The 57,671-nt window shown below is 42.4% G+C and carries 50 protein-coding genes, 4 tRNA genes and 2 riboswitches (1 of these 56 running past the window's edge); of the genes, 17 read left to right on the plus strand and 37 right to left on the minus strand.

The genetic code is table 11. The features are described from left to right. Positions 1–463: 463 nt before the first annotated feature. Positions 464–2,230, plus strand: coding sequence for a chloride channel protein (locus LN995_RS17365; RefSeq protein ID WP_229962357.1), 1,767 nt, complete (start codon positions 464–466; stop codon positions 2,228–2,230). Between the two features lie 220 nt (positions 2,231–2,450). Here the strand turns inward: LN995_RS17365 and LN995_RS17370 are convergent, their stop codons facing one another. Continuing rightward, on the minus strand, positions 2,451–4,625 hold the full coding sequence (locus LN995_RS17370) for a right-handed parallel beta-helix repeat-containing protein (RefSeq protein WP_229962358.1): 2,175 nt from the start codon (positions 4,623–4,625) through the stop codon (positions 2,451–2,453). 377 nt (positions 4,626–5,002) lie between these two features. On the opposite strand from LN995_RS17370, the gene LN995_RS17375 reads away from it, so the two are divergent. Beyond that, entirely contained in the window at positions 5,003–5,320 is a 318-nt protein-coding gene (locus LN995_RS17375) for a GIN domain-containing protein (protein ID WP_317206967.1), read from the plus strand. 144 nt (positions 5,321–5,464) lie between these two features. Here the strand turns inward: LN995_RS17375 and LN995_RS17380 are convergent, their stop codons facing one another. Then, on the minus strand, positions 5,465–6,091 hold the full coding sequence (locus LN995_RS17380; RefSeq protein WP_229962359.1) for an HAD-IB family phosphatase: 627 nt from the start codon (positions 6,089–6,091) through the stop codon (positions 5,465–5,467). 186 nt (positions 6,092–6,277) lie between these two features. On the opposite strand from LN995_RS17380, the gene LN995_RS17385 reads away from it, so the two are divergent. Then, positions 6,278–6,538 carry a hypothetical protein gene (locus tag LN995_RS17385; RefSeq protein ID WP_229962360.1) on the plus strand — a complete coding sequence of 87 codons (261 nt, stop codon included), beginning with the start codon at positions 6,278–6,280 and terminating at the stop codon, positions 6,536–6,538. 66 nt (positions 6,539–6,604) lie between these two features. Here the strand turns inward: LN995_RS17385 and cobC are convergent, their stop codons facing one another. The 9 genes from cobC to LN995_RS17430 all read right to left on the minus strand — a co-directional run bounded on the left by cobC (position 6,605) and on the right by LN995_RS17430 (position 16,248). Beyond that, a complete protein-coding gene (cobC, locus tag LN995_RS17390) occupies positions 6,605–7,165 on the minus strand; it encodes an alpha-ribazole phosphatase (protein ID WP_229962361.1) in 561 nt (186 codons plus the stop codon). Further along, a complete protein-coding gene (locus LN995_RS17395) occupies positions 7,150–7,938 on the minus strand; it encodes an adenosylcobinamide-GDP ribazoletransferase (RefSeq protein ID WP_229962362.1) in 789 nt (262 codons plus the stop codon). Before LN995_RS17395 ends, cobC begins: the two co-directional genes overlap by 16 nt. 1 nt (position 7,939) lies before the next feature. Next, complete coding sequence (gene cobT, locus LN995_RS17400) at positions 7,940–8,980, minus strand: nicotinate-nucleotide--dimethylbenzimidazole phosphoribosyltransferase (protein WP_229962363.1); 1,041 nt, start codon at positions 8,978–8,980, stop codon at positions 7,940–7,942. Positions 8,981–9,064: 84 nt separating this feature from the next. Then, entirely contained in the window at positions 9,065–9,577 is a 513-nt protein-coding gene (locus LN995_RS17405) for a bifunctional adenosylcobinamide kinase/adenosylcobinamide-phosphate guanylyltransferase (protein ID WP_229962364.1), read from the minus strand. Beyond that, positions 9,574–10,170, minus strand: a complete 597-nt coding sequence (locus LN995_RS17410) for a cob(I)yrinic acid a,c-diamide adenosyltransferase (RefSeq protein ID WP_229962365.1) — start codon at positions 10,168–10,170, stop codon at positions 9,574–9,576. Before LN995_RS17410 ends, LN995_RS17405 begins: the two co-directional genes overlap by 4 nt. A 129-nt stretch (positions 10,171–10,299) precedes the next feature. Beyond that, entirely contained in the window at positions 10,300–12,501 is a 2,202-nt protein-coding gene (locus LN995_RS17415) for a TonB-dependent receptor (protein WP_229962366.1), read from the minus strand. A 113-nt stretch (positions 12,502–12,614) separates the two neighbouring features. Then, positions 12,615–12,812: riboswitch (cobalamin riboswitch) on the minus strand. Positions 12,813–12,860: 48 nt separating this feature from the next. After that, positions 12,861–13,931 (minus strand): ABC transporter ATP-binding protein, encoded by a 1,071-nt coding sequence (locus tag LN995_RS17420; RefSeq protein WP_229962367.1) that lies wholly within the window; start codon positions 13,929–13,931, stop codon positions 12,861–12,863. After that, complete coding sequence (locus LN995_RS17425) at positions 13,931–15,016, minus strand: FecCD family ABC transporter permease (RefSeq protein WP_229962368.1); 1,086 nt, start codon at positions 15,014–15,016, stop codon at positions 13,931–13,933. The genes LN995_RS17420 and LN995_RS17425 overlap by 1 nt, the downstream gene beginning before the upstream one ends. Beyond that, positions 15,016–16,248 (minus strand): ABC transporter substrate-binding protein, encoded by a 1,233-nt coding sequence (locus LN995_RS17430; RefSeq protein WP_229962369.1) that lies wholly within the window; start codon positions 16,246–16,248, stop codon positions 15,016–15,018. The genes LN995_RS17425 and LN995_RS17430 overlap by 1 nt, the downstream gene beginning before the upstream one ends. A gap of 27 nt (positions 16,249–16,275) precedes the next feature. Further along, positions 16,276–16,484: riboswitch (cobalamin riboswitch) on the minus strand. Positions 16,485–16,922: 438 nt separating this feature from the next. Between LN995_RS17430 and LN995_RS17435 the strand changes: the two genes are divergently transcribed. Next, a complete protein-coding gene (locus LN995_RS17435) occupies positions 16,923–17,459 on the plus strand; it encodes a vWA domain-containing protein (RefSeq protein ID WP_229962370.1) in 537 nt (178 codons plus the stop codon). A gap of 97 nt (positions 17,460–17,556) precedes the next feature. Here the strand turns inward: LN995_RS17435 and LN995_RS17440 are convergent, their stop codons facing one another. Genes LN995_RS17440 through LN995_RS17460 form a run of 5 tightly spaced genes read right to left on the minus strand, consistent with a single transcriptional unit; the run spans position 17,557 to position 22,901 of the window. After that, the gene (locus LN995_RS17440; RefSeq protein WP_229962371.1) at positions 17,557–18,912 is read right to left on the minus strand and encodes a cobyrinate a,c-diamide synthase; all 1,356 of its coding nucleotides are present in this window, start codon (positions 18,910–18,912) and stop codon (positions 17,557–17,559) included. Between the two features lie 2 nt (positions 18,913–18,914). Continuing rightward, positions 18,915–19,442: an AAA family ATPase gene (locus LN995_RS17445; protein ID WP_229962372.1), complete on the minus strand. Its 528-nt coding sequence runs from the start codon at positions 19,440–19,442 to the stop codon at positions 18,915–18,917. 27 nt (positions 19,443–19,469) lie between these two features. Then, entirely contained in the window at positions 19,470–20,408 is a 939-nt protein-coding gene (cbiB, locus tag LN995_RS17450) for an adenosylcobinamide-phosphate synthase CbiB (RefSeq protein ID WP_229962373.1), read from the minus strand. Further along, positions 20,387–21,409 (minus strand): pyridoxal phosphate-dependent aminotransferase, encoded by a 1,023-nt coding sequence (locus tag LN995_RS17455; RefSeq protein WP_229962374.1) that lies wholly within the window; start codon positions 21,407–21,409, stop codon positions 20,387–20,389. The genes cbiB and LN995_RS17455 overlap by 22 nt, the downstream gene beginning before the upstream one ends. A gap of 4 nt (positions 21,410–21,413) precedes the next feature. Beyond that, on the minus strand, positions 21,414–22,901 hold the full coding sequence (locus tag LN995_RS17460) for a cobyric acid synthase (RefSeq protein ID WP_229962375.1): 1,488 nt from the start codon (positions 22,899–22,901) through the stop codon (positions 21,414–21,416). Positions 22,902–23,208: 307 nt separating this feature from the next. Between LN995_RS17460 and LN995_RS17465 the strand changes: the two genes are divergently transcribed. Next, on the plus strand, positions 23,209–24,030 hold the full coding sequence (locus LN995_RS17465; RefSeq protein WP_229962376.1) for a hypothetical protein: 822 nt from the start codon (positions 23,209–23,211) through the stop codon (positions 24,028–24,030). Between the two features lie 166 nt (positions 24,031–24,196). Here LN995_RS17465 and LN995_RS17470 read toward each other — a convergent pair. The 4 genes from LN995_RS17470 to LN995_RS17485 form a co-directional block, all read right to left on the minus strand. Further along, positions 24,197–24,270: transfer RNA gene (locus LN995_RS17470), tRNA-Asp, on the minus strand. Positions 24,271–24,322: 52 nt separating this feature from the next. Next, positions 24,323–24,396: transfer RNA gene (locus LN995_RS17475), tRNA-Asp, on the minus strand. A gap of 52 nt (positions 24,397–24,448) precedes the next feature. Next, positions 24,449–24,522 (minus strand) — tRNA-Asp (locus tag LN995_RS17480). A 52-nt stretch (positions 24,523–24,574) separates the two neighbouring features. After that, a tRNA-Asp gene (locus tag LN995_RS17485) sits at positions 24,575–24,648 on the minus strand. Between the two features lie 225 nt (positions 24,649–24,873). Here LN995_RS17485 and LN995_RS17490 point away from each other — a divergent pair. The 5 genes from LN995_RS17490 (at position 24,874) to LN995_RS17510 (ending at position 28,951) form a co-directional block, all read left to right on the plus strand. Further along, the gene (locus LN995_RS17490; RefSeq protein ID WP_229962377.1) at positions 24,874–25,824 is read left to right on the plus strand and encodes an acetyl-CoA carboxylase carboxyltransferase subunit alpha; all 951 of its coding nucleotides are present in this window, start codon (positions 24,874–24,876) and stop codon (positions 25,822–25,824) included. A 90-nt stretch (positions 25,825–25,914) separates the two neighbouring features. Then, complete coding sequence (locus LN995_RS17495; RefSeq protein WP_229962378.1) at positions 25,915–26,757, plus strand: MBL fold metallo-hydrolase; 843 nt, start codon at positions 25,915–25,917, stop codon at positions 26,755–26,757. Between the two features lies 1 nt (position 26,758). Further along, the gene (locus tag LN995_RS17500) at positions 26,759–27,529 is read left to right on the plus strand and encodes a patatin-like phospholipase family protein (RefSeq protein WP_229962379.1); all 771 of its coding nucleotides are present in this window, start codon (positions 26,759–26,761) and stop codon (positions 27,527–27,529) included. 76 nt (positions 27,530–27,605) lie between these two features. Continuing rightward, positions 27,606–28,226, plus strand: coding sequence for a hypothetical protein (locus LN995_RS17505; protein ID WP_229962380.1), 621 nt, complete (start codon positions 27,606–27,608; stop codon positions 28,224–28,226). 173 nt (positions 28,227–28,399) lie between these two features. Further along, on the plus strand, positions 28,400–28,951 hold the full coding sequence (locus tag LN995_RS17510) for a 1-acyl-sn-glycerol-3-phosphate acyltransferase (RefSeq protein ID WP_229962381.1): 552 nt from the start codon (positions 28,400–28,402) through the stop codon (positions 28,949–28,951). A 113-nt stretch (positions 28,952–29,064) separates the two neighbouring features. On the opposite strand, the gene smc is transcribed toward LN995_RS17510, so the two are convergent. Then, positions 29,065–32,607, minus strand: coding sequence for a chromosome segregation protein SMC (gene smc / locus LN995_RS17515; RefSeq protein ID WP_229962382.1), 3,543 nt, complete (start codon positions 32,605–32,607; stop codon positions 29,065–29,067). A 236-nt stretch (positions 32,608–32,843) separates the two neighbouring features. Between smc and LN995_RS17520 the strand changes: the two genes are divergently transcribed. Beyond that, positions 32,844–33,350 (plus strand): hypothetical protein, encoded by a 507-nt coding sequence (locus LN995_RS17520; protein WP_229962383.1) that lies wholly within the window; start codon positions 32,844–32,846, stop codon positions 33,348–33,350. Between the two features lie 72 nt (positions 33,351–33,422). Here LN995_RS17520 and LN995_RS17525 read toward each other — a convergent pair whose 3' ends face one another. From LN995_RS17525 to LN995_RS17535, 3 genes are all read right to left on the minus strand, one after another. After that, entirely contained in the window at positions 33,423–33,968 is a 546-nt protein-coding gene (locus LN995_RS17525) for an FkbM family methyltransferase (protein ID WP_229962384.1), read from the minus strand. Between the two features lie 564 nt (positions 33,969–34,532). Beyond that, entirely contained in the window at positions 34,533–35,198 is a 666-nt protein-coding gene (locus LN995_RS17530; RefSeq protein ID WP_229962385.1) for a DUF4159 domain-containing protein, read from the minus strand. A 61-nt stretch (positions 35,199–35,259) separates the two neighbouring features. Continuing rightward, positions 35,260–35,976, minus strand: a complete 717-nt coding sequence (locus LN995_RS17535) for a 16S rRNA (uracil(1498)-N(3))-methyltransferase (RefSeq protein WP_229962386.1) — start codon at positions 35,974–35,976, stop codon at positions 35,260–35,262. Between the two features lie 263 nt (positions 35,977–36,239). Between LN995_RS17535 and LN995_RS17540 the strand changes: the two genes are divergently transcribed. Next, positions 36,240–37,679: a peptide MFS transporter gene (locus LN995_RS17540; RefSeq protein WP_229962387.1), complete on the plus strand. Its 1,440-nt coding sequence runs from the start codon at positions 36,240–36,242 to the stop codon at positions 37,677–37,679. A 291-nt stretch (positions 37,680–37,970) separates the two neighbouring features. Further along, complete coding sequence (locus LN995_RS17545; RefSeq protein WP_229962388.1) at positions 37,971–38,573, plus strand: hypothetical protein; 603 nt, start codon at positions 37,971–37,973, stop codon at positions 38,571–38,573. A 125-nt stretch (positions 38,574–38,698) separates the two neighbouring features. On the opposite strand, the gene groL is transcribed toward LN995_RS17545, so the two are convergent. The 10 genes from groL to LN995_RS17595 form a co-directional block, all read right to left on the minus strand. Next, the gene (gene groL / locus LN995_RS17550) at positions 38,699–40,333 is read right to left on the minus strand and encodes a chaperonin GroEL (protein WP_229962389.1); all 1,635 of its coding nucleotides are present in this window, start codon (positions 40,331–40,333) and stop codon (positions 38,699–38,701) included. 40 nt (positions 40,334–40,373) lie between these two features. Further along, positions 40,374–40,664, minus strand: coding sequence for a co-chaperone GroES (groES, locus tag LN995_RS17555; protein WP_229962390.1), 291 nt, complete (start codon positions 40,662–40,664; stop codon positions 40,374–40,376). A 273-nt stretch (positions 40,665–40,937) separates the two neighbouring features. After that, positions 40,938–41,324 (minus strand): preprotein translocase subunit SecG, encoded by a 387-nt coding sequence (gene secG / locus LN995_RS17560; RefSeq protein ID WP_229962391.1) that lies wholly within the window; start codon positions 41,322–41,324, stop codon positions 40,938–40,940. A gap of 1 nt (position 41,325) precedes the next feature. Further along, complete coding sequence (locus tag LN995_RS17565) at positions 41,326–42,744, minus strand: hypothetical protein (RefSeq protein ID WP_229962392.1); 1,419 nt, start codon at positions 42,742–42,744, stop codon at positions 41,326–41,328. Positions 42,745–42,769: 25 nt separating this feature from the next. Further along, positions 42,770–43,297, minus strand: coding sequence for an LPS assembly lipoprotein LptE (gene lptE / locus LN995_RS17570; protein ID WP_229962393.1), 528 nt, complete (start codon positions 43,295–43,297; stop codon positions 42,770–42,772). Beyond that, the gene (locus tag LN995_RS17575) at positions 43,281–44,552 is read right to left on the minus strand and encodes a sigma-54 interaction domain-containing protein (RefSeq protein WP_229962394.1); all 1,272 of its coding nucleotides are present in this window, start codon (positions 44,550–44,552) and stop codon (positions 43,281–43,283) included. Before LN995_RS17575 ends, lptE begins: the two co-directional genes overlap by 17 nt. A 106-nt stretch (positions 44,553–44,658) precedes the next feature. Next, the gene (gene miaB / locus LN995_RS17580) at positions 44,659–46,092 is read right to left on the minus strand and encodes a tRNA (N6-isopentenyl adenosine(37)-C2)-methylthiotransferase MiaB (RefSeq protein ID WP_229962395.1); all 1,434 of its coding nucleotides are present in this window, start codon (positions 46,090–46,092) and stop codon (positions 44,659–44,661) included. 208 nt (positions 46,093–46,300) lie between these two features. Beyond that, complete coding sequence (locus tag LN995_RS17585) at positions 46,301–47,599, minus strand: anthranilate synthase component I family protein (protein WP_229962396.1); 1,299 nt, start codon at positions 47,597–47,599, stop codon at positions 46,301–46,303. 217 nt (positions 47,600–47,816) lie between these two features. Next, positions 47,817–48,548 (minus strand): zinc ribbon domain-containing protein, encoded by a 732-nt coding sequence (locus LN995_RS17590; RefSeq protein WP_229962397.1) that lies wholly within the window; start codon positions 48,546–48,548, stop codon positions 47,817–47,819. A gap of 3 nt (positions 48,549–48,551) precedes the next feature. Further along, on the minus strand, positions 48,552–49,670 hold the full coding sequence (locus LN995_RS17595) for a Nif3-like dinuclear metal center hexameric protein (protein ID WP_229962398.1): 1,119 nt from the start codon (positions 49,668–49,670) through the stop codon (positions 48,552–48,554). Between the two features lie 60 nt (positions 49,671–49,730). On the opposite strand from LN995_RS17595, the gene lpxK reads away from it, so the two are divergent. The 3 genes from lpxK to miaE all read left to right on the plus strand — a co-directional run bounded on the left by lpxK (position 49,731) and on the right by miaE (position 53,462). Continuing rightward, positions 49,731–50,783, plus strand: coding sequence for a tetraacyldisaccharide 4'-kinase (gene lpxK, locus LN995_RS17600; RefSeq protein WP_262910517.1), 1,053 nt, complete (start codon positions 49,731–49,733; stop codon positions 50,781–50,783). An 83-nt stretch (positions 50,784–50,866) separates the two neighbouring features. After that, on the plus strand, positions 50,867–52,786 hold the full coding sequence (locus tag LN995_RS17605) for a putative porin (RefSeq protein ID WP_229962400.1): 1,920 nt from the start codon (positions 50,867–50,869) through the stop codon (positions 52,784–52,786). 70 nt (positions 52,787–52,856) lie between these two features. After that, complete coding sequence (gene miaE / locus LN995_RS17610; RefSeq protein WP_229962401.1) at positions 52,857–53,462, plus strand: tRNA-(ms[2]io[6]A)-hydroxylase; 606 nt, start codon at positions 52,857–52,859, stop codon at positions 53,460–53,462. Positions 53,463–53,644: 182 nt separating this feature from the next. Here miaE and LN995_RS17615 read toward each other — a convergent pair whose 3' ends face one another. Then, the gene (locus tag LN995_RS17615; protein WP_377470142.1) at positions 53,645–54,910 is read right to left on the minus strand and encodes an asparagine synthetase B; all 1,266 of its coding nucleotides are present in this window, start codon (positions 54,908–54,910) and stop codon (positions 53,645–53,647) included. A gap of 129 nt (positions 54,911–55,039) precedes the next feature. Here LN995_RS17615 and LN995_RS17620 point away from each other — a divergent pair, with 129 nt between their 5' ends. Continuing rightward, on the plus strand, positions 55,040–56,284 hold the full coding sequence (locus LN995_RS17620) for an ABC transporter permease (protein WP_229962403.1): 1,245 nt from the start codon (positions 55,040–55,042) through the stop codon (positions 56,282–56,284). A gap of 134 nt (positions 56,285–56,418) precedes the next feature. Here LN995_RS17620 and LN995_RS17625 read toward each other — a convergent pair whose 3' ends face one another. Continuing rightward, complete coding sequence (locus tag LN995_RS17625; RefSeq protein ID WP_229962404.1) at positions 56,419–57,033, minus strand: OmpH family outer membrane protein; 615 nt, start codon at positions 57,031–57,033, stop codon at positions 56,419–56,421. A 79-nt stretch (positions 57,034–57,112) separates the two neighbouring features. Beyond that, positions 57,113–57,671 carry the final stretch of a tRNA (N(6)-L-threonylcarbamoyladenosine(37)-C(2))-methylthiotransferase MtaB gene (gene mtaB, locus LN995_RS17630; protein WP_229962405.1) on the minus strand. It continues 761 nt past the right edge of the window, so the window shows 559 of its 1,320 coding nt (coding positions 762–1,320); its start codon lies beyond the right edge, outside the window; the stop codon is at positions 57,113–57,115.

Raw genomic sequence — 57,671 nt, forward strand, 5'->3', positions numbered from 1 at the left:
CTTTTTATACCACCCCAACCACCCATCGGCCAAAGCCTTAATTACGCCCCTACCGACTAAGGGGCTTCAGTAGTAAATAAATAAGAATCATCAATGCGCTGGCTTGGCCAACTATGCCAGACTCTCCTGAAATAGTCTTATATTAGAGATTAATATTCTTAAATCAGGCTAGAACGCTATGTTTTTTCTTCACTTATAGTTATCGCCTTTATCTTTAGTCTCTTCCTACTAATTAATAACTTCTTTCTTTGTCTGTCTTTTGTTTTCAGCCTTAGTATGAATGGTTAAATAGAAACAATATCCTAAAACAATTATTCAGGTGAAGAAGTAACATCTTTAGATATTAAGTATATATTTATAAAGCTATCCTTTTAGGTTTAGGTATGAAGGATCAATATCGACGATCTACCTCGATACAAAAGATCAAATTTGAAAATAGCTTTAAATACTTCTGCAGGAGATAATGAGCAGACTAAACAGATACCAACTTACTTTTTTAAGGTGGCGCAGCAGGCAAAGTAATAACCGTATTCTTCCTTTTGTACTAAGTGTGGTAATTGGTTTAATTGTAGGCCTTTCTGCTATTCTTATCAAAACAATTATATTTTACTTTGAGCAATATGCCGTATATTTTGCTCCGAAACTCCTGTACTTTCTATTGCCATTGATAGGCTTTTTACTGGTAACATTTTTGAACAGGAACGTTTTCAGTAAAACGGCCTCTTTTAGTGGTGCCCGTAATGTAATAGAGTCAATCGAAAAGAATTCTTCTATCATAAAGTTCAGGCTAATTTATTCAAAATTTATAACGACAGGCCTTACTATCGGCTTCGGAGGTAGTTCAGGCGTTGAAGCTGCTATCATAACAAGTGGTGCTGCGGTAGGGTCTAACGTTGGTCAGTTTTTAGGCTTAGGTTATCGCTTACGCACGTTACTGATTGGTTGTGGTGTGGCGGCAGGTATCTCGGCTGTCTATAACGCACCGATGGGAGGTTTTATTTTTGCTTTAGAAACAATACTTCCTGAATTTACTCCAACTCTTTTGATTCCGCTGTTAGTAGCGGCTGCTACTGGTAAAATACTATTTGAGTTTATAATGGGGGAACACTTGCGCTTTAGTGTACCATTAACAGACTTTGATTATAATCAGATCCCGTTGGTTATTTTATTGGGAGTGCTGGGTATGCTTCTGTCCACTTACCTGCTCCGGACCTACAGTTTTTGCTTCAGGTATTTCTCCATGATAAAGAATGACTATTTGCGAGCTTTGGTAGGTGGAGTTGCCCTAGGCAGTATAATCTTTCTATTACCTCCTATGTATGGTGAAGGATATGTTAGCATTGATGCCTTGCTAAACTCAGAGGAACGTTCTTTATTCATTAATTCCCCTTTAGCCGCATTACCAAGTACAACCTGGCTTAATCTCGGGTTCTTCTTTCTCATAACTATGGCAAAACCTTTGAGCACAGGCATATGCGTAAGTTCAGGAGGAGAGGGGGGCTACTTTGCCCCTTCTATTATTACAGGAGGCTTTTTAGGTTTTTTCTTTTATAAGTTGGCAGTGCTTATTTTTCCTTATTATGGTTTAAACCAGGCAACTTTTATGTTTCTGGGCATGGCCTGTATTTTTGCCTGTATTATGAATGCTCCTGTTACTGCAATATTCCTGGTGGCAGAGATTACGCAGGGTTACCAGTTGTTTGTACCGTTGATGCTGGTTTGCGCTGTGTCCTACTTTCTTAAATACTATGTTGAAAACCTGAGCAAGAGCGTAGAACAACCTAAAGCGCAAGGTAAGGCTTTTAGAATAGACCGCATTTTGCTAAACCAGTTAAGCATTAGGCAACTGATTGAAGAAGACCATGCACCTGTTTATGAAGAAGCATCTTTAAGGGCTATTGTTGAGAACCTATCTAACGCTAACAAGAATGTGCTGCAGGTAATAGACGAAGAGGGTAATCTTAAAGGAATAATAACATTGAATGATATACGAAAGAGCCTTGGTGAAACATCGAATTATGATATTATTTTGGCTAAAGATTTGATGCAGCCACCATTAATTACGGTTGATATTGATGAACCCGCTTCTGAAGTTCTCGATAAATTTGATAAGAATAATTTATGGTCTTTGCCAGTGGTCAGGAAAGGGAAGTTTAAGGGATTTATCTCTAAAAACAGGCTTTTAACACAGTACAGAAATGAACTTACTCGTGTAAACCGCTTTTTCTGATAAATAGAATGAGAAAAGATTCATAGGGTAAGGAAATCAAACACTATTTAATTTAGCCTTTCGAGAAGTATCTGCTTATCATAATTCTTCTCCTCTGTACTGCAAGAAAAACAGGAAACAATTAAGCTGAAAAAAAAAGTAAACAATTTTATATTATAACTTCAGGCTTACATTTTTATGTAAAGCTTTAAGTTTTAAAGATAAGCCATCTCTTTGTTTGCTATCTACTTACTTTTAACATTTTCATTTGATATGATTTACCCTGATAGACAGCAGACACAAAAATGGTTTCTTGATCATATTGCTGTTCAAGCATAAGGGGAATTTTATTATTACCTTCTTCAAGTACAAGCGTTTTTCGCATCAGTATCCGGCCTGTTACATCTGTTAGCGTGACGTAAAGAGGTTCTTTTGCTATCGCGTCCAACTCTAAAATAAATTCTTTTATAAAAGGGTTTGGATAGGAGATAATGCCCATATTACCTTCAGTAATATCAACTGCCCTAATTACAGAATAGGAGGTAGCTGCATCTGAGTCAATTTGTTTCAGACGGTAGTAGCGGGTGCCATTACCAATAGTTGTATCTGTAAATCTATATTGTTGCCTGACTTGTGAATCAGGACCATGACTGGCTACAAAGCCTATACTTTGAAATGATTGTCCATCATAAGAAATCTGTACCTCAAAGCCTTTATTGTTCTGCTCCGATACTGTTTCCCATGTAAGTAACACATGACTTTCTTTCTTATACACCTGGAAAGAACTGATACTTACTGGATATGTACTAGCGTCAGGCTGATGAGCACCAATACTAAAACTGCTACGATCTAAAAGACTGGTTCCAAAAAAGTCAATTTCGCCGACATCTACAATATCAAAAGCTTCCTCTTTTAGATTCAGCCCCTTACCAATCATACCAGAGGTGGCTTTAAGTTTATAACTGGAAAGGTTGTAAAGCTCCCTTATGTTAAGGATGTCAGTTTCTTTGCCTGGATCTTCTAGCTCCGGATCAATTGAAAGCCCTAATTCACTACCGTTTAGTTTCTCCTGCTCTGTTGCATTTCTCCATTCTGGTAAAGAAGAATACAAAACTCCAGCCGAATTTATGTTAAAACTACTGCCACCTGACCAGTAGTTATTTCCTCCAAAATGAACACCTGTGTCCTTTTCCTGACGAACCAGTTCTAAGCCATCGGTAGTAAAGAAAATGTTGTTTTGTATTTTAGTATTAAAAATGCCACCGCTTTGAATATATATCGCCTTTGGAGACCCAGTGGCAGGCTTGGTAAGGTAAACAGTGTTGTTATAAATATGTGCATTCTGAATACCTCCATTAGCGCCAGTAGACCAAAGCTGAATAGCACCATAGCTGTTTTTGCGTCCATCATTTTTACTGATATTGTAGCGGATAGTAATATTTTTCATTTCAGGAGCATTCTGAAACTGGGCAATCAGGTAACCTGCACCATCATTATCATGTGAATAATTATATTGTAGAATAGAGTTGGTGCAACCGCCATCAAGATCAAAACCGCCCCCGTCTTTTCCGGAACTTGTTTTGTTATGGTGTGACTCATTAAATTGAATCACCAGGTTATTACATTGATACCCCCAGATACCCACTGGGCCACCATATGGCCATGAATTATTTTCCCCATTGTTGAAAGCCTCACAATATTCTACTAAAGCTCCGTCTACTCCTCCTATTAAAATACCATTTCCGGTATGAGAAGTTGGTTTATTATGTAAACCCAAATTATTATATACAATATTATAGCTTAAATAGAAATTTTTGTGGCAAATGGTCTGATCTGCATACGTAATAATGCCTACATCCCCATTATTATGAACAGTACTACGAGTGATAGATACTTCTTCAAATCCTCCTATTGCATTGTCAAGACTCATGATAGAAATTCCAGCATTTCTATAGCCCGAAACATCGACATTTTCTATATGAATGTAGTGCAGCATATCATTTAAATCTGTATGAAAAAAAATGCCTGTTCCGTTATTACCTGATCCACTACCTTTAAAAATTAGGTCCTTGATTTTAAAGCCTTCACCGTTATATACTTGAAGCCCTGATTCATCTCCACTATATATTATAGCCCTTCCATCACCAAAAGATCCTATGGTTATTGGTTTTTCTTCAGTACCAGATACTGTGGCATGACTGCCATTCTGCTCAGGTCCAAAATAGATCTTACTCTCAAAGGTCTGTCCTCCTTCAAACAGAATGATGTCTCCAGGGATAAAGGTTGTTGTATAAATGTTCGCTGTACCTTGCCAGGCCTCATCTATCGAAGTTCCGGTATTATCATCATCACCGCTGGTAGCACTTATATAGTAAGTTTCAGCTAAAGCGAAGTAAGCTCTTGTTGCTAATAGCAAAAAGAAAAAACAGGACTTCAGATTCATAAATATTAATTCAAAAGAATATTAAGTTTGAAACAACAAGTTCATTATGAGCTTTATACAGCTAGTAACTATTAAGGATGATTAAATAGCAATGAAATAAATAAGCTATATAGTTATGCTAATATATTAAAACTATGCATATACCAATATATAATATTGAATAATTCAGGAATAAAGTCTATAAAATTTTATTAGCTTAAATTTATAATCAAAAATACGATTTAACTCGCTGCAGTTAAGACAATAGATATTGTAGATGATTCATTGAAACAGTTACAGGACTTTCACTAAGAGGTTCGGGAAGAATATATAGCCAGTACTTTCTTACTGTTACAGATTAACCTGTAGAAATAAATGGATCAGGTAAAATTGAGCTTGAGGTAACAGCTACTGAGGTTATTACACGTGTCTCAGGCTCAGGGGAAGTGAAACTAAAAGGGGAAACGCAACAGCAGAGTGTTTACCTGAGCCAGTCAGGTAAACACTCTGCTGTTGGTCTGCATGCTCAACACGAAATCGTAAATCTAGCAGGTTCTGGTACTGCTGAAGTAAGAGCAAGTAAAACGTTGACAGTAGACTTAGCTAGCAGCGGTAGTGTGTACTACTATGGTAACTCAGGTATAAACACCAATATTAGTGGTTCAGGAAAAGTTTTAAAAAAAGGTTAAACTCTAAAATTAACATCTTCTCAGGATCATCATATACCTTAAATTGCAAGCAAATATGAGAAAAGCTATCAAGTTCATAGAAAAGTTTAGACATGGGCGACAGTATAAGTTCTGTTACTAATATGTTCTTGGTAGTTCCCGGGGTCAAGAATAAGGGGAAATGTGACCATTCTTTATCAGGAAAGCTTTTTCAGCTTTGTCCAGAATTTCTTCTTTACTGTCTGAATAGGCTTCTATAATACGATAAGGCTTTTCAGAAAAGGCCTCGTCTAGCCGTTTTAACTTTTCATTGTTCTTACAGGCCTTACCTAAGACTTTATAAGTGTTGTTCGTATATGCTACCCTTGTTCCGGCAAAACCATCTACTTGAAACAGCTTAAAAAGAGGCTTTACATAAAGTTCAAGTCCACCTGTAGCACAAAATATTTTGATACCTTTTTCACGTAACTCATCAAAATGTTTTTTTAGTTCCTGATTAAAGTTGGCAGGATATTCACGTTCCCAGAATTCAGCAGCATATTTTTCCACCTGGGATGGAGGTAGGTCATCTAAATAGTTAAAAAAGTTTTCTTTAAACTCTGTCTTATTTACCTGGTGGAGCTTTTTTAACACTTTATAAAAAGCCATCTGGAAAACAAACCACAGTCTTTTCGGTCGTTTTAAACAGATAAATTTATAAAATTCATCCTTTGAACTTTCGTTATAAAATGTGCCATTAAGGTCAAACACTACAACTTTAACTTCCCCACTAGTAGCCATTATTTCAAACACAATTGTTAAGCTTTACTATCACGTTATGTAGTGGTGTTTTGTTCTCCTTTATATGAGAAATCAGCCTAACGTGAAGCAGAAGTACAAACTTTAAATAAGTTATTTTGCAGCTTTACTGAAAATGATAAATTTAGAACTGGTTTAGCTCTGATTTAGTTATATCTTGTTGAGGGAAGATAAAATAATATGATGTTAGAATATTCGATGTTCCGTAAGCTTCCTACCTGGAGCCAGGCAGAAGTAGTAACTAAAAGAGGAACTTTATTAGCTGAACGTAAACAAGAAGAATGGTCTGTTTTACTTTATTCATTTAATAATTTCTTTGTTGAGCTTTGGGTAAAGGATCATTTAAAAATAACTACCACTTTCCAGAAAACCGCCAGCACCATAGCCATTGTAGAACCTTATATGGATGGAATCGACCTGGATGATTTTATGGAATTTTAAGCATGAAGCCAATAGCAGCCAGTTTGTTAAAATAAAGCTGCTGTTGGTTTGCTTTAAAATATGCATTCATGTTATCTTACTTACTAATCTCAAGTTGCCATTGGAATCTGTCTGTACACAATAGATATCCCCGAAAGCCACTTTTATATCAAACGACGAAATAAGAGGTAAATCTTCCATAGCAGCAAGTATAATCCGGATCACACCACCATGTGTTATGACAGCCACTTTATCAAAAGGCTGCTGTGTTATCTCAGTCCAGAAACGCATTACCCGTTCCTGCATTTGCACCATATTTTCTCCATTAGGCGGAGAAACATTCACAAAATCCTGCATCCACGGATCTAGTTCTTTCTGATCAACAGTGTCCCAGGTTTTGCCTTCCCATTGGCCAAAGTTTACCTCGTAAAGCCGTTCGTCGGTTTTGTATACTGTAGATATGTGGCGGGCAAGTGTGGCACAGCGTGAAGAAGGGCTGGAGAATACAGCATCGGGTTTAGCTGGTAGTTTCTGAAGCATATTATCTTTTTCTTGATTGAAAGAAGCTGCCAAAGGCACATCGGTGCGACCATAGATAGTTCCTTTGACAATAGCAGGTGTTGTATGGCGAATCAGGTAAACTTCCATAGCAATATACTTGTCAGGTAAATCAGAACTTCGCTTACCTGCTGAGTGGCTCCGAGACAGTCGCCGGTGTAGCCGCCTATCCATTTGCTGAAGTAGTTGCCGAGGTATAGCTTAAGCACGAATAGCGGAAACAGGAGGAGTAACAGTGCTGGTTTTAAAGTTGCTACTGAAAGCGCAAGCAATGGTACAAGTGCGAAGGTTGCTCCAATGTACAGGTTATACCTCTCTACAGCCTGGGCAACAGGTTTTACTTTGCTCTCTGAGAGCCGCACATAAGGGTGTGTGAAGATGAAAGTACAAGCCACAAAGCGGCTCAGGGAGTGGGCCATAACAAACAGCAGGATGAGGACCAGCGGCTGCGAAGTAGAAAGGCTTACCAGCGGTTGCAGCGACAAAAATTTTGTTCCAAGAAGAAGGATCAACCCCACGACACCATAGGTGCCAACGCGGCTGTCTTTCATGATCTCCAGTATCCTCTCTTTAGTCCAGCCGCCACCAAAACCATCACAGGTATCGGCAAAACCATCCTCATGAAAAGCGCCTGTAGTAATAACAGAAGTTACCATGGACAAGAGTATCCCCAGTGAAGGACCAAACAGAATGTTACCTGCCAGAAACGTAAATGCTGCGATACACCCTACCACCCAACCTACTACAGGTAAATACCTGGTAGACTGATTCAGTAGAGAATCCTCATGGCCAACCCAACCGGGGCAGGGGAGGCGAGTGTAAAACATGATCGCTGTCAGAAAAACATTCAGTTCTCGTTTCATATCAGGACTTATTACTTACGCCAGCGCTCTCAAAGCTCGCCATCTCATAAAGGAACGTAACAGCGCTTTGTAGCAGCGGATAGGCCACGGCACAACCTGTACCTTCGCCCAGGCGCATGCTAAGCCGTAGAAGCGGTGTTGCCTTTAGTTCTTGCAGTAAGAGCGCGTGCCCCTGTTCATCAGACTGGTGGCAGAAAACGGCATAAGGCATGATGTTGGCATCCATTTTATAGGCACAAAGAAAGGCAACAGAAGAGATAAAACCATCTACCAATACAAGCATACCTGCGCTGGCAGCCTCCAGCATAGCCCCAGCCATCATCGCTATTTCAAAACCACCAAAAGCCTGCAACACTTTAAGAGGATGGTTTGCTACGTTCTGATGAAAGTCCAGCGCCTGCTGTAGTACCCTATTCTTTTTCTGAAACTGCATATCGTCTAAACCCGTGCCTCTACCAGTACACAGTGCCAATGGTATGTTCAGAAGTTTACTCATTAGCACGGCTGCTGACGAGGTGTTTCCGATACCCATTTCCCCAAAACCGATCACATTGCAATTTTGCTGTTTTATTGCTTGCACGATTTCTTTCCCCTTCGCCATGCATGCCATACATTCTGCTTCAGACATAGCAGTTTCATTCAAAAAACTCCTGGTGCCATAGTTTATTTTCGCCTGTATCAGTTGTGGATGTGGTTCAAAGTCATGGTCAACGCCGGCATCTACAAGCGTAAGCTGTATGCCGTGTTGCTTTGTGAAAACATTAACAGCTGCTCCACCACCTAAAAAGTTTAATACCATCTGATACGTTACTTCCTGTGGATAAGCACTTACGCCTTCGCTGGCAATACCGTGGCTGGCAGCAAACACAACCATGTGTGGGTGCTTCAGCTGCGGCTCTAACGTTTGCTGAACAAGTCCGATCTGTAGTGCCAGCTTTTCCAGTTGCCCCAGCGCGCCGAGTGGTTTTGTTTTGTTATTGATCTTGTCCAGCAGTAGGGCTTTTATTTGCTGGTCGGGTAGGGAAATGGTTGGTAGAAGCATTTTAGAAAGTCTGAACAGAGGTTATTGTGCTTTGTCGGTTTTATTAAGTTTATCTGCTTGTATCAAAAATTAAAGAAGTTAAGCTCAAGGCTGCTTTTTCAGGTACAGGGGCAGACCAGAAACCATGAAGATGGCCTCCGATGCTTTGGCTGCCACATACTGGTTTGCCCAGCCCTGAAGGTCTGTGAACTTACGGCCTACTTCGGTGTCGGCATGCAAGCCCATGCCAATCTCGTTTGAGATGATCACGAAAGTACCTGGAAGTAAGCTGATCGCATCAATTTCTTTTTTGAATGCAGTTAGCGACCGCTCCAGGTCACTCTCGAAGTCCATGAAAAAATTGGTAAGCCAGAGCGTGACGCAGTCTATCACAACTGTGCGGTGCTGAAGCGGGAGCTGGTGCAGGTCTTTATAGGCCTCGTAATTTGTCCACTCCGGCCCACGCTCATCCTGGTGGCGCTGCACACGCTGCCTGAATTCCTCATCCCAGATTTTGGCCGTCGCAAGATATACAGGATTGGGACTTAAGCCTAAGGCCATGTCCTGTGCAAACCTGCTTTTGCCGCTGCGTGCTCCTCCGGTAATAAACGTGATCATGCCTGCTTGTCGTCTGGTTCAGTTTTTTTAAAACGCTTGTATAAAAACAGTTGCCATTTCTCTTCTGCTACACCGGCTTTGTCCATCTCGGCCCGGGCCAGTGTAAAGAACAGGTCCGAGAGGCGGTTAATATAAGCTGGGATAGCATCGTGTACTTCATCTTCCCGCATCAGCGTGACTAGTCTGCGTTCGCCCCGCCTCATCTGTGTGCGCACCATGTGGCACAGCGCGGAGATTTCGTTGCCGCCCGGCAGCAGGAAGTAATCCGAAGCGGTTTGCATGTTAGACTCCAGTTCATCTATCCAGGTTTCACAAAAGGAGGCACCATCCTCAGGCAACGGGTTCGTGTTTATTTTCTTGGCATCAGAGGGGCGCGCCAGGTGCGACATCATATCCATCATGTCTTTCTGTATCTTGTGCAGGTTTGGTTGCCAGGCGTGGTCGTTACCCAGCTTTACTCGCAGTAAACCTATCGTTGAATTCACCTCGTCTAGCGTGCCGTAGCAATTTACACGCACATCATCTTTATAAACCCGCTTGCCGCCAAAAAGCCCCGTGGTACCTTTGTCGCCTTTCTTCGTGTATATTTTCATCTGTATTAAATTTAAAGTTCTTCTGTTGATTTGGTGCGATTCTTTCAGACATGCACTTAAAGATAGCCTGCATCAGCTTAAGAAAAAGAAACCGGCAGAAACATTATGGTTTCTGCCGGTTAGGATAATTTAAAAATTAATGCCGTAACGAAGGGCATAATTTCGGCCCAGCAGGTTAAAGCCGCGTTTCTCGTAGTAGTTCTCGTCCGTCAGGTTTTTGACAAACAGCGTCAGCGAATGTCGCTTGGCATAGGTATAAGACGCTGAAAAGTCCATCACCATAAACGGCGGATATTTTATCTCCGGATAGGCTGGATCATTGAAGTCGGTGTCTTTTCTGTAGCCAACATAGCGGCCATTCAGGCGCAGGTTCAGGCCTTTCAGGTTATTATACTCCAGACCGTAGCTGCTTACAAGATCAGCTACATTGTAAATGTCCTTTTTCGTTTCAGAACCATCAGCATTAATGGTTACTTCCTCTGCTGTAAAATTGTAGGCGTTATTGGCAAACAGGCGCAAAGAATACTGGTAATCGCTTAGGGCTCCGAAATCATAGCCTAATTCTATTTCTAAACCACGAATGTCAGCTTTGTTGGCGTTTGTGTAAGTGATAGAAGATATAATAGGTTGCCCGTTCACAGTTTCTCCGTTCGCAGCTGCTACCGGAGATGTTTTGGTGATACGGTCTTTGATGTGCGTGGAGAAGTACGTTACATCAGCAGAGAAACCGGACTCCAGCTTCTGAAAACGCAGACCAGCATCCCAGGTAATGCTATTCTCATTCTCCAGGTTGGGGTTCCCGTACGTTACAGAAGCACCATTCGCAGACGAGGCCACAGAGTATCCGGCTACATTATAAGCATCAGGTGTTACAAAAGCTCGACCTGCTGTGGCATGTACAGTAAGAGGCTCTGTAAACTGGAACTGTACTCCTAAGCTTGGGCTGAAGAAAGGGTTCGTTTCTTTCCCTGGTACATACTTCGTCAGTAGTGGTGTATTCTTGATATCAAACGTGATAAAGTCGTAGCGTGCACCCGGCGTTATTATCAGTCTTTCCTTCAGAAAGCTTAGTTGCCCCTGTACATATATGCCCGTTGAAATCAGGCTATAGTTTGGGTTGTAGGGAGCTACATCGTTGCCGTCCACGCTAAAAGAGCGTGACTTGGCAGTTGCGTTAGTGTAATCTATACCGGCAGTTATGGTATGGCGGCCGATTTCATACACATCTTTTAACTGCAAGCCTTTCCATTCTGAACTACTACGGTATGAGCGGTAAGATGCTATAGGCGAGGTTTCGCCGGTAGTCCAATCTTGGGTATAAAGGTTATAGGTATCGGAAGTTTCCTCTGCGGCATAGCCACGCAGTAGCAACTGATGCCCAGCCACATTGCCTGCTATACTTAACTCGCTGTTATACCTGTCGATGTCTTTGCGGCCTGGCTGTGAGTTTCCAGCATCAATGTCACTTGCCGTTTCTACATTGTTTGCCAAAAAGCGTTCGCCTTTCAGGTCTACGCGCCAGTTATCGTTTAGCTGATACCCAAGCCTCAGGCTTCCGGTGTTATAACTTAAACGGGTATAGTCACGGCGTTCGCCGTCACCTCGGGTATCGTCCACATCCACATAAGCAGGGTCCTCGTTGGCGTACTTTTTCCTGGCTTTGTCGGCATCCAACCAGTCACGGAACAGGTTGCCATCTCCTAATTTGTAATTCTTGCTTCTGTCGAAAGAAAGGAACGACAGGTCAAAATCGAGTTTTTCAGTAATGTTACCGCCGGTTGCTCCACCTAGCTTCAGCGTCTCAAAAGAGCCATACTCTGCAAACAGAGAAGTTTTAACTGACCCCTGTGATTTTTTAGTGATGATGTTCACCACACCGCCCATTGCCTGAGAGCCATATAAAGCAGAGGCTGGCCCTTTCAGCACCTCAATTCGGTCAATATTGCTGGGGTTGATGGTGGCCAGGTTCGTTGTTCCTGCTGGTCTGCCGTCTACCAACAGCAACGTGCGCTGGTTTAGGCCGCTAAACTGCGGACGGAATCCTCTTATACTTACACCTGCCGATAATCCAGGATACTGTATAACGTTTACAGAGGAATTCTTCTTGATCAGGTCCGTAAACTCCTGCGCTCCCGTTAGCTGAATGTCTTTCTGGCTGATGACGTTAATGCTTTGCGGCGTTTTGCTTTTGTCTGTTTCTGAACGCGTGGCAGTTACCACGACCTCGCTTATATGGAGTGTTCTGACAGAATCAATAGGTTGCTGCTGTGCAAAAGCAGGAGCGGCTGTAACAGCCAGTAGTAACGATAAATAATGTAGCCTTGGCTTCATAATTGAATGTAATAGGTTTAAAAAATACATGATTCCGGGCAGCCACAGGCTACTATCCCTATCCTGGAAGATAGGAGTGCGCCTGCCTCCGGCATTTCACCCGAATGCTTTGTGCAAAAATTTATACAAAGGCAGGTCTTCTGGCTCTCCCGGCTCCTGATGGCCTTCCCATCCCTTTACAGAACAGTGGCTATACTTTATCAGGAGCTTTTTGCAGGATTACAGCAGCGGGGACTGCTCCGGACTTTCACCGGATTCCCTTTTAAGGCGACATGCGCTACGCATTCACCACCTATGTATCATCGTCGTTTGGAATGTGTATTTTATACTTTCATCTGGACTGTTTTTTTGAAAATGTATTAAGCTTTATCTTTTTCGGTTTGTTCCCTATGTATGCTTGGAGTATCGGCTGCTGCTCTTAAAGAGGAAAGGAGTGCAGCGATTGTTGGATGTTCCTGATAACTCCCTTCCTGCGTACTGACCCAAAGGCAGCCATTATTCTGCTCTGTTATTTTAATGGTGCATACCGCTTCAGCAGTGTCTGTAGCAACTATATACCCTTCGCGCTGTAGTGCCCTGCGGGTCCAGAATGCGGCGGCTCCGTGGCCAACAAGGTTTACTTTCTGCCCGGCTCCTTGGTGAATATTAAAGGTGCCGGTCTCTTTGTCGAAGTTGAAACCCGCTTTATCGAATGCTGCTTCAAAAGAACCATTCAGTACCAAATCCTCCGGAACACCTGTTGTCAGTTGCCCGCCCTGAGCAAGCAACCATACCTGGTCGCCCACCTGCAATGCCATGTCCAGCTCATGCGTGGATATGAGGATGGCTTTGTTTGTCTGCTTTGCCAATTGATGCAGCAGGCGCAACAGCTGCACGCGGTTCGGCAGGTCTAAATGCGCGGTGGGTTCATCGAGTATAACAAGCGGCGTGTCCTGTGCCAGCGCCCTGGCCAGCATTACTTTCTGACTTTCTCCGTCGCTTAACTGGTCCATCTTCCTGTGAATAAAGGCTTCTGTGTTTGTGGCCTCTATAGCCCAATGAATGATCTTTTTGTCTGCTGCACTTAAGGTTCCTAACCAGCCTGTATAGGGGTAGCGGCCCAGCGCCACCAACGAGTAAACATCCAGATTTCCTGACCTTACATTATCAGTTAACACCATGCTCAGCTTACGGGCCATCGCCGCGGGTTTTAACCTGGATATACTTTCTCCTGCGATCACTACACGGCCTTCCAGCATAGGCTGCAAACCAGATAGTGTCCGGATAAGTGTGGACTTGCCCGCACCGTTAGGGCCCAGTAAACAGATCAGCTGCCCCGGGTGCATCTCCAGTTGAAGTGGCCCGGCCACCTTTCTCAGGCGCTTGCTATTTAGCTTATACCCGATGCTCAGGTCCTGCGCCTGAAGTATAGGTTGTGTTGTGCTACCCATCAGAAAGAAGACCTTAAGTTGTTTCTACTCATAATGATCCAGATTACCACAGGAGAACCTACCAGTGCCGTAACCACATTGATGGGCAAGGCTGTCTGGCTGCCTGGCAGCTGCGCAATGATGTCACAGATAAGCATAAGCGCCGTGCCTGTAAGGCAGCAGTAGGGGATAAGTGCACGGTGATCGGAAATATTGAACAGGGAACGAGCCAGGTGCGGCACCGCAATTCCTATAAACCCGATTGGTCCGCAGAAAGCTGTGATGCTGCCCGCCAATATACTGGTACTGATGATGATCAGCAGGCGCGCCCGCCCCACGGTTAGTCCCATGCTGCGGGCATAGTTCTCACCCAGGAGCAAGGCATCCAGTAATTTAGAGGAGGAGAACGAGATAAAGAGCCCTATAAGCACGACACAGGCCAGTACATAAAGATGATTCTCTGTTACGCCGCCCAATGATCCGAACGTCCACATGAGGTAGTCTTTTATCTGATCAGGGGCGCTGAAATACTGCCAGATACTGATAACAGAGATCGTGATGTTGCCGATCATCACGCCCACGATCAGCATAACTACATTATCTTTCAGTTTAGCAGAAATAGCCACGATGATCAGCATGATGAAGGCTGAACCAAGGGTAGAGGCAAGTATAAGCAGCCAGCTACCTGATATGCCTAGTTCTTTGATCGAGTAAATGCTGGCGATGCTTCCGGCAGAGAGCATCACTAGGGCAACGCCCAGACTTGCCCCCGAAGTAATGCCAAGCACCGAGGGACCTGCCAAAGGGTTACGGAAAAGTGTCTGCATCTGTAAGCCGCTTATAGACAGGCCACAACCAACTAAAACCGCTGTCATGGCTTTTGGCAGACGGATTTTTTCAATAATATAAACCCATGCCGCATTTTCAGAACTATGCCCGGAAAGGATGGCCACGACCTCTTTTAGCGGAATATGAATAGAACCCAGCACCACATCCAGCATAAAGCACAGCAGCACCAGCAGGAGCAAGCCATACACCGCAAACCTGCGACGATGTGTTGTCGGGAGCAACGCCTCTTCCAGAACAGGATGTATTTTTGCTGCCATTACCGGATGGGTTTGTAGTAGACAAGTTCATGCCCGGGCAGTAGCTCAGGGTGCAGTATCCTAATAAGGTCAGCCAGTATAAGGTGCGGGTTTACGGCGCCGGATTCCCAGTAGTCATTTGCGCCGATGTCGTTGACGCGTTTGTTATTATTGAAGATCGTGCCCTGCCGGAAAGGTTTAAAGTCTTTGTAGCGCACATCTCTGCCGGCAATGTCTTCTTTGGTATCTACATAACCCACATTCAGCCAGAAATCCGCCTGTAGGGCTACTGGTGCCACTCTTTCAAAATCCAATTGCAGACTACCTTTGCCCTGCACATCAGACCACTCATAGGTCGTGGCGGCATCCTTCAGGAAGCGCGCCATATAACTGTCTCCATCCGGAACAGCCCAGGTTCCTTTAAAAGGCATACTGGTTATGACGCTTGGTTTTGTTTTCGCTTGGCTGGTGAGGTCCATTAACTTGTGGTACTCCTGCTCTACGTTGGCAAACTTTTCGTTTACCAGTGCTTCTTTATTCAGCAGGGCTGCCAGCAGTTTTACCCACTCTGCACGGCCTAAAGGGGTTGTTTCCAGCCACTCTGAATTTATCATAACAGGTATTCCGGCAGCTTGCAGCGTTTGATAAAGACTTAGCTTTGCATCGGGGCTGCCGGTAACCATCACCAGGTCAGGCTGCATCGAAATAAGAAGCTCGTTGTTCAATGCGCCTCCGTTTCCTACTTCTTTTACTTTACCTGCTTTTATGTTTTCCCGCACATGAGCAGAAGAAACATACTTCAGGTTTCCAAGGCCTACGAGTACATCTGCCGCTTCAGCAAAATCCACGAGCCCCACGTGCATAGACGACATCCCTACCAGTTGCTGCACCGGTATTTCAATAACCTGCACATCCGGAGAGTGTGAGGGAACCGCTGTGCCTCTTTGTACCAGCAGGTACTGCAGCGTGTCTACCCGGTCTTCAAAGTGATTCAGGATGTTGACCATTTTATATGTGCCGTGGTACGATAAGGTAAAGCCTTTTGCGTACCTGATAGTTGCCTTATCAGGAAAGACATCTTCCTGGGCAACAGCATAATTAATCTTGTTGTCTTTTGAGGCATGTTCACAAGAGGTAGCAAACAGCAATGCGCAGCACACACACAGTAAGGTGCGAATAAGTGATAGGGGGTAGGCTGACAGGAAAATCCCTTTCCTGCAGACCTGCGTAGGTTTTCTGCTTCTTTTTTTCATGGCTCTTCGCCTTTCTTCCGAAAGCTGTGAGTGATATGTATAATGGCAGGTCTTCTGACTTCCCCAAAGCTGACGGCCTTCCCATTCCATACAGAACAGTGGCATTATTTTGTCAGCTTTATATAATGGGGTTACAGCAGCGGAGACTGTTCCGGATTCTCACCGGCATTCCCTTTTAAAGCGAACCGCTACACATTCATTGTATAGGTTCAGCTACCTTTATGCTGGCAAAGGTATAAATAAATAAGGATAAAAAAACTAACAGCCGCTCCTGCCAAAGCAAATGCTACATCTTATTTCTGTTTCAAATACAGAGAGTTTTTTCCTGATCCTGCCGTCACTGCCAAAGCCAGCACATCGGAAATTGAAGGAAAGTATAGCTTGTCTTTGGAATAAATGCCTCTTTATGCCTTGAAACGGTTTCCCGGGAGGGAATTAATAGGGAAACCGGTGTAAGGCCAGAACAGTCTCCGCTGCTGTAAGCTCCTTTAGCGCTTTGTCACTCCTCTTGCTCCACGCTCAGGAGATACATCACCTGAAATACAGGATGCACAGGAAGAGGAGGAATCAGCAAAAAAAAGAAGCATCAGCAGAGGAGAAGGTGTTTCGCTGTTTCGCGGGATGACCTGCATCAGAAAGTCCGTAGTGGCAAATCCGGAAACCTGATACTATTTGTGGTAGACGCCTCCGGCTCCATGGCGGCCAGCCGGCGCATGGAGGCTGTGAAAGGCACAGTCCTCAGCCTTTTAACAGATGCGTACCAAAGGCGGGATACTGTGGGAGTTATAGCGTTTCGGGGAATAGAAGCTCAGGTGTTGCTGCACCCTACGAGCAGTGTGGAACTGGCAGAGCAGGCCCTGCGAAGTTTACCAACAGGAGGACGAACCCCACTTCCGCATGCCCTGCAAACAGCTGTAGTCTTGTTGAGTAAGTTCGACCCAAAGAAGGATTTACAGCCGCTGTTGGTGCTTCTGAGCGATGGGAAAGCCAACGTTGCCTTGCCGGACGGAGGCGATTCCTGGAGCCAGACGCTACAATTGGCTTCTCACCTTAAGGAACTGCGCATTTCCAGTTTAGTAATGAATACCGAGAATGGTTATGTGCAGATGGGCAGGGCTGGGGAGTTGGCAAAAGCGTTGGGAGCACAGTATGTTTCGCTCGAGGAACTAAGGGCTGAGAGTTTAACTCCTGTTGTAAACAACATGATCTAATGACTTTCCGGGAAAGCGCGGGAAGTCAAATTAAAATAGATGAATCAGGGGGATAATGTTTACTCCCTGTGGTGCTTCTTTTAGTTTATTCTTGTAGCTAATGCTCTGATGTTTTCGAAAAAGCACCGTTTATAAGTTTTTGGATAAACCCCTTTTGCTCCCCCCAGTACAGGTGAATGTAAGAGGCAGTAGTCTGCTGCTTTTGGTAGATAGTACATGGAGCCGCCATACCTTTTGCGGTCGTGATCTGGCATGTCAGAATTTCTGCCTTATCCAGTTCAAGACAGGTAGAGTAATGAAATTCATGACCTTTTATCTCCATGTCATCCAGTTTAACACAGCGGTAGCCTAAGTGCAGCTTTGGCTTATCCATAGAGGTAGCCAGGTGCAGGAAGTTTGCCATCTTAAACTCCTGCCCGGCAGTATCAATGATAGACCTGCTCAGGTACATCATTCCGCCGCACTCCGCATAAGTTTTCCCGCCGTTTTCGCAGTACGCCCGAATAGCATGTAGCATACTTTTGTTCTGGCTCAACTGCTCCAGGAAAAGCTCCGGGTATCCTCCGGCTAAATACAACAGGTCGCACTCTGGGAGGACTTTATCCTGTAGAGGACTAAAGAAAATAACCTGCCCCAGTTGGCGCAGCGTCTCCAAATTTTCATGGTACGTAAAGCTAAATGCCTCATCAAGTGCTACGGCAATCTTGAGCTTTGTTTTTGGTGAACCTATAGAAACAGCTGCATCCATTAATTGGGGAAGAGGTTGATTTGTGATCTCCAGCAGCCGATCCAGGTTTACTGTTTCTGATATAGCGGCTGCAATCTTATCACAGAGCGCATCAAAATCTATACTAGAGGAGGTGCTCAAGCCTAAGTGCCGGGACGGAATCTGTATCTCTTCCTGGTGCGGCAGATACCCTAATGCTTCAACTCCCGCATCCTGGCAGGCATCCTGCAGGAAATTATAATGCGAGGCGGAGTTAACATTGTTGAAGATGACACCTTTCAGTGTAATGCCATCATAAAAGTTTTTAAAGCCATAGATCAAAGGCGCAGCGGAGTAGGCCATGGCTTTCGCGTTGATCACAAGGATAATAGGAATACCGAGGAGGGTGGCTATTTCGGCGCTGCTTCCTCTCATTTTCTCTGCTCCATCAAATAACCCCATCACACCCTCTGTTACCGCAACCTCTGCCCCAGCAGTATACTTCTGGTAGATTTGCTTTACATGTGCTGCACTTGCCATAAACGTATCGAGGTTAATGCTGACTTGTCGCGCGGCTATTTTGTGGTGCATAGGGTCCAGGTAATCCGGCCCACATTTAAAAGGCTGCACTTTTAGGCCCCTGCTGGCTAATGCACGCAGCAAACCTAAGGTAACGGTTGTTTTTCCAGAGCCGCTGGAGGGCGCAGCAATCAGGAAGTGGGACTTGTGTGCTGTAGGATGCGGCATAGCTAAATATGAGAAATTACAAAGTTCACCCTTTCGGCAACGGAGGCCTTCGGCAACTCTACGATAGTGTAACGGAGCGATTGATACGTTTCTTTAATGGCGTGAAATAAAATAACGGCCTCTTCAAAAGTTTGCCAGCGTTCGCTGTCATTTACGTAAATGTCCTGCCACGGAGGCGCGAGGAAGACAAGGGGGCTGTACCTGTTTTGCTGCATCGCCTGTTCATATACTTCATCCACAGGTTGCGCTGCTACTTTCAGGTAAGAGATGATATCCGGTATTCCTCTGTCGAAGAAAGTAGTACGCGAAGTTGTATGGGCGTGGCCAAAATCCTGAATCATTCGCTCCAATACTTTCCGGGCAAAGCAGGGGAGGTTCCCCCACGGGAGGCAATCACTTCCCTTCGCTATCTCTTCGATGATCAGCTGCCGGGAAGCCTCTTCGGAGACATTATATCCCTTTTGATGTAATGCCTGCAGGAGGGTGGTTTTACCTGCTCCTGGCCCTCCTGAAATAATGTATTTATGCATGCTTGCTTCGCCGGGTAACGTTTACTTTTACAGCACAAGAAAAGCCATCAGCATAATGCCTGCCACCATAACGAAGCAGGTACCGTGGTTTATCCTGCTGACGCGGTAGATTTCCTGGTGCTTGATTACTCTGTCCTGCTCGCCAATATAAGGCTTATCCACCAGTACGCCATGGTATACATTAGGTCCTCCGAACTGGCAGTTTAATATACCGGCCAGTGCTGCCTCCGGGTATCCGGCATTAGGGCTTTTGTGTTTGTTCCCGTACTTCAAGACAAAAACGAGCCCCTGCCAGCATATGCTTACCAGCGCCATAAGCAAGGCGGTGATACGGGCAGGTATAAAGTTGGCTACATCATCGAGGCGGGCGGCAAACTTGCCAAACTGCTCATACCTGTCGTTTCGATAGCCCAGCATGGAATCCATGGTGTTGATCATTTTGTAGGTCATCATGCCGGGTACGCCAGCCAAGGCAAAATAGAAAAGGGGGGCAATCACGCCATCGCTTAAGTTCTCCGACATGGTTTCGAGCACGGCAATCCTGATTTGCTGCGGGCTTAGTTGAGACGTGTCGCGGCCTACAATGCGGGAGAGTTGTTTCCTTCCGGCCTCCAGCCCCTGTGTGTGCAGCACCTGAAACACCTTACGGCCCTCGTCTACCAGCCCTCTGTTAGCCAGGCCATAAAAGACAAAGATACCTGCAAAAAGAAGGTAGAGGTATGGGTGGAGCGAAAGCAACATTTCACCCACAGTTGAGAAAGTGAAAAAAGTTAGCAGGCACAGCGCCAGTGTTAGCAGCATACCCTTCAGGAACCTATACTTAAGTTTGTTCAGGAGCTGCTCTCCTTTGTAAATAAGGTTTCCGAATACCCTCACCGGATGCGGCAGGTTCTCCGGGTCTCCAACAAGCAGGTCCAGCAGGTATCCGGCGGCAAGCGGAATGATTAGGAGCAGTGCTTGTTCCATGTCGTCAGGGCTTGAATAAGTAACTGATTTCTGGCAGGTGTCAGGGTGGCTACTCTAAAGTGCTTCTCGTTTAATCCCCTGAAGTTGCTCGCATCGCGGATCAGTATACCATGCTTTTCCACGAGGTATTGCTTTAATTCGGCTGCAGTGCTATGTGCTGTTTCAGCCAGAAAAAAATGGGTGTGGCTTTCGTGCACTTTAACGCCTGCCTCTTGTTGCAGCTGGAATGTAAGGGCCTCTTTATCCTTTAACAGCTGTCTGAGAGGCAATTGGATATGCTTGTAATTGTCAAAGATGTATTTGCCTGCTGCTATCGCCAATGCGTTCACGGACCACGGGAACTTGAGGTCTCTTAGCTGGGCACTCCGTTTCTCATGGGCCACGATATAGCCCAGGCGCAATCCGGGTATGGCAAAGGCCTTGGTCATAGAGCGCAGCAAGAGTAAATTCTCATAGCGGATAAGTAAGGGGATGGCTGTTTCTATGGATATTGTGAACTCGATAAAAGCCTCATCCAGCACAAACAGTGTCTGTGGATTTCTGTCGATCAACTCTTCTAAAGGAAAATATACGCTGCCCGTGGGGTTGTTAGGATTACAGATAAATAGCAGGTCTGTTTCTAATCTGGGAATACTGTTAAGTTTGTCCCAAGGCATAAACTCTACCTGGTGCTGATGCATCCGGCAGGCGTCTTCGTACTCGGCAAAAGCTGGTGTGGCAATCGTAGTTCTCTGGCCCCTAAATGCCTGCGCTACTAAATAAACGCTTTCTGTGGTGCCGTTGCTGATGAGTACCTGCCCTGGTTTTAAATGGTAATGCTGTGCCACCTGCTCACTTAAGCTCTCTGCCAGAACTTCCGGGTACTTCTGTACGAGGTGCCACTGGTTAAAAAGATGCTCTTTCATGCCTGCGGGTTCACCGCCGTACCATACATTGGTGCTGAAATCTGCTATAATCTTATGCTTGTAACGATAGGAATCGTCTCCGTGTCCGTGTAGCATATACTCAATTATTTATCCGTAAGCTGTGGTATATCTTGTCCACATAAACATGTTCCCTGATAACGGCAGCCAGTTTGTCATACTGCTCTTCCTTGAACTGCTGATAGTCAAAGGCTTCTCCAGCCACTGAAGTGTAATCAGATAAAATATCATTTACTACGGCTGTGTTATCTAAAATCCCATGCAGATAAGTGCCCCAGCATTTCTTGTTAAGGAAAAGTCCATCGGTGCGGCCATCCGTGAAAAAATTAACAGGGTTTACTGCCGTGGTGGGAGTGCTGAGCCCCATGTGTATTTCATAACCTTTGCACTTCTCCGGGTAATTTCGGTAGGTAAAGTTACACTGTTGGGTGGTCTTTTCTGATTGAAGAACAGTGCGGACCGGTAAGAGCCCCAGCCCGGCAGTGCGCGCGATGCTACTTTCCACTTGATGTGGGTCTTCCACCACTTCCCCCATCATCTGGTATCCACCGCAAATACCGATAATTGTTTTCTCTTTCCTGTAGGCCTCGTAAATGGCCTGTGCCACGCCATTATTCTTGATCTGCACGAGATCCTCAATCGTGTTCTTGCTGCCCGGTAACACCACAATGTCAGCTTTGGCTATTTCTGTGGGCTGATCGGTATAGTACAGGTTCACGCGCGGGTCTTTTTCCAGCCGATCAAAGTCTGAGAAATTAGACATTCTATTCATCCGGATAACGGCCACATTCACCTTGTCTGCTACTGCTGCCTTATGTTTTTTCTCCAGTGAAACAGAATCCTCCTCCTCTATAAAGATATTTTTGAAATAGGGGAGAACGCCCACGACAGGAACTCCGCATAAACTTTCGATCATTTGTCTGCCCTCGTCAAACAGCCTGCTGTCGCCCCTGAATTTGTTGATGATGATTCCTTTGATGCACTGTTTCTCTTCTGGCGTGAGCAGCGCTATGGTACCGTACAGACTGCCAAAAATACCGCCACGGTCAATATCGCCAATCAGGTATGTGGCGGCGCCGGCATGAAGTGCCATGCGCATGTTGGTGATATCGCGGTGCTTCAGGTTCAATTCTGAAATGCTGCCGGCTCCTTCCATTACAACAGGCGAATATTGACTTGAAAGCCGATCAAAAGCTTGCTTTACTTCTAAAAACAGCTCTTGCCGGTTATTCCCCATAAAATAGTCGTAGGCTGACTGGGTTCCAACTGGTTTGCCATGAAGTACTACCTGAGAGGCTTTGTCGGTGGTTGGCTTCAGTAGCACGGGGTTCATATCGGTGTGGCAGGGGATACCGGCTGCTTCGGCTTGTACAGCCTGTGCTCTGCCTATTTCCAATCCCTCCGGCGTTGCGTAGCTATTCAACGACATATTCTGCGCCTTAAAAGGGGCAGGAGTATAGCCGTCCTGTTTAAAGATCCGGCAAAAGCCAGCCGCAACAACGCTTTTGCCAACATCGGAGGCAGTCCCGACAAACATGATGGGGCGTAGCTCTAATTTTATTTTTTTCATTTCGTCTGCAAGCTTAACACTTTTACCGGAAATTTTGCAATAGACTTAGTAATGGATTCCATTTATAAAAGGAATGAAGGCTTATCTCTCTTTTAGGCTTTTCAGGAATCAATAGGCCTTTACAATACTTGCCTTGAGATACGAAAGGAATAGGTTGCAGACAAAACGGCTATTGATTTACGTGTTTGCTTAAGAAGGATTATTTACTGTCGTTAAAGTAGGTAATCCTAATACAACTGTTCTAAACGGAAGCGCTTTATCTACGTTAAAATTTATAATACTAATTAATAACCATAAACATTCTACTATGGAAAGAAACGAGAAAGACCGCTACTACCAAAACGGTTACAGCAGTGACAACAGACGTAATTTTGATTATAACGACAGATCACATGGACGTGACTTAAGACACCAGTTCGAGCAAGAGTATCGGAACCGTTTTGAGCACGATCATTATAACGACAATCAAAGAGATAGAGATTTTAACAGTCGTAGCTTTAACGATAATAATCGTTCTAACCGTTCCAATAACAGTTATTATCGCAGCCGTGACTATGAAATGGAGCGAAATTATTATGATAACACCAGGGGCAACAGTGGCAACCTCGGTAATGTTAGACAGGGCTATGGTATTTCCAGCTTCGCAGGCACTTCAGACCGCTTCAACACCTTAAACAACCCTCAGCGAGAAAGAAATGTGCAGCAGGAACAAGGTTATTTATCTGACCAGGGGCGTGAAAACAGAAGCACCCGCTACAGAAATCCAGATGATAACTTTAACTATGGCGAAGAAATGTCCAAAAGAAGATTCTCTGATTTTGGCTCTATGAGTGATAGGGGTGGTTTTGGTAATTCTGGTGTACACTCCAACAGAGGAGTCCCTAACTACAGTATGCGAAACTTTGACGAAGGTTATGGTGCCGGTATGGGAAGTTCTTATGGCGGTAAAAATTATGGCGGTGGCTCTGGGTATGCAGGAGGCAGCAGAGGTACTAATACTACTTACAGCAATTCATCCGGTAACTTTGGTGGTTCTGGCTCTATGGGCGTTACTGGTACTAATTACCATAACAGCTTTTCTACAGGTTCAGATCGGGGTGGTTACGTAAACAATGACCCAAACTATTAAAAAACAAAATAACCTGCCTTTACTCAGGGCAGGTTATTTTATATAGATGCAACTGTTCCATCAATTATGAAACAGAATAGAAACAAAAAAGAAAAAGGCCAATTTCTGAGATGGAAACAGCCATAAAAGCAAAAAGGCTTGCAAAAAAATTTGCAAGCCTTTTATGCGGTCTGGACGGGACTCGAACCCGCGACCTCCGCCGTGACAGGGCGGCATTCTAACCAACTGAACTACCAGACCAATACTTTTTGAAAAGAACCTTTTGCTCTTGAAAATTTACCGCAATTTCTTGCGGTCTGGACGGGACTCGAACCCGCGACCTCCGCCGTGACAGGGCGGCATTCTAACCAACTGAACTACCAGACCAATACTTTTTGAAAAGAACCTTTTGCTCTTGAAAATTTACCGCAATTTCTTGCGGTCTGGACGGGACTCGAACCCGCGACCTCCGCCGTGACAGGGCGGCATTCTAACCAACTGAACTACCAGACCAATACTTTTTGAAAAGAACCTTTTGCTCTTGAAAATTTACCGCAATTTCTTGCGGTCTGGACGGGACTCGAACCCGCGACCTCCGCCGTGACAGGGCGGCATTCTAACCAACTGAACTACCAGACCTTCTTGTTGTTTTCTCTAACGCTGTTCGTTAAAGTGATGCAAAGGTATGTGCTAGATTTTTAATGTGCAAGAGGTAACGACAAATTACAGCTTAAATTTTAGAATAAAAAACGCAAACAACTCATTATCAAATATATTATTTTTTTAATTAATTATAAAAGTCGCTCTTTGTTACCAGCATATAAGTAAACTGTTAAATTTGTAGCTGTAATCAGCGAATATACTATGCTTTTAGATTTCGAACAGCCAATCGCTGCCCTGGAGGGCAAACTGCAGGAAATGAAAAAACTGGCAAGCGAAAGCCAGGTAGATGTGTCAGAGGCAGTAAAAGCTCTGGAGGTAAAAATCAGAGACCTAAAGAAAGAAACATATGCTAACCTAACCCGTTGGCAGCGTGTTCAGCTTTCCCGGCACCCCGACAGGCCCTACACGTTAGACTATATAGAAGGTATAGCCGATAAGTTTGTTGAGCTGCACGGAGACCGAACTGTAGCCGATGACAAAGCAATGGTAGGTGGTTTTGGGGAGTTAGATGGCCGTAGCGTTATGTTTATTGGGCAGCAGAAGGGACGTAATACCAAACAGCGCCAGTTGCGCAATTTTGGTATGGCAAACCCCGAAGGGTATCGCAAAGCACTCCGCCTGATGAAACTTGCGGAGAAGTTTGGTAAACCTATTGTTACTTTTATAGACACCCCAGGTGCTTTCCCTGGCTTGGAGGCAGAAGAGCGTGGCCAGGGCGAGGCAATTGCCCGCAACCTGAAAGAAATGTTCATGCTAAAAGTACCTGTCATCTGTATCATTATAGGAGAGGGAGCTTCCGGTGGTGCTTTAGGTATTGCTATAGGTGATCGTGTAATGATGCTGGAGAATACCTGGTATTCCGTTATCTCGCCGGAATCCTGCTCTTCCATTTTATGGAGAAGCTGGAACTATAAAGAGCAGGCTGCCGAAGCGCTTAAACTTACTGCTCAGGATATGCTTCAAAACAAGTTAATTGATGGCATAATTAAAGAACCTTTAGGCGGAGCGCATACGGAACCTGAGAAAATGATGCGAACTCTTAAAAAAGAGATTGTAAAACTATTGAACGAAGTTGATGCCTTAGATACAGAAGAGCGTATTATTCAGCGTATTGAGAAGTTCTCTTCGATGGGAGTAGTAGTAGAAGGCTAAGCTTACTTAAATTATAGAGCTATGTTTTCAGTAACTATAGCTCTATAATTTAAGTAAGCCTATCTTACAACTTAACTCTTTAATTCTGCGATGAAGTTACACGTAATCAACACAGGTCTTTTTAAACTAGATGGAGGGGCTATGTTTGGGGTGGTGCCTAAAACCCTTTGGCAACGCACAAATCCTGCTGATGAAAATAACCTGTGTACGTGGGCAATGCGCTGCCTGCTTATTGAGGATGGTAACAGGCTCATTTTAATTGATAATGGTATAGGTGATAAGCAGGATGCAAAGTTTTTCAGCCATTACTACTTACATGGTGATGATACACTTGAAAAATCACTAACGCAGGCAGGGTTTTCTTTTGCCGATATTACGGATGTTTTCCTCACACACCTTCACTTCGACCATTGTGGGGGTGGTGTAAAGTATAAAAATAGTGATAGAGCATTGGAACTGGTTTTTCCGAATGCTACTTACTGGTCTAATGGTGATCATTGGAAATGGGCTACAGAACCAAACGCACGTGAAAAAGCATCTTTTCTGAAAGAAAATATTTTACCTATGCAGGAGAGTGGGCATCTAAAGTTTGTAGATGTTGAGGCAACTTCTCCATTTCCACAGTTTGATATTATTTATGCTGACGGGCACACAGATAAACAGATGCTGCCAATTATTTCTTATAAAGGCCGCAGGATAGTTTATGTAGCAGATCTGCTTCCGTCTGTAGGGCATCTACCTTTACCTTATGTCATGGGGTATGACACGAGGCCTCTCTTAACCCTTCAAGAGAAGGCAGCCTTCCTTACAAAAGCTGCTGATGAAGACTATGTGCTGTTCCTGGAGCATGATGCTGTAAACGAGTGCTGTACGGTAAAGCATACAGAAAAAGGCGTACGCTTAGCAGAAACTTTTACGCTGAACGACCTATAGCATGCAGCAGATAGGTTTAGCACTTTCAGGGGGAGGAGCCAGAGGTATCGCACATTTAGGGGTACTAAAGGCTTTAGATGAACTAGGTATTAAACTCAGTGTTATTTCCGGTGTTAGTTCAGGAGCGATAGCAGGTGTTATGTATGCCGCAGGTTTTAAGCCTGACGAAATTCTGAAACTGATAAAGGAGCTTAGTGTCTACAACATTATGAGACCAGCCTTTAAAATTGGTCTCATGCACCTCGAAGAGGTAGAGAAACTTTATATCAAGCACCTTGGGGCAGGCATAAAGTTTGAAGACCTTAACATCCCGGTTATTGTAAGTGCCACCGACATGAATGAAGGCATAACTGTCTACTATTCTTCAGGTGAGCTCATAAAGCCTCTTCTTGCTACTTCTGCTGTGCCGATATTGTATAAACCCGTATCGTTTGAGGGAAAGCTTCTGAACGATGGAGGTTTGCTCAATAACCTGCCTTTAGACCCTCTTTACAGCAACTGCGACATTAAAATAGGTGTTCATGTTAACCCCATTAACCATAATGCGCATATAACCTCTATGCGTGGTATGATTGAACGCTCCGTGTTGCTTGCAATCAATAACAATGTAAAGCTTAGAATGCACCTTTGTGATTTACTTATAGAGCCTCAGGAGCTGAAGTATTATCGCTTAACTAATTTCAGAAAAGCAGATGAAATTTTTGAAATAGGCTATCGGTATACCCTGAACATGGAAAAACATATACGGCAGTTAATTAAAAAATCACAATAACTCATCTTTCCCAGGATCGTTTATATATATCAACCATTGTAGAAAGGCATATTATTGTTTTGATCAATCAAGTTGTATGTATAAATATCTTTTACTGTTTTTACTGTTTTCTCCTGTTCTGACTTTAGCCCAGGAAAATGAGAGTTTTCTTATCAGAGGAAAAGTTAAACAAGGGTCCATAATGATTGGTGGTAACGCTGCCGGCTATTACAATAAAGTAAAGGACGACCTGTACGGTAGTTCTTACGAAGCAAATAAAATCTGGCTAGAAATCAGAGCTAAAAACGGCTACTTTATCAGGCATGACTGGGCAATCGGACTTGATATTTCACTGCACCACGAGAGCCAGAACATTACTACAGCTGCCGTTAGACATCCGTTAAGAGAAACATCTCTAATCTTTGGACCTTTTACACGTTATTATCTAGCAGGTGCATTCTTTGGAGAGTTTATGGTAGGTGTAGGCCTCCACGACTTCTCAAGTGGTCCAAATAATAACATAGTAGCTTCTAACTTGGGAGTTGGCTATTCTTATTTCATAAACCAGCAACTAGCGGTGGAGCCAATTTTATCTTTTCGGTACCAAAGAGACGTATATCATAGCCAACGCCGTGTTAGTTACGGCCCCATGATAGGTATAGGCGTACAGGCATTTCTGCTGCGTCAAAGGTCACACATCATCAAGAGAGGCTTATAATATATAATAGCTAAAACATTTGTTTCTATTGTTTCAGCTATCTGAGCTTACTGTTCTTTATGAGGAATGGTGTAACTATTCCTTTTGATCCTCTCGCAAACATTTATTTTGTTCATCTGTACTGTACAAAAAGAAAAACTGATTAGTTTTGATTTACACTATTGTAATCATACATGTTTGGTAAACTTTTAGCAAAAATTATTTTTAAAGTATCAGGTTGGAAACTAGTAGGAAACCTGGCACCTGATCAGCGCAGATGTGTCATGATAGCTGCGCCACATACAAGCAACTGGGACTTTATATATGCCCGTGCTGCCTTCTTTCTAATGGATGCTCCCATTAAGGTTACTATCAAGAAAGAGTTCATGCGTTTTCCTGTTGGAGGCTTACTAAAGTCTATGGGGGCATTACCTGTTGACAGATCTAAAAATACTCGCATGGTTGATGCTATGGTACGCATCTTTAAAGAGACACCAGGAGATATGTGTGTCATGGTAACACCAGAAGGCACCCGTAAATATCAGCCTCGTTGGCGTAAAGGCTTCTATCATGTCGCCTTAGGTGCAGGCGTACCAATAGTTCTGGGCTATCTGGATTATTCTAGAAAAGAGGCAGGTGTAGGGCCTTCTATCATGCCATCAGGTGACATAGAGGCAGATATGGAAAAAATAATGGCGTTTTACCGTACCAAAAAAGGAAAGTATCCTGAGCAGGGTGTACTTTAATTGAAGTACTAAATCAATACCTCTGCCATCACGTCTTAATATAAAAAGCGGCTGCATTTTAAAGTGCAGCCGCTTTTTTTGAGGTTTCAATCAAACCTTTACTTTATGCCACGCTAAGCTATTTGTCGTAAATCAACGGGAATTACACGCGAAATACCCGCTTCAATCATCGTTATGCCATACATCACATCAGTTGATGCCATAGTTCGTTTGTTGTGCGTTACCACAATAAACTGGGAGTCATTAGAGAAGGTGCGGATAATGTTATTGAACTTATCAATATTTGCATCATCCAATGGTGCATCTACCTCATCAAAAATACAGAACGGTGCCGGCTTCAGTAGGTAAATGGCGAAAAGCAGGGAAATAGCCGTTAGGGTTTTCTCACCACCTGAAAGTTGATTAATGGTCAGAGGGCGTTTACCTTTAGGTTGCGCCATAATTTCTATTTTAGCTTCCAGAGGATTAGTAGGATCTGTAATAACCAGGTCACAGTTATCCTCATCTGTAAACAAGCTACGGAACACCCGGATGAAGTTTCCTTTAATCTGGTTAAAGGCTTCCATGAACTTTTCTTTTGCCACTGTATCAATCTCGTTGATGGTATTGATTAATGTGTTCTTGGCATTGATAAGGTCATTTCGTTGTTCAGTGATGAATTTGTTCCGCTCCTCAATCTCTGTATAGGCCTCAGCTGCCATGGCATTTACTGGCCCCATTTTATCCAGGCTAGACTTAACCGAGGATATATGAGTTTTCAGTTCATCATCAGATAAAGTAAACAGTTCGGTTGTCTCCAGTTCAGGGATAGGCTGAGACATGTCTTCCATTTGTATATTAAACTCAGCTCCCAAACGCTCCTGTACTGATACCAGCTTAATTTTAGTATCGTTAATTGTTTGCTGCATACGCATAAGAAGCTCATCAGAATTCTGGCGCTTGCGTTGTAACTCACGAATTACCTTGTCTTTTTCGTCTAATTCTCCGCGCAGGCTAAAGTACTTTTTCTCTATATCCTCTAACTGATACCCAAACTCACGGCGGGCCTCTACCATGGTCTCTACTACAGCCTCATTATCATCTATAAAAGCAGTGGCTTCAGCAATTTCTTCCTCTGATTTTGCTAATTCCTGCTTCAGTCCCTCAATGCGGTCCTGGTTTGTTTCAACGGTTTTCTGTTTGTAACTGATTTCCTGCTGTAAACTGGCGTAGCGGTTTTTTAGTTGATGAAACTGAATGTTCTCCTGATTATACATACCTGAGATTACTGCAATCTGCTCCTGCTGTTGCTCTATTTGGGATGTATAAACGGCAAGTTCTTCTTCCAGGCGCTTCAGCTCCTGCTGGTCTGCCTCAGCCTGGGGAGATACCTGCAGGCTTTGTTTGTGCAACTCATCGAGGCGCTGCTCAAGTTCTTCTTTCTTCTGGTTATAGTTTCTACGGTTTTGCTGATGTTGCTCATGCTTGATACGAACAGTTAGTAAATCCTGCTGTAGTTTAGAAACCTCCTTTTCCAGTACCTTGATGGCTTCTTTTTTAGACTCGCCTTTATAATTAAGTAAAATCTGGTTCTGCGTGTTAATCCGGCTCTGAAGCAGATCGGCTTGAGCGGTTAGCTCTTCGATTTCCTGCTCTAACTGCTCCAGGTTCTGCTTACGACCAAGGCGATTTCCATCAAACAGGCCTACAGAACCGCCAGAAAGGCTCAGCGGTTTTTTGATAGCAGAACCATCCTTTAAAATGATGGTGCGGTAGTCGCTGGAGTAAAGCTCATCCTCTTCATTGTCGCTGATGTACACATTGTTGAGCATGTACTTTAACAGGCTGCTGTATTTTTTATCCGCTGAAACTACCTCATAAGCTGCCTCCAGATTGCCTTCGTTATATGTAGCAGTTGGCTCCAGTTCTTCAATCTCCGAAAGGATAATAAAGTTTGCCCGGCCTTTGTTCTCGCTCTTAAGTAATTCAATAGCCTCTACAGCATCTTCCAGGGTGTCTACCACAAAGAAGTTCATGTAAGGCTCCAGGTAACTTTCAATAAGAGGTTTATAATCAGGCTTGCTAACTAAAATGTCAGATAGGAGAGGAGCAGGTTTTGCCCAGCTTTCAGACTTAGACAAGAACTTAATTGCTTCTGGAAAACCTTCCATGTTCTCCACCAGAGACTTTGTCAGGTTATACTGGTTCTGTTTAGCATCAAGAGCCCTGTTAAGGTCAACCAGTTGCTCTTTTAGCGCCTCCATGTCACCCTCGGTTTTCTCTATATCTTGTAATAATGTTTCTTCCTTAGCTTGCAGTCGAACAAGTTCGGCAGTTTTGTCCTCCAGTTCCAGTTGTGCTTCCTGCAACTGCTCTTCAAGTATACGTGCATCTTCATCAGCAGTAAGCTGCTGATGCTCCATGCGCACCAAGTCTTTGTTTATGTTTTGTATTTGAACCTCGCTAATCTCCAGTGACTTATTCAGCTGATAAACTTCGTTAAGTTTATTTTTCTGCTTTTGAGTAATCTCCTGTAAACTGTCCTGCAACGAGTCTCTCTGTTCGTTTGCCTCCTGAAGCTCTTCTTTTAAAGAACAAACCTGCTCTTCAGCTTCAGCAAAACTACCCTGAACTGTTTCAAGTTCTTCACGCAGTTCGACTATGCTTTCCTGTGTGTGGTCAAGGTTAGCCGTATCCTGGCTTATCTGCTGGCGCAATTGCTGCATACGCTCCTGAAGAAAGGTGCTGCGTTCAGCCTTCAGTTTTATGTCATTTTCCAGCTGGCGCAGCTTAGCCGTTTGCACCTGCATGGTTTTCTGCATTTCGCCTAGCTGCTCCTGTGTCTGGTTTAGCTCTGCTTTTTGATCTGCAATAGCCTCTTCAGCCTCTGTTACTGTTATTATATATCCCTCTTTTAACTGGGACTCATTTTGAACATCCTGCTCCAGGCGCTGTAGTGTCTCCTGGTATTGGGTAATATTACGGCGTGCATATTCCAGGCTATGCTTTTTATAGTCATCCTTTAACTGGAAATACTTAATTGCCTGTTTTGCTTGCCGCTCCAGTGTTTTCATGTTCTTTCCAATCTCGAACAACACATCTTCCAGGCGCTCCAGGTCAGCATCTGTTTCTTCCAGCTTTTTCAGCGTTTGCTTTTTTCGTACCCTGAACTTTGAGATTCCGGCAGCTTCTTCGAACAGCAATCGGCGAGAGTTCTCCTTATCATTCAGTATCTCGTCTACCATCTTCAGTTCAATAATAGCATAGCTATCAGACCCAATTCCTGTGTCCAGGAAAAGTTCGTTGATATCTTTCAGACGACAGGCAACACCATTAAGCATGTATTCGCTATCGCCATTGCGGTGATACTTGCGGGTAACAGTTACTTGTGAGTATTCAGTAGGAAGTACACCTCTGTTGTTGTCAAAGGTGATGGACACCTCAGCCATTTGTACAGGCTTTCGGGTTTTGGAACCGTTGAAAATAACGTTCTCCATTTTGTCAGAGCGGAGGTTACGTGTTTTCTGCTCCCCCAGCACCCAACGTATGGCATCTACCACATTAGACTTGCCACAGCCGTTAGGCCCGACAATGCCTGTAATCCCTTCGTCAAAATTAATGACGACACGGTCGCCAAAACTTTTGAACCCTCTAATTTCTAGTTTTGATACTTGCATTCGCGTTAGCGGAAACTCTATAAATTAAACTCAAAAATAAGAGGTTTTCTTTTATGATGTAGAATTTAGGTGAACTTGTCAGCTTTAAATTTAAATAAACACTGTACTATTACGCCATCTAACACATCAGGGCAGCAATAAGATTCTCAGGAAGAAGTACTTCTGAGAAATGGTTTTAGGAGGCTGCTTGCCATGGTTTCGGTCTTTTTTCTTAAATTTGATAAGATATTCGACCTATGGAAGACATAAAGTTAATTTTAACTATACTTTTAGGTGTAGCTTATTTCCTGTTTACTACCTGGCGCAAAGCTTTTAAAGACGACAAGCAAGAGGTGCCGTCTGAAGCTGAACAGCAAAGAAGTCAACCTGTGCCCCAGGTTAAAAAGCCTAATGCACCCAAGACCTCTTTTGAAGACATTATGCGTGAACTACAGCCCAAAATGGATCGGGCAGAAGAGGAGAAAAAAACGGTAACCGAAACAATTAAAGAGAAGGTTAAGCCAGTTATACAGCCGGAAAAGCAGCCTTTTTCTTATGAACAGCTGCCTGTACGTAAGCCAGTTTCGCTGGAAAAATATAACAGGGTAAAAGAAAGGGAGAAGCTTGAGCAAAGCAATGTTGAGTCCTATACAAAGGGCTCTCATACCATCAGAAGCCTTTCCTATGCTGAAATGCTTCGTAACCCAAAAGGCTTACGAGAGGCAGTTGTACTTTCTGAAATTTTTAACAGAAAGTATCATTAGTTTCCATTTCTTAGTTTCTTGTAAAATAGAAAGTTATAAAAAAGCATTAAGCTAATACTTCAACTTTGATTTTTATTTGTAAGCTCTGATTAAGCCTCTCCTGAAATAAGGTGGTTTGATATCTTTATCGTAAATGTAGAGCATAAATCCAGTAGAATTTTCTGTTTTAAATCCTGATGAATGTAGCACTTTTGCTAAATGGGTTTCATCATTCTGCTTATGATAAGTTGTTATAGCTACTTTTAAATTAGAGTCTTTACTCAGTAACTCTTTACTTCCTTCGAGTAAATCTGCTTCAGCACCCTCCACATCAGCCTTTATAAAGTTTACGCTTTCTTTATCTTTGAAGAAAGCGTCCAGCGACAGATTGTGATGATCATTATTATTCGAAACATATTTATTAATAATTTCAACCTTCTCTTTCCAGGGAGCAAACGTAGCCTCCAAAGCTTCTATCCATTCTTCGTCCGTCTCAAAAAGATAAATTTTGCGAACTTGCTCTATTACTGACAGAGAAAAAATCCCTTCAGCAGCTCCGGCGTCTACCACTACCTCACCTTTTTCAACTTTAAACTGATCTGTCAAATACTTATGAGGAGAAGCTTTATCTTGCTCCAAGAGCAGGTAGTTGAAGTTTCGCTTTATCTTTCTGTTGTTCCAGGTGCGCTTAAGGTAAAGTCTTTTGCCGTAAAAAAGTACATACCGTAAATCAATATCCGCGTCATTAAAGACTTTTATATAATAAAGGTTGTAGTTTTCAACAAAGTTGCAGGGAAATATGTGTAACGGGTTCTTATGTAGAAAATCCAATGCTTCTCTTTTATCATCTGTTATTTCATTATCTGGAATTTCCTTATAAAAGTTTAGGATATCATTTCTTAACTTTTTCCTATACGTGTTATCAAAGTAGATAACAAGCTGTTTTCTAAGTAGTACTGGAGTAATTTTCTTATACAGAAAGTTTAAAAACATATACTAAAGTAATAGTTATATATTTTCCAATATAAGTTATTAATAGAGATTTAAAAAACGTTACAACATCTAGCGAGGCTTTCATGTTTTGACATTACAACTTATATTCATAAAAATACCTCTTTCCAATATCATTGAAAAGAGGTATTTTTATGAATATTTACTTTAGCGTATTCTGCGGTTACTTTTTTATCTAACGAGATATCCAATTTAGATATAGGAAATAAGAGCATAAAGAAGGATGTTAGCTCCCATCTGCAGTGCTTGCTGCCTTATGTCTTCCGGATCATTGTATACTTCCTGATCTTCCCAGCCATTCCCTAAATCTGTTTCATATGTATAGAAGCATACAAGACGCCCCTCATGCACAATTCCAAAACCTTGTGGCGGCTTATTATCATGTTCATGTACTTTAGGTAAGCCATTCGTGAACATAAACTTTTGTTTATATATAGGATGATCAAAAGGAAGTTCTACAAACTCATACTCTGGAAACACCTTTTTCATTTCTTTACGGATAAACTTGTCTAAGCCATAATTGTCATCGATATGAAGAAACCCTCCGCTTAAAAGGTAACTTCTCAAGTTTTTCGCTTCTGAATCTGAGAAAACCACGTTACCATGTCCTGTCATGTGCACAAAAGGATAGCTAAGTAGTTCAGGGCTGCCAACCTCTACGACAGCTTCTTCAGGCGCTATATTCATGTTTAAGTTTTGATTGCAGAACTGTATAAGGTTAGGTAGCGAAGTTTTATTGGCATACCAGTCACCACCACCATTATATTTAAGTCTTGCTATTCTGAAACTGTAATTGCGCTGTGCAATGAGCGGACTACATGTAAGTAGGAGCAGAATAATAACTATATATTTCTTCATAGGAGTGCAAATTAATTTGATTAAGGTTCATCATATTTACACTCCATATAAGCTGGTTTTGCTATAGCGGAGCGTAAACATCATGTAATACCTGTAATGTGTGGCAAGCTGCCAAGGCAGCTGTTTCTGTTCTTAACCTGCTTTGCCCTAAAGTAACAGGTCTTATTCCTGCATCATACGCCAGCTTAATCTCGCTGGAAGAGAAATCTCCCTCCGGACCAACTAAGATGCAATGAGGCTGTCCATACTTATAGTAGTCCTTTATACCTTTTGTTGCATCTTCTTCTAAATGAGCAATAAAAGTATGCTCTGAGATACATTTCTGCACAAATTTATGAAAAGGCACCATCTCATGTAGCAGAGGCAAATAACCCTTTTGAGATTGCTTCATAGCACTTACTGCAATCTTTTCTAGCCTGTCCAGCCTAAGTTGACGACGTTCAGAATGATCGCATAACAAGAATGATATTTCATTGACACCTATTTCTACTGCTTTCTCGACAAACCACTCTATGCGGTCTGTGTTCTTTGTTGGTGCTACGGCAATATGAGCTCTATAAGGTACCTTTCCATACTCCAGTTGCTTGTCTATTACCTGTAGCTGGCACTTCTTATGATGACCATCCTGAATGATTGCTGTGTAAAGGCCTCCGACTCCGTCTACCAGGTAAACTGTATCTCCTTGTTTAAGCCGCAGCACCTTGGCACAATGCCTGGACTCTTCCTCTTTTAAGGTATAAAACTCTGATTTAATGTCGGGAGTATAGAACAGGTGCACTTTCTTTTATTTAATATAAAGTTAACTATCATGAAAACTCAACATGTAAGAATAGATACGATGCCAAGGAATGCTAAAGTATAAAATTTGAATCAAAAAGAAAGGCAGGATGATTAAAAAGCTACTTTAAATCAAGATAAGCAATAAAATTAAGTAATGAGGTAGCGCTTTAGGGGTATCAAAAAATTTGCTAAAGGCGAAATAGGTTTGTAGTTTTAGTTTTTATTGCGAAAACTGTTTTATCGTTTACATTCAAATTTACTATGTCTAATTCACAAAATATATCCGGAGGGAGGGCACCTAGCTTTATAGAATCGCAGGGTACGCTGTTTGGCCATCCTAAAGGGTTGATGATTTTGTTCTTTACGGAAATGTGGGAGCGCTTTAGCTATTACGGCATGCGCGGCATTTTGGTTCTTTTTCTTGTTTCTACAACCAATGGTGGCTACGGCTGGAACAATGAAGAAGCTCTGGAATTGTACGGCACCTATACCATGTTTGTCTATTTAATGTCCATTCCTGGAGGTATCCTTGCTGATAAAGTTTTAGGGCAGAAGAAAGCAGTAATCATAGGTGGCTTTACACTAGTTGCAGGACACTTGTTGATGGCTTATCCTCCTGAGTGGGCTTTTTACACCGCACTTTGTTTGATTGTAGCTGGTACAGGTTTGCTAAAACCTAACATCTCTACGATGGTTGGTGGCCTTTACAGAGAGGGTGACAGCCGTCGCGACTCAGGTTTTACCATTTTCTATATGGGCATTAACCTGGGAGCCCTGTTAGCATCCTTAATTGTCGGATATGTGGGGGAAGTATATGGCTGGCATTATGGTTTTAGCCTGGCTGGTTTCGGTATGATATTAGGACAGGTTGTATTCATTTGGGGACGTAAGTACTTGAAAGGTATAGGTGATCTTGTTAAAAGTGATAAGAAAAAGGACATAATATTTACCAAAAATGAAGCAGTTGCCTCTGCTGGCTTTCTTGGATTTAACCGGCAGGAGTGGGATAGGATTATCGTTATCCTGATCTCTTTCATTATAGTACTTGTTTTCTGGGCCTCTTTTGAGCAGGCTGGTGGTTTAATGAACCTATATGCCTTACAATATACTGATCGTTTTGTATTTGGCTGGGAAGTTCCTACAGCCTGGCTTCAGGGACTGAACTCTTTCTTTATTCTGACATTTGGTGGCGTTGTAGCTTCAGTTTGGATTGCTTTGGCAAAACGCGGGAAAAATCCTCCATCAATCTTTAAAATGGGCTTAGGAACTGCCATACTGGGTGTTGGGTTTATCTTTATGGTGTTTGCTTCCTTACAACGAAACAGTTCGCCTGATGGATTGTCTTCTCTTCATTGGCTCGTTTTTGCGTACATGTTCCATACCTTAGGTGAACTGGCTCTATCGCCTGTCTCGCTTTCTTTTATTACGAAAGTAGCACCAAAGCGCATCGTTGCATCTATGATGGGCTTATATTTTGCTGTAACAGGCCTTGGTAATAAGCTAGCCTCCTTAATTGGCATTTGGGCACAGCGTCTGGGCGAACTGGAAATATTTATGGCTATAGCAGGCTTTACAATTATATTGGGTATTATACTGATGCTGCTTACCCGCAAAATAAATAACCTTACACATGGCATGGAAGATAAAAATGAGGGCGAGGAAGAAGCTCAAACAGGCCAGCTACTAGAAGCGGAGATATAACTAAATATTATTAATCATTTCAAAAAGCCATGGCACCTTAATAGGTACCATGGCTTTTTAATTTAAATATCATCTAAACCCATTCATAATGGCTATAGGCATTGATTGGTAAACAGTTGAATAAACCGAATCTAGTGATGCTTTTGTAATACTAGATATTTGTTTTTGCATCTTTTAAAGAATATTGCAATTATTTTTTTACTGTTTGTTATCTTTCCAGAATACAAGATATAAGTATAATATCTGAAATATAAGCTGGAAAAATCTTAAACGAAAACAACTTTTAGCCTTATGCTTACCCAATTAAGAAAATGTATTATTACCTGTGCATTGGTTACTGTGTGCATTGTTTCCCCGTCATGTGATCTCATCACAGTTCCTGGATCTAACGAGGGCTTACCTGAACCAGCTACAACTGTTTATACAATTAAGAAAGGCAGCCACTATGCTACCAGTAACCCTTTGAAGCGTAATTCAAATTCTATTATTAGATTTGAAGCTACCTTCGATAGTACTGCTGTTTATAAAACCCAAGCGACTGAGAACCAAGGTGACATCAATAAACTTTATGGTATATCGGACTGTAACTCTCCACACCAGACCAATAGTGCCCGTTTCGGCTGGCGTTGGTTAGAAAATCGTTTGGAAATTCATGCTTACTCTTATATAAACGGTACCCGCCAATCAACCTATATAGGTAGTGTTGAGCTTGGCAGGGCCTCTACTTATGAGTTAGAGCTAAAAGATGGGTTATATGTCTTTACTTTAGATGAGAAGCAGGTTACGTTGCCTCGCGGCTGCTCAGGAGCAGGGAATGGCTACCAGTTATACCCTTATTTTGGTGGAGATGAGGCAGCACCTCATGAAATTAACATTAAAATTAAAGTACTATAAAACAAAGTATAAAAGCAAATATTGTTTGAAAGAGAAATAGCAGCACTTTTTATAACCTAAACCAATTAAAAAGCCCTAAGCCATTACTGACTCAGGGCTTTTTATATTAAAGCTATGGGAGATGATTACATCATGCCGCCCATACCACCCATACCACCTGGCATAGCTGGAGCACCTTTATCTTCTTCAGGGTCTTCGGAAACTACACACTCAGTAGTTAACAGAAGGCCAGAGATAGAAGCTGCGTTCTCAAGAGCAAGACGCGTTACCTTAGTAGGATCAATAATTCCAGCCTGGAACATGTTCTCATACTTGTTATCACGTGCGTTGTAACCATAATCAGCTTTTCCTTCACGAACAGCCTGAACCACAACGGAACCTTCGCCACCTGCATTAGATACGATTGTTCTAAGCGGAGACTCCAGGGCAGTTTTGATGATCTGAACCCCAGTCTTTTCATCTGCATTGTAAACATCGAGGTCTTCAAGGGCATCAATTGCACGGATAAGGGCAACACCACCACCTGCAACAATACCTTCTTCAACGGCAGCACGAGTAGCATGTAAAGCATCATCTACACGATCTTTTTTCTCTTTCATCTCAACTTCAGTAGAAGCACCAATGTAAAGAATAGCTACACCGCCAGAAAGCTTCGCTAAACGCTCTTGCAGTTTTTCTTTATCATAGTCAGATGTAGTAGCTTCCATCTGCGCTTTAATCTGATTAACACGCGCTACGATATCATCTTTTGTACCTGCACCGTTTACAAGTGTAGTATTGTCTTTGTCGATGATAACTTTCTCCGCCTGTCCTAAATAGTCAAGAGTAGCATTCTCTAATTTATATCCTCTTTCTTCAGAGATTACAGTACCACCTGTCAGGATAGCGATATCTTCCAGCATTGCTTTTCTTCTGTCTCCGAAGCCAGGAGCTTTCACAGCAGCAATTTTTAGAGAGCCACGCAGCTTGTTAACTACTAGTGTAGCAAGCGCTTCTCCATCTACATCTTCAGCAATAATTACAAGTCCTTTACCAGTCTGAACAACTTGCTCCAATACAGGAAGCAGTTCTTTCATAGTAGAAACTTTCTTGTCGTAAATAAGGATGTAAGGATTATCGAAGTCAGCTTCCATTTTCTCCGTGTTTGTCACGAAGTAAGGAGACAGGTAACCACGGTCAAACTGCATACCTTCTACAGTTTTAACTTCTGTTTCAGTACCTTTAGCTTCTTCTACAGTAATTACACCGTCTTTACCAACTTTGTCCATTGCATCGGCAATCATTTTACCGATTTCAGGGTCATTGTTAGCAGAGATAGTACCTACCTGAGCAATTTCTGATGAGTTTTCAATTTTCTTAGACTGAGAGCGCAGGTTTTCTACAACAGCATCAACTGCTTTGTCAATACCACGCTTCAGGTCCATTGGGTTAGCACCTGCTGCTACGTTTTTAATACCAGCACTATATATAGCCTGAGCTAAAACAGTTGCTGTTGTAGTACCATCACCAGCCTGGTCAGCAGTTTTTGAGGCAACCTCTTTCACCAACTGAGCACCCATGTTTTCGATAGCGTCTTTCAGTTCGATTTCCTTCGCTACTGAAACACCGTCTTTCGTGATGGTAGGGGCACCGAATTTTTTGTCAATAATTACGTTACGGCCTTTAGGACCTAAAGTAACTTTTACAGCATTAGCCAGTTTATCGACACCAGATTTAATCTTGGTGCGTGCATCGGCATCAAATGTGATGTTCTTAGCCATAGTTATATTTCTTTCTGATTAAATTTTACTTAAAATAGAATTAAAGAATTGCCAGGATGTCAGATTCCCGCATGATCAGGTAGTCACCACCATCTACGGAGATTTCAGTACCTGCATATTTGCCATACAACACTTGGTCACCTACTTTAACCTGAGGTTTCATTATGGCACCTTGCTCAGACACCTTTCCTTCGCCAACGGCTACTACCTCACCACGCTGTGGTTTCTCTTTAGCAGTGTCAGGAATAATGATTCCAGATTTTGTTTTTTCTTCTGCTGCAGCAGGAGCAACAATTACTCTGTCTGCTAATGGTTTAATGCTGATTGACATAGTTATTTATTATGTTATTAGGTTTTATGGTTGAATTTTAACTTTGAAACCAAAAGAGTATTAACATTTCTTGTGCCAAGCCTGCTTTTTTACCTTGTTAAGCCATTTTTTCAGCTTTTCTAGCTAAAACACCTGACAAATCTGTCATTTTCTGCCACTACAATGGAACTTTTTACCTAAAACATCTGACAGAGTGTGTCAGTTCTAAATAAAAGAGCCGGCTGTTTCTTGAAGCAGCCGGCTCTTTTATTTATGCAACGAAGATGTTTCTATTTATTGTGCATTAGCAGTGTCAAGCATTTCAGGAATGTCAGCAGGATCAGGAATAGCTGCTGATGTATCAACCGCTCCTGGTAAATTAGGAGTAGCTGATGGAAGCTGCGACTGACGGGCACGCTCTTCATTCAGGGTTCTGCCTATTTCAGATGCTGATGAAGAAGCACCTAACATATGAGTGCCTAGTGTTAAAGCAACAAGGGCAACAGCAAATCCCCAGGTTAATTTCTCTAACAGGTCGCCTGTGCGTTTTACACCCATTAATTGGCTGGTACTACCACCAAACTGGCTGGACAACCCACCACCTTTAGGGTTTTGCGCTAGTACAACTAAGATAAGCAGTACGCAAATGAAAATTATAATGCTGATAAGAGCGATGTACATACTAATTTACGTTTTGTAATTTTTCTATCTGTTCGGCAAAGTAAGCTTTTTTTTCCGGATATTTCAACTGTAGTTGTTCATATATTTTGATTGCTTTCTTCACCTTTCCCTGGTTAATAAATATATTAGCCAGGCTTTCTGATGCAACGCCCTTTTTTATTTTAGAGCTTTTAAGGGATAGGTCTTCCTGCGGCTCTGGTTTTAGCTTCACATTAGCCATTGTTTTTAAGCGAGGGTTCAGCTTCAGGAACTGGTCAATAATATCCAGTTGTTTGCTTAAGGTATTTGCAGTGGGTTGAACAGCTTTTTCCAGTTCATGGGTTTTGCTGTACTCCAGTATCAGTTCAGGGTGGAAACTCTGAGGACGAGGCCGAGTATATTCATCTTTTAGCTGGATTACTTCGCCCAAACGGCTTGACCCCATCCAATATCCCAAGGTATCTTCAGCGTATAAGCGATCTATCTCATCTAAAGAATAATTTATCTCCGCATCCTCAGGCTTATATTCTGTCTCTTCCCGCTCATAGATATCTTCATTATCATTTGATAATAAGGATAATGAAGTAGCAGCATCTTTGGGTTCGTCTGCCTTTACTAAAGCTTCTTGATTGTTATCGGTATTTGTATCTTGAGGTTCCAGTACCGAAGGATACTCTGCAGATAATTCTTCGGGTGGAGCTACTATTAACTCATGAATGTAGCTTTTCTCTTCCTCTATGGCTAGTGCGGATAAAGCTTCATCCGTTTCTATGAAATGATGAGAAATATTAACTTGAAACGCTGCTGTTTTATCTTCAGCACCTTCCTTGTGCTTTTCAGCCAGCAAATCGGTGGAAGAGGGGCTAAGGCTGCTAACTGTAAGCAGCATAGCCAGCTCAGAATCCAGATATGTGTCATTTGTACCAGGTTCTTCTTCAGCAGGCAAGTCTGGCAGGTTAAAATTATCTGAAAGAGAACTTTCCTCTTCAACAGATTCAAAAAAGGGAACTTGTTCAGTCTGATGCTGGTCTTCTAAGCTCTCAACTGTTACTTCATCTTCTATGTCGTAGATAAGCCCTGATTCAACAACTTCTCCTTCTTCTACATTAAATGCTGCTTGATCTTGAATTACAGAAAGAGTTTCAGCTTTGGCAGCAACAAGTGTTTGCTCCTCAGTAGCGCTTTCTACAAAAACAGGTTCAGGTGTTGGAGAAGTATAAATAATACGCTTCAGAAACTGGCGGTCTGTAGCATAAGAAGAGGCGCGACGCAAACGCTGTGTAGACAGCATGCTTCCTTTATCAAAAGCAGACTTTGCTAGCAACAGGTGCGCTGTTTGGCAATAGGGGAAAGTAGCGGCTACTTTTTCCAGCTCTTCTGTTTGCTGGTCAGAAATATTTGATACTTGTTGTATCAGTTTTAGAAAAGCTGATTTATTCATGCAGGTTGTGTAATTGTTGAGCCAATTACCAATCGGCTACTGTCTTATTAAAAACATCTGTTACCAAACGTTCCGTCATACTGGTAATACTTGCCGCAGGAATCTGCGTTATATCTACATCTCCCTCAAAATTCTCAGATATGGTAAACAGCCTGTCAAAGTCTTTTTGAGGGTCCTTAGTATTCGTAAAGCGGACCTGTATGCCTAATGTAAGGCGGTTCAGGCTGGCTTGGTCTTGCTGCCCTTCACGCTCAATTGCCGCAGGGGAATAAGTAAAACTAACAATTTGTCCTGCCAGTTGCAAATCTCCCTCAGCTTGTATAACAGTCAGGTTTGTGTTACGTCTATAGTAATTTTTAAATGTGGTTGTTACAATGTCCGTTAGGTTAGAGGGGCCTTCACCCGTGCTGTTCTCTATAGTCTGTATAGACATAGATTTAATATCAGGAGAAATGGTAGTACCTGAAAAGGAATAAATGCCACAACTGCTGCAAATGACAAGCAACAGTGAAAGAGCTGTGGCAAAAAAGCTGGTTTTATTCTTCAATGTCATATTGTTTTAACTTCCTGTAAAGGGTTCGCTCCGAAATTCCAAGGTCTTGTGCCGCATATTTGCGCTTATTGTTGTGTTTTTTCAGAGCCTTTAATATTAATTCTTTTTCTTTATCTTCTAAAGAAAGACTTTCTTCTTCTGTTTCGTGCGGAATATCTTCTACTCGCTGGTCTTCATATTCATCTGGCTGAGACTGTTTAATTGGTAGGTAGAAGTTGTCCTGCGGCTCCTGTGGATGATAACTGTGCCCGTTAGCCTGTTCAATGTTTTCGAACAAGTGGCTGTGTTCCTTTAACAGATCCTCATCGTTTGGCCGGTGCGTCAGCATGTCAAAAACAAGTTGTTTAAGCTCCGATACGTCACGACGCATGTCAAAAAGCACTTTGTACAGCAAGTCACGTTCCGAAAAGGTCTGATCAGAATTAGCTTCTTTGGCAAGCAAAGCTGGCAGATTGCTGCCTGGTACTTCCTGTGGCAAGTACTGGCGTAGCTTTTCAGCATCAACCTCACGATCATATTCCAGAACGGATATTTGCTCCACAATATTTTTTAACTGTCTGATATTACCTGGAAAACGGAAACGCAACAGTTGCTGAACTGCATCTGGTGTAAGCGTGATCGGTTTAACTTTGTATTTCTCAGAGAAATCACTGGCAAACTTTCGGAAAAGCAGGTAGATATCATCATCCCGCTCACGCAGAGGGGGCACTGAAATAGGAACAGTATTAAGGCGATAATACAGGTCTTCGCGGAACCGTCCTTTTTCTACAGCATTTACCAAGTTAACATTTGTTGCTGCTACAACCCGCACATCTGTCTTTTGAACTTTTGAGGAGCCTACTTTAATAAACTCGCCATTCTCCAGCACACGTAGCAGGCGAGCCTGTGTACCCAGAGGCATTTCTCCGATTTCATCCAAGAAAATAGTACCTCCATCTGTCACTTCAAAATAACCTTTACGGGTTTCAGTTGCGCCCGTAAATGATCCTTTTTCATGTCCGAAAAGCTCAGAGTCAATTGTTCCCTCAGGTATGGCGCCGCAGTTTATGGCAATGAACTGCCCGTGCTTACGAGGGCTCAGTTGATGTATTATTTTAGAGAAAGACTCTTTCCCGCTACCACTTTCACCAGTAATAAGCACCGTCATATCGGTAGGAGCCACCTGAACTGCCACTTGAATGGCATAATTCAACAGTGGAGAGTTTCCAATAATTCCGAAGCGTTGTTTTATACTTTGGATATCTATGTTTCGCATGAATTAAAATGTGCTACTAATGAGGTAATCTGCTGAATGTGTTAGTTTAAAGCTGTACTTCTTCTTTTATTGCTTTAGCACAATAACGAATCAAACCACGAACAAATTAATCTACTGCTTCGCCGAAAAGAGTACCTACACTGCAGTCATGAACAAACACGTTCACATAGTCTCCTTTCTTATAATGTTTTTTATCGAAAATAACTACTTTATTCTGGTCGTTACGGCCACTTAATTGCTCATTCGATTTCTTGGAGAAGCCCTCCACTAACACCTTATGTACTCTGCCTATATCACGTTTATTTCGAGCCAGCGACGTTTCCCTTTGCTTTTCAATAATCTCTGCCAAACGACGCTTTTTCACCTCCAGAGGAATATCATCTTCCAGTTTGCGGGCTGCTAAAGTACCCGGGCGCTCTGAATAGAAGAACATATAGGAGTAATCGTACTGCACATAGTCCATCAGAGACAGCGTATCCTGGTGCTCTTCTTCAGTTTCGGTGCAGAAACCAGAAATCATATCAGAAGAAATACCGCATTCATCCCCTAAAATTCTACGAATGGCATCTACCCGGTTAATGTACCACTCACGATCATAGGTACGGTTCATGAGCTCCAACACGCGGGAATTCCCACTTTGAGCCGGCAGGTGAATGTATTTACAGATGTTGTCATACTTCTTCATAGTGTATAAGACCTCATCCGTAATATCTTTCGGATGCGAAGTCGAGAAACGAACACGCAAACCTGGGTTTATGAGTGCCACCATTTCCAGCAGTTGCGCAAAGTTAACCTGCTCCGTACCATCTTCTGAAGTCCATTTGTAAGAGTCCACGTTCTGGCCCAGCAAGGTCACCTCTTTATAATTCTGAGCTACCAGCGCCTGCACTTCCCTTACAATAGAGTGAGCATCGCGACTGCGCTCCCGACCACGAGTAAACGGCACGACACAGAAAGAGCACATGTTATCGCAACCACGCATAATAGAAACAAAGGCACTGACACCATTGCTGTTCAGGCGCACAGGACTTATATCAGCATATGTTTCCTCACGCGACAATAAAACATTCACAGCTTTCTGACCACCATCTACCTCGTTAATCAAGTTAGGTAGGTCACGATAAGCATCAGGACCTACTACCAGATCAACTATCTTTTCTTCATCTAGAAGAGACTTTTTCAGACGCTCGGCCATGCAGCCTAGCACGCCTATCACCATTTCCGGTTTCTTTTTCTTGTGGTAGTTTATTTGGCCAAGACGATTTCGAACAGTTTGTTCTGCTTTTTCGCGAATAGAGCAGGTGTTAAGAAATACTACATCTGCCTGTTCAATATCAGAAGTTGTGTCAAAGCCTTGCTCGAACATAATGGAGCTAACTATTTCACTGTCAGAGAAGTTCATCTGGCAGCCATAGCTCTCTATATATAGTTTTCTCGATTTACCTGTGTTTGTTTCTTCTGTTACTTTAGTATCACAAGACGCAGAAGCTTGCTCAGGAGTGCGGTTGTCAATAAAATCTAAATCTACTATAGGATCCATACTTAAACTATTATAGCTGCAAATATACTACAATCTCATCAAAAGATGTGACAGAATGGCAGGCAAGAGACAAATTACAAAGGAAAAATTAGGAAAGACAGGGTTTACATCCTTTTCAGCCTTAAAAGAACATTTAAAGTGCTATAACATTACTGGCACTTTATTAACTCCCTTTTGCTCCATTAAAATATTTTTTGAAAGCCTATCTTCAGCCAAGAACCTGCATCATAGCCTGAGCTTTTAGCAGGCACTCCTGGTATTCTTTCTCAGGATCAGAGTCGTACGTAATGGCACTTCCGACCATAAAAGAAAGGTATCCAGTAGAGGCATTATATTGCAGGCTACGGATAACAACATTAAAATCAAAGTCCTGGTTGGGCATTATATAACCAAAAGCACCCGAATAAAGTCCTCTCCTTGTTTCTTCCAGTTCCTCGATCAGTTGCATCGCACTTATTTTAGGGGCACCTGTCATACTTCCCATCGGAAAAGTGCCTAGCAAAGCATCAGTTATATCACACTCCGGCCTTAGTTCACCGATGATAGTAGATATCATTTGTGAAACTTGTTTAAAACCATAAATGCCAAACATTTCCTCTACATGTACAGATCCGGTAGCGCATGAGCGTCGAAGGTCATTTCTAACCAGGTCTACTATCATCATATTTTCAGCCAGCTCTTTTTCATCATTTCGAAGTTGATATTGAAGCTCCTGATCCTCTTCTGCTGTTGCACCTCGTTTTATGGTTCCTTTGATAGGCTGAGATATAAGCTTGCTTCTTTCTTTTTTAAGGAATCTTTCCGGTGAAGCACACAAAAGATATTTACCACTGCACTTAAGGTAACCTGAAAAAGGAGTAGGTGAGGCTGCGTTAAGAGCTAGATATAAAGGCAGTGGTTGAACATGAACTTTTTCAGCATAGAACTCAATACAATAATTCAGTTCGTACACATTCCCCACAACAACATGCTCCTTAATATGCTCTACATTTAATTTGTAATCATCGGGAGAAACGCGCTGTTTAATTTCTAAACCTATAGGTGAGGCTGGCAATGGTGTAGGGGTGGCTAATATATCACTTATGATCTTTTTCGATATTACCTCTGAATTACTTATTCTTATGTCTTCATGATTAAAGTTTAAGATTAAGATGGGTTCAAAAAAGTGAAGTAACGGGAAGCCTAACTTATCTATGTTCTGGCTAAATAGAGCTTCTATTTGGTTTTTTAAATCATAGCCCAGATAACCACATAATAAGCTTTTATTTTCTTTTAAATGTTTACGCAAATCATCTAATGAAGATGTCTCTTCAAAAGTAAGCGCTGGGCCAGAAGAAACTGCTAGCATGTGCTGAAAGCCATTATGTGGATAGGGGATATCGTTTGGGTTGTAGTAAGCTACATTTGGAAATTGATCAGCCCAGGCCAGTGCTTTCAGCCTGAACTCATCAAGTGGTACAGGCAGTTCATGTGCCTTAATCTCTACAGAGTACATGTTGTCAGTCATGTGACCGTAATATGAAGTAAGAAAGTAAGGCGGCTAAAGTTAACTAATCTCTTTATGAAAAATGCATAACTTCAGCCAAGCCAATTCTTTAATTATGTAAGAAAGAACGCTGATGTAGAATTTGATTCACATAAAAAAAGGATGGCTAATTAGACCATCCTTTTTGATATGCTATGCGAGCGAAAAAACACTCTGATTATGATCAAACTTCTGGGGATTAAGCAACACGCAGTTCAACACCAGCTAGAATACGGCCACAGTGCTCACAAACTATAATTTTCTTTTGTGCTGCAATGTCAGCCTGGCGCTGAGGAGGAACAGTATTGAAGCAGCCACCACAGGCATCACGCTTAACAGTTACTACGGCTAGGCCATTGCGAACATTCTTACGGATACGGGAGTAGGCACTAAACAAACGATCTTCTATGTTAGAAGCAGCGAAATCACGTTCTTTTTCAAGCTTATTTTCTTCCTCTTCACTTTCAGAAACGATCTGATCAAGTTCCTGCTTCTTATTATCAAGATCTTTACGGCGCTCATCCAGACGGTTTTTAGTGCCTTCTATCTCTTTGCCTTTCTGCTCAATCTGATAATGTGCTTCCTTTATTTTCTTTTCAGCAATCTGAATTTCAAGTTTCTGAAGTTCTATTTCCTTTGTGATGGCATCGTACTCACGGTTGTTGCGTACGTTTGTCTGCTGATCTTCGTATTTGCGAATTAGGCTTTCAGCGTCCTTAATAGCTTGTTTACGCTGTGCGATAGAATCATTCAGAGCCGTGATTTCATCGTCAAACTTACGAACCCGCACCTCATAGCCTTCGATTTCATCTTCTAGGTCTTGAACCTCTTCAGGCAAGTCGCCTCTTACGCGTCTTATTTCGTCAAGCTGTGAATCAATGCTTTGAAGCTTTAGCAAAGCCTCCAGTTTACTGGCTACCGTACTTTCCATGTATTAATAGGTGTATCTGACAGGGTTTGTATTAATATTCGATAAATAGACTGCAAAATTAGTAAAGTTTTTTGAAATAGCGTCATAAAAAATCTCCTTTGTATAAACCTCGCTTTCATAATGCCCAATATCTGCAATCATTAGCCTGCTTTCAGCATCAAAAAACTCATGATACTTTACGTCGCCAGTTACAAATGCATCAGCGCCTGCACGAATGGCATCTTTGATCAAAAAACTTCCTGAGCCTCCACACACAGCCACACGCTTAACTTTTTTATTATCTATAGAAGTGTACCGAAGCCCCTGTAGCTGCATCTTATCTTTTAAGTAATTCAGAAAACCTTCTTCTGTTAGTTCCTGGTCTAAATTACCAACCATTCCTATACCTATTTCCTGGTTATTGTTTTCCAGAGCATAAATATAATGTGCAACTTCTTCATAAGGATGAGCCTTTTGCAGAGCCGCCACTATTTTATGTTGCTGATAGGCAGGAAAGATAACTTCAATACGATTTTCATCTACCTGTTCCGGTTTGCCTGCCTCGCCAATAGTAGGGTTTGCTCTTTCAGAAGGTTTAAACCTGCCTGTGCCTTGTACCTGAAAGCTACAGTTGCTGTACTCGCCAATGTTACCCGCTCCGGCTTTATGTAAAGCTGCCAGAACCTCTTCTGTATGCTGTACAGGCACAAATGTAACCAGTTGCATAAGCGTTTCAGGCTTGTTTACCAAAATATGCTGGTTCTGCAACTGCAATTTGTCTGCGATCTTTGTATTTACGCCATGCAACACATTGTCAAGATTGGTATGGCAGGCATATATTGCAATGTTATGCTGAATAGCTTTAATGATAGTACGCTCCACGTAGTTTCGGCCAGTAAGAGATTTCAGGCCTTTAAATATAACCGGATGATGAGCCACAACTAAATTGCAGCCCTTCTCTATTGCTTCGTCTAACACCGCTTCTGTACAATCCAGTGTTACCAGCACCCCCTTTACTTTGTCAGTAGCAATGCCTGTCTGAAGGCCGGAGTTATCATAACTTTCCTGGTAACGAAGAGGGGCCAGGTTTTCCAGCAGTCGTGTAATATCCTGTATGGTTGCCATCGTTTTAGTTGTATTCATGTATGCTGTTATGTAGGCACGTTAAATTTATCTTATTTTTGCCTTGACTACAAAACCAGGATGAAATATCTAAAAATAATACTCTTGCCCTTTTCATGGTTATACGGAGGAATCATGAACCTTCGGAATTTCCTTTATGATAAAGGTTTACTTGAATCACAAGGATTTAACTTACCTGTGATAGTTGTTGGTAATCTAACGGTGGGTGGTACGGGCAAAACGCCGCATGTTGAATATTTACTCCGTTTATTTAATGTCTATAAAAGCATCGCTACTTTAAGCAGAGGGTACAAGCGTAACACAAGAGGGTTTGTTCTGGCAGATGTGTCAGCCACTGCAGCTACCATAGGAGATGAACCTTTTCAGTATTATCAGGATCACCCCAACGTACACGTAGCTGTTTGTGAAGATCGTGTAAAGGGCATTGAGCAACTGCAACATCTTTTTCCAGAACTAAATCTTGTTATACTGGATGATGCAATGCAGCATAGGCCTGTACAACCATCATTCAATATCCTGATTACAGATTATAACAGGTTGTTTTATAAAGATTATGTAATGCCAGCCGGGTTGTTGAGGGAACCCAGGAAAGGTGCAAATCGGGCAGATGCTGTGGTTGTTAGTAAGTGTCCGCCAAATATGGACAAGGGTGAAATGCAACGTATAAAAGACAACATCTGCAAGTATACCAAACCAGATACTCCTGTCTTCTTTTCCTGTTTCAGATATGGTTTACCTGTTGCCGTTGGTGCCAAGGCTATGTTAAAGAAAAAAGCTATTTTAGTAACTGGCATTGCAAATCCGGCCCCTCTTAAAAGCTACCTGAATGTCAACGGGTATACAATATTTGAACAGCTTTCATTCTCGGATCATCATCAATATACCCTGCAAAATATTATAAAGCTTCAGGAACTGCTTAAAAACGATAAATACAAAGATGCCGTTATACTGACAACAAGTAAAGATGCTGTTAAACTGACAGGGCCTGATCTTGTAGAATCTATCAGTAGGCTTCCTGTTTTTTATGTGCCCATAGAAGTGCAGTTCTTGCAGAACGCTGAAGCTTTTGACCGGCTCGTATTGCAACATATACAGAGCTTCTTAAAGTACTAGTTTAACCCATACTCATAGATGATTTATACATGACAGAGCAGGTAGAAGGATGCTTGTTGTATAAAAATCACTATTTTTGAACCGTGAAAAGAATCTTTTTAGTTGCCATACTTTTTGTGATAGGCTTTTTGGCACAGCAGAGTGCCACTGCTCAAATTATAGATGATTCCACTAAGGTACTTTATAGCCCTAAAACAACCCTCCAGTTATTTGAACAGGATGTATTGGAAGGGCGATATCTGGAGCAGCGTATAGACACAAGCCTTCAGAACATGCATAATGAACGCTACTGGTATCAGGATTCTGCTTATTACCAGCATTTGGGTAATGTTGGTACCGCTGCGCAACCACTTTTTTATCGGATGCCACAGAAAATAGGGGTCAGGTTAGGTAAAAATATTTTTGACCGCTATGCTTACGACCCTCAAAATATAAACTATTATAACACCCGTTCCCCCTATACACATTTATATTACGTGCAGGGTGGCCAGGGAGAGCAGGTTTTTGAAGGTATTCATGCCCGCAATATCTCCCCGAACTGGAACGTAGGGCTGGCATATAGAATTATCTCAACAGAAAAGCAATTTAGTGCGAGAAGTAACCTTACCAATGGGCTTATCAGTAACCATGCGGTAAAAGTTTTCACTCATTATCGCTCTAAAAATGATAAGTATGACCTGTTTGCCAATTTTACGTCTATGAAAGCGGAGCAAATAGAACAGGGAGGGATCATCCCTGAATCAGCTGATGCCACACCTGAAAGCTTGTTTGATTATGATGACTATGAGACTATACCTGCATTTTTAGAACAAGCCTCTAATGATGAAGGACGCAATAACTTTCACTTAATGCACATTTATAAATTAGTGGGAGAAGATTTAAAGTTTTATCATACATTGGATCTGCACCGACAGAGCAATACATACCAGGATGCTGCAATTCCTTACGAAACAGATGCAGATGGAAGAAGCAGTTTGTTGTTTTATCCAAGAACAATTTACAATAGCAGCCAAACAATGGACAGCACGATTTACAAGGAAACCCAAAATGTAATCGGTGTAACTGGTAATAATAAGCTGTCTTTTTATAAAGCTTTTATTAAGTACCGTAGTGCGAACATAAACTATCGCACCAATTACAGGTTTGCAAGTGAAGATACTACTTCGGCTGCCGCTGTGTACAATAGCAAAGACTATAACCAACTATTTGTTGGTGGGCAGCTACGCTTGTTCTATGAAAATAAAGCTGAGCTTAAAGTTGAAGGTGAGTTTCAGATTTCAACAGATTACTGGGTTAAGGGTACTGCTAGGCTTGGGGGCTTGCAAGGTTCGCTGGAGCGAGTGCTTATATCACCAACAGTTACTCAAAGCTATATGCTGAGCAACCACTATGTCTGGGAGAATGATTTCAATAATTCTGTTACGGATAATATAGCGGCCTCATATGCCGGGAAAATCGGTGGAAGACAGTTTGTAAAGCTTTCAGGGCATTACACTAATATTAAGCGTTATATATATTACAACGAAGAACAAGTGCCTGAGCAGCTAAGCCGTAACCAGCGTTTCTGGGGAGCTGAGATTTCTCATCATGTTCGCTTCGGAGCTTTTCACCTGGAAAACTATGTAAAATACACTAATACTGATGAGGCAGATAAAGTCAGAATGCCTGAGTTCTTAGTAGACTCCAAGCTTTATTTCCAGGGGGCACTGTTTAAGGACGCACTTTACGGGCAATTGGGAGTGCAGGCAACAATGCCTACAGGATATTATGCTGATGCTTATATGCCGGTTACGCAGCAGTTTTATGTGCAGGATAATTTCGAAACAAATACTTATCCTGTCATTGATCTATTTGTGACCGTGGATATAAAGAACCTGAATGCCTTTCTTAGTATGAGGCATTTTAACTATGACTTATGGGAGCCTGGATATTTTTCTACTCCTTACTATCCAGGTATGCGCCGAAGCTTTACATTTGGCATAAAGTGGATGTTTTTTGACTAAGCTATACTCAATGTTATTAGTAAAAGATTCCATATTAAAGTTTATTAAGCACAGAGAACATTAGTTATACATGTCAACTCAACCAACTAAAACTATACTCAGGCTTCAATTACCGACGGATCCTCGTTGGGTTAACATTGCGGAGAAAAACATTGAAGATATCTTAGTGGACCATGCTTATTGTGAGCAGAAAGCAGCTACATCTGGTATTTCACTCATTGTAAAGTACCCCGACAAAACCCGCCTGGTGGAGGAGATGACAGACCTTGTGGCTGAAGAATGGAGTCATTTTGAAAGAGTTATGGCCGAGCTAAAAAAGCGTGGCTTCGGACTAGGACGTAATCGGCCGGATAAATATGTCGTAGAACTCACAAAGCACATTAGGAAAGGAAATAAGCGGGAGCGGCAATTGATGGACCACCTTTTGATTAACGCGCTTATCGAGGCTCGTAGTTGCGAACGCTTTAAGCTTCTCTGGAAGAACATTCAGGATGAGGGACTACAGAAGTTTTATTATGAACTGATGGTGTCAGAAGCAGGCCATTACGTAAGCTTTGTAAAGCTGGCTAAAGAATATATGCCAGCCGAAGAAGTAGATGCCAGGTTAAAAGAACTGCTGGAAATAGAAGCCGACATTATCCATAACCTGGAGCCCAGGCCAGACAGAATGCACTAGGCTTAAATGTGGTCTGTCGTGCTACTGTTTTTAAGATTACTTACCCTTAGTCACGCAATAAGAGACAGGCGATTTGCTCATCAAATATCAAATCTATAGCAAGGTTTATTTTCTTTTTGCAGCACAAATGAAAATAAACCTTGCTATAAAGCATTCTTCATCAATAGATTATAATTAAAAGATCAAGTCTTCTGCTTTTTCTTTTTAGCCGCCGGAAACAGAATGTTATTCAGTATTAACCTATAGCCAGGCGAGTTAGGATGCAGGGCAAGGTCAGTCGGGTCCTCACCAACCAGGTGCTGATAGTCTTCTGGGTCGTGGCCACCATAAAATGTCCAGGTGCCGCGGGCAAACGTGCCATGCATGTAGCGTATTTCACCAAGTTCTTTGTTTTCTCCCATAACTATCACTTCCGGCTTTACGAGATCTTTTCTGTAAGCTGTCGTCTGCCCCATAAAACCTTTCACCGTCTTTTCGTGGTTTTGAGTGAGCATAGTAGGAATCGGATCCCATTTGGCAGAGAAGGTAAAGAGCTGGAAATAATCATTCTCCTCCGATACAGGGCGCTGTTGTGGCTGAACATCTATGTTAGAATATTCGTACTCCAGCGGGTTTAAGACCAGCTTAAAATCTCTGAAAGCAAAAGTGTTACTATAGTCCAGCTTTTCCTGTGCCTGAGGGTCTGCACCGTCTCCGTCATACATGGTTTCCAGGAAGTCAATTCCAGCGGCTGCCAGAGCTATGTCATAGGTATCTGTTGCTGAGCACATGGCAAAAAGAAAGCCTCCGCCCGCACAAAAGTTTTTTATCTTATTTACTACAGCCAGCTTTAACTGCGACACTTTTTCAAAGCCATGCTTTTGGGCAGACTGTTCCGCATCCCGCTGCTGCTCCTGATACCAAGGATAATGGCGGTAGCTGGCATAAAACTTGCCATACTGTCCTGTAAAGTCTTCGTGGTGAAGGTGCAGCCAATCATACTCAGGTAGCTTTTCATCCATTATCTCATCATCGTATATAATGTCATAAGGGATTTCAGCATAAGTCAGCACCAGTGTTACAGCGTCATCCCAGGGCATTTTTGTTTTTGGAGAATACACTGCAATTTTTGGCACTTTCTCCAGTTTCATCACATCCATGTTCGCCTCAGGGTTGGATATTTCCTGCAGTACACTATTATACTGAGCATCTGAGATTACATTGTAGCTTACACCACGCACGATCAACTCATTCTCCAGCTGAGGAGCATGCTGAAAGGCAAAGCTGCCACCACGGAAATTAAGTAGCCAGTCTACCGATATATTTTTACTTAAGGTCCAATAGGCGATACCGTAAGCTTTCAAATGCTCTTTCTGCGTCTCATCCATGGGTATGAGAATAGTACTGGCAATACTTTTAAGTGAGAGGAGTTGGAACAGTAAGAATAGCGTGGTAATACGAAAAAACATCTGGTTCGTCTTCAAAATATAGATGATTGTATAATATTGATACTTTTTAAATAAAATGAAGCTAACTTACAGCTAAGCTATTGTATACTTAACGAAAAAAAGATTAAAGTGCACAACTTTTTTTAAAGAATGAACTTAATTGAAAACATACGTGAAAGCTTAAGGGCTATTTACGGAAATTTACTGCGTACTGTACTTACAGGGCTTATTATTGCTTTTGGTATTATGTCGCTTATAGGTATACTAACTGCTGTAGACAGTATGAAGTATACACTGGAGCAAACTTTTTCCAGCCTTGGAGCAAACTCTTTCGACATCAGAAGAAAAGGATATAACAACAGGGGCAGCCAACAGGGAAAAGTGCAGAAAGTGTACCCTGATATAACGTACAGGCAGGCGGCCATGTATAAAAGCCTGATGGATGATAAAGGCAGAGTTAGTCTTTCATCCTATATATCAGGGGCAACAGTTGTTAAAAGTACTACAGCGAAAACAAATCCTAATATTAATATAGTAGCCGGTAATGAATACTACCTGCAGAACCAGAATCTGAACCTGGAGCGTGGACGCGGATTTTCTACCTATGAACTGGAGAATGGAACAAATGTAGCTATCATAGGAAAAGAGGTAGCTGATAATCTGTTTCCTAAAAAAGATCCACTTGGGGAGAGTATTACATTCCTTGGCCGTCATTTTAAAATTGTTGGGCAATTGGAGAAACAAGGAGGCAGCATGGGGGGCAGTGGGGGAGACCGGACTATTCTTATACCTCTGGAAACAGGGCGGCACATTCCACGACCCGACAATTCTGTTCTTAATTATACAATTAAGACCGCTGTCTTCAAACCTGAAGACCTCAACTTTGTAATGGGTGAGGCAACCGGGGTAATGCGCAACCTTAGGCAGGATGCTTTAGGGCAGGAAGAGTCCTTCGAAATCAGGCGTAGTGATTCTGCTTTAGAAAGCCTGAATGAAATATCTGGTTATTTGAAAGCAGGAGGATTCGTAATAGGCTTCATTACTTTATTAGGGGCTTCAGTAGGTTTGATGAACATTATGATGGTTTCTGTAAATGAGCGAACCAGAGAAATCGGCGTTAGAAAAGCATTAGGTGCCACAGCTTTACAGATCCGGCAGCAATTCCTGATTGAAGCAATTGTTATTTGCATGTTGGGCGGATTAGTGGGTATTTTGTTTGGCGTATTAATGGGCAATGGCATTGCAGCTTTAATTGGTGAAGGAGGTTTTATTGTGCCTTGGATCTGGGTTTTTGTAGGTTTAAGTATATGCATACTGGTCGGTATGGCCTCTGGTTATTACCCAGCCTCCAGAGCATCTAAACTTGACCCTATTGAATCTTTACGATACGAATAACCAAACCCTTGCGCTCAAAAACAAATGAGCCGCTGCAGTCAATGCAGCGGCTCATTTGTTTTTATGATTATATTAGTATGAGCGGTGGCCAAAATGGTCTGTCGCCTTAAAAATAAAGCACTTAGTTTCAGAACTTATTTCTTTGTTGTCGCAGCTGCCGCGGTAGAGTCAGCTGCTGACTTATACCGGTCGTTCAATGCTTTAAGAACGTCTGTGGTAACATCTAAAGTAGAGTCTCCATAAAGGATGGCACTGTTACCTCTGGAGTAAGTAAGAACCATTTTATAACCTTTGTCTTTACTTAGTTCCTGCAGATAGGCTTCTACTCTGTCGTATATTTTTTTCATTTCCTCCGACTCTTCCGTTGCCAGCTCCGTGCTGGCATTCTGGTTCTGAGCTTGCAGTTGCTGCTGCTGTTGCTGCAGGCGTTGCTCAGTGGCTGCACGCTGCTGTTGTGTCATTGTCTGAGCTGACTGCTGATATCTTTCAACTTCTTTTTGAAAAGCATCTGCTTTAGAGCGAAGGCTTTGCTCTGCTGTTCTTGATTTTCCCTCCAGGCGAGTACGAACATCCTTAAAGTACTCATAGTTCGTTAATAGAGAGTCAGAATTTACATAAACGATGTCGCCTCCAATACCGGCGGTGCTGCCTTCTGAAGAACCATTTGCCTGAGTGCTTCCCTGATTCTGATTACATGAGGTAACTAAAGCAGCTAAGGCTACTCCTAAAGCGATTTTTGATACTTTCACAGTGTGTTAATTATGCTTATTTGATTATTATTCTTGTATCTGGAATCTAAGATAGAACAAATATATAAATTGATAAAATTTAATGTTGCAGTAGTTCCTTATAAGTTTCTTCTGCTTCCATTAAGTTATCATTGTTCAATCCGGTAAGGCGAACATGTTTGGTTTCGTTAACAAGCACTGGATCATACTTTGCAACTACACGAATATAGTTCTCTGTCCAACCTTCCATTATGCCATTTTTTACATCATCTTCGAATAGCACATTAAACTCGCTGCCAATGTTCTGCTCATAGAAGAAATGCTTCTTTTTCTCGGATAAAATGCGCAGCATATCGGCTCGGCGGTTGCGGTCTTTTGTGCTTACTTTGCCTGACATGCCCGGAGCTAGTGTGTTTTCTCTTTCAGAGTAAGGAAAAACATGCAGGTAACTCACGTCAAGTTCATTCAGGAAGTTGTACGTTTCGAGAAAATCTTCTTCGGTCTCGCCAGGGAAGCCTACTATCACGTCCACACCAATGCAGCAATGGGGCATAAGTTCTTTTATCTTAGCCACACGCTCTGCATAAAGTTCACGCTGATACCTTCGCCGCATCAGTTTCAGTATTTTGTTTGAACCGGACTGTAAGGGCACATGGAAA

The organism is Pontibacter silvestris, from assembly GCF_020907275.1.
Lineage (GTDB): Bacteria > Bacteroidota > Bacteroidia > Cytophagales > Hymenobacteraceae > Pontibacter > Pontibacter silvestris.

Excerpts from the sequence above, each read along its gene's own strand:
- LN995_RS17365 (WP_229962357.1), top strand. The coding sequence starts at position 464 with ATGAGCAGACTAAACAGATACCAACTTACTTTTTTAAGGTGGCGCAGC.
- LN995_RS17385 (WP_229962360.1), top strand. The coding sequence starts at position 6,278 with ATGATGTTAGAATATTCGATGTTCCGTAAGCTTCCTACCTGGAGCCAG.
- cobC (WP_229962361.1), bottom strand. The coding sequence starts at position 7,165 with ATGGAAGTTTACCTGATTCGCCATACAACACCTGCTATTGTCAAAGGA.
- LN995_RS17395 (WP_229962362.1), bottom strand. The coding sequence starts at position 7,938 with ATGAAACGAGAACTGAATGTTTTTCTGACAGCGATCATGTTTTACACT.
- cobT (WP_229962363.1), bottom strand. The coding sequence starts at position 8,980 with ATGCTTCTACCAACCATTTCCCTACCCGACCAGCAAATAAAAGCCCTA.
- LN995_RS17405 (WP_229962364.1), bottom strand. The coding sequence starts at position 9,577 with ATGATCACGTTTATTACCGGAGGAGCACGCAGCGGCAAAAGCAGGTTT.
- LN995_RS17410 (WP_229962365.1), bottom strand. The coding sequence starts at position 10,170 with ATGAAAATATACACGAAGAAAGGCGACAAAGGTACCACGGGGCTTTTT.
- LN995_RS17415 (WP_229962366.1), bottom strand. The coding sequence starts at position 12,501 with ATGAAGCCAAGGCTACATTATTTATCGTTACTACTGGCTGTTACAGCC.
- LN995_RS17420 (WP_229962367.1), bottom strand. The coding sequence starts at position 13,931 with ATGGGTAGCACAACACAACCTATACTTCAGGCGCAGGACCTGAGCATC.
- LN995_RS17425 (WP_229962368.1), bottom strand. The coding sequence starts at position 15,016 with ATGGCAGCAAAAATACATCCTGTTCTGGAAGAGGCGTTGCTCCCGACA.
- LN995_RS17430 (WP_229962369.1), bottom strand. The coding sequence starts at position 16,248 with ATGAAAAAAAGAAGCAGAAAACCTACGCAGGTCTGCAGGAAAGGGATT.
- LN995_RS17440 (WP_229962371.1), bottom strand. The coding sequence starts at position 18,912 with ATGCCGCATCCTACAGCACACAAGTCCCACTTCCTGATTGCTGCGCCC.
- LN995_RS17445 (WP_229962372.1), bottom strand. The coding sequence starts at position 19,442 with ATGCATAAATACATTATTTCAGGAGGGCCAGGAGCAGGTAAAACCACC.
- cbiB (WP_229962373.1), bottom strand. The coding sequence starts at position 20,408 with ATGGAACAAGCACTGCTCCTAATCATTCCGCTTGCCGCCGGATACCTG.
- LN995_RS17455 (WP_229962374.1), bottom strand. The coding sequence starts at position 21,409 with ATGCTACACGGACACGGAGACGATTCCTATCGTTACAAGCATAAGATT.
- LN995_RS17460 (WP_229962375.1), bottom strand. The coding sequence starts at position 22,901 with ATGAAAAAAATAAAATTAGAGCTACGCCCCATCATGTTTGTCGGGACT.
- LN995_RS17465 (WP_229962376.1), top strand. The coding sequence starts at position 23,209 with ATGGAAAGAAACGAGAAAGACCGCTACTACCAAAACGGTTACAGCAGT.
- LN995_RS17490 (WP_229962377.1), top strand. The coding sequence starts at position 24,874 with ATGCTTTTAGATTTCGAACAGCCAATCGCTGCCCTGGAGGGCAAACTG.
- LN995_RS17495 (WP_229962378.1), top strand. The coding sequence starts at position 25,915 with ATGAAGTTACACGTAATCAACACAGGTCTTTTTAAACTAGATGGAGGG.
- LN995_RS17500 (WP_229962379.1), top strand. The coding sequence starts at position 26,759 with ATGCAGCAGATAGGTTTAGCACTTTCAGGGGGAGGAGCCAGAGGTATC.
- LN995_RS17505 (WP_229962380.1), top strand. The coding sequence starts at position 27,606 with ATGTATAAATATCTTTTACTGTTTTTACTGTTTTCTCCTGTTCTGACT.
- LN995_RS17510 (WP_229962381.1), top strand. The coding sequence starts at position 28,400 with ATGTTTGGTAAACTTTTAGCAAAAATTATTTTTAAAGTATCAGGTTGG.
- smc (WP_229962382.1), bottom strand. The coding sequence starts at position 32,607 with ATGCAAGTATCAAAACTAGAAATTAGAGGGTTCAAAAGTTTTGGCGAC.
- LN995_RS17520 (WP_229962383.1), top strand. The coding sequence starts at position 32,844 with ATGGAAGACATAAAGTTAATTTTAACTATACTTTTAGGTGTAGCTTAT.
- LN995_RS17530 (WP_229962385.1), bottom strand. The coding sequence starts at position 35,198 with ATGAAGAAATATATAGTTATTATTCTGCTCCTACTTACATGTAGTCCG.
- LN995_RS17540 (WP_229962387.1), top strand. The coding sequence starts at position 36,240 with ATGTCTAATTCACAAAATATATCCGGAGGGAGGGCACCTAGCTTTATA.
- LN995_RS17545 (WP_229962388.1), top strand. The coding sequence starts at position 37,971 with ATGCTTACCCAATTAAGAAAATGTATTATTACCTGTGCATTGGTTACT.
- groL (WP_229962389.1), bottom strand. The coding sequence starts at position 40,333 with ATGGCTAAGAACATCACATTTGATGCCGATGCACGCACCAAGATTAAA.
- groES (WP_229962390.1), bottom strand. The coding sequence starts at position 40,664 with ATGTCAATCAGCATTAAACCATTAGCAGACAGAGTAATTGTTGCTCCT.
- secG (WP_229962391.1), bottom strand. The coding sequence starts at position 41,324 with ATGTACATCGCTCTTATCAGCATTATAATTTTCATTTGCGTACTGCTT.
- LN995_RS17565 (WP_229962392.1), bottom strand. The coding sequence starts at position 42,744 with ATGAATAAATCAGCTTTTCTAAAACTGATACAACAAGTATCAAATATT.
- lptE (WP_229962393.1), bottom strand. The coding sequence starts at position 43,297 with ATGACATTGAAGAATAAAACCAGCTTTTTTGCCACAGCTCTTTCACTG.
- LN995_RS17575 (WP_229962394.1), bottom strand. The coding sequence starts at position 44,552 with ATGCGAAACATAGATATCCAAAGTATAAAACAACGCTTCGGAATTATT.
- miaB (WP_229962395.1), bottom strand. The coding sequence starts at position 46,092 with ATGGATCCTATAGTAGATTTAGATTTTATTGACAACCGCACTCCTGAG.
- LN995_RS17585 (WP_229962396.1), bottom strand. The coding sequence starts at position 47,599 with ATGACTGACAACATGTACTCTGTAGAGATTAAGGCACATGAACTGCCT.
- LN995_RS17590 (WP_229962397.1), bottom strand. The coding sequence starts at position 48,548 with ATGGAAAGTACGGTAGCCAGTAAACTGGAGGCTTTGCTAAAGCTTCAA.
- LN995_RS17595 (WP_229962398.1), bottom strand. The coding sequence starts at position 49,670 with ATGAATACAACTAAAACGATGGCAACCATACAGGATATTACACGACTG.
- lpxK (WP_262910517.1), top strand. The coding sequence starts at position 49,731 with ATGAAATATCTAAAAATAATACTCTTGCCCTTTTCATGGTTATACGGA.
- miaE (WP_229962401.1), top strand. The coding sequence starts at position 52,857 with ATGTCAACTCAACCAACTAAAACTATACTCAGGCTTCAATTACCGACG.
- LN995_RS17615 (WP_377470142.1), bottom strand. The coding sequence starts at position 54,910 with ATGTTTTTTCGTATTACCACGCTATTCTTACTGTTCCAACTCCTCTCA.
- LN995_RS17620 (WP_229962403.1), top strand. The coding sequence starts at position 55,040 with ATGAACTTAATTGAAAACATACGTGAAAGCTTAAGGGCTATTTACGGA.